This window comes from Pumilibacter intestinalis, from assembly GCF_943193005.1.
GTDB lineage: Bacteria > Bacillota > Clostridia > Christensenellales > Pumilibacteraceae > Pumilibacter > Pumilibacter intestinalis.
Map to the genome: position 1 here is coordinate 1 of NZ_CALPCH010000014.1, position 57,671 is coordinate 57,671.

The 57,671-nt window shown below is 49.2% G+C and carries 46 protein-coding genes and 1 tRNA gene (1 of these 47 running past the window's edge); 11 read left to right on the top strand and 36 right to left on the bottom strand.

Annotated features, from left to right (window positions below; genetic code table 11):
- Window positions 1–74: 74 nt before the first annotated feature.
- The 10 genes from NFR55_RS07480 to NFR55_RS07525 all read right to left on the bottom strand — a co-directional run bounded on the left by NFR55_RS07480 (window position 75) and on the right by NFR55_RS07525 (window position 9,062).
- Complete coding sequence (locus tag NFR55_RS07480) at window positions 75–602, bottom strand: hypothetical protein (protein ID WP_251547874.1); 528 nt, start codon at window positions 600–602, stop codon at window positions 75–77.
- Window positions 603–612: 10 nt separating this feature from the next.
- Complete coding sequence (locus tag NFR55_RS07485; RefSeq protein WP_251547876.1) at window positions 613–1,224, bottom strand: hypothetical protein; 612 nt, start codon at window positions 1,222–1,224, stop codon at window positions 613–615.
- A gap of 121 nt (window positions 1,225–1,345) precedes the next feature.
- Complete coding sequence (locus NFR55_RS07490) at window positions 1,346–2,212, bottom strand: DUF5685 family protein (protein WP_251547878.1); 867 nt, start codon at window positions 2,210–2,212, stop codon at window positions 1,346–1,348.
- Between the two features lies 1 nt (window position 2,213).
- The gene (gene trpS / locus NFR55_RS07495) at window positions 2,214–3,239 is read right to left on the bottom strand and encodes a tryptophan--tRNA ligase (protein ID WP_251547880.1); all 1,026 of its coding nucleotides are present in this window, start codon (window positions 3,237–3,239) and stop codon (window positions 2,214–2,216) included.
- Entirely contained in the window at window positions 3,236–4,720 is a 1,485-nt protein-coding gene (thrC, locus tag NFR55_RS07500; protein ID WP_251547882.1) for a threonine synthase, read from the bottom strand. Before thrC ends, trpS begins: the two co-directional genes overlap by 4 nt.
- Window positions 4,721–4,994: 274 nt before the next feature.
- Window positions 4,995–5,387 carry a hypothetical protein gene (locus NFR55_RS07505; protein ID WP_251547884.1) on the bottom strand — a complete coding sequence of 131 codons (393 nt, stop codon included), beginning with the start codon at window positions 5,385–5,387 and terminating at the stop codon, window positions 4,995–4,997.
- Between the two features lie 63 nt (window positions 5,388–5,450).
- Window positions 5,451–6,860: a beta/alpha barrel domain-containing protein gene (locus NFR55_RS07510; RefSeq protein WP_251547886.1), complete on the bottom strand. Its 1,410-nt coding sequence runs from the start codon at window positions 6,858–6,860 to the stop codon at window positions 5,451–5,453.
- Between the two features lie 26 nt (window positions 6,861–6,886).
- Entirely contained in the window at window positions 6,887–8,095 is a 1,209-nt protein-coding gene (locus NFR55_RS07515) for a pyridoxal phosphate-dependent aminotransferase (protein ID WP_251547888.1), read from the bottom strand.
- Window positions 8,096–8,201: 106 nt separating this feature from the next.
- Window positions 8,202–8,867, bottom strand: coding sequence for an SGNH/GDSL hydrolase family protein (locus NFR55_RS07520; RefSeq protein WP_251547890.1), 666 nt, complete (start codon window positions 8,865–8,867; stop codon window positions 8,202–8,204).
- 119 nt (window positions 8,868–8,986) lie between these two features.
- Window positions 8,987–9,062, bottom strand: a tRNA-Pro gene (locus tag NFR55_RS07525).
- A 168-nt stretch (window positions 9,063–9,230) separates the two neighbouring features.
- Between NFR55_RS07525 and NFR55_RS07530 the strand changes: the two genes are divergently transcribed.
- A complete protein-coding gene (locus NFR55_RS07530) occupies window positions 9,231–9,749 on the top strand; it encodes a ferritin (protein WP_251547892.1) in 519 nt (172 codons plus the stop codon).
- An 87-nt stretch (window positions 9,750–9,836) separates the two neighbouring features.
- Here NFR55_RS07530 and NFR55_RS07535 read toward each other — a convergent pair whose 3' ends face one another.
- The gene (locus tag NFR55_RS07535) at window positions 9,837–10,466 is read right to left on the bottom strand and encodes a hypothetical protein (RefSeq protein WP_251547894.1); all 630 of its coding nucleotides are present in this window, start codon (window positions 10,464–10,466) and stop codon (window positions 9,837–9,839) included.
- A gap of 19 nt (window positions 10,467–10,485) precedes the next feature.
- Window positions 10,486–12,495 (bottom strand): ATP-dependent zinc metalloprotease FtsH, encoded by a 2,010-nt coding sequence (ftsH, locus tag NFR55_RS07540; RefSeq protein WP_251547896.1) that lies wholly within the window; start codon window positions 12,493–12,495, stop codon window positions 10,486–10,488.
- A 189-nt stretch (window positions 12,496–12,684) separates the two neighbouring features.
- Between ftsH and NFR55_RS07545 the strand changes: the two genes are divergently transcribed.
- Window positions 12,685–13,488: a DnaJ domain-containing protein gene (locus NFR55_RS07545; RefSeq protein ID WP_251547899.1), complete on the top strand. Its 804-nt coding sequence runs from the start codon at window positions 12,685–12,687 to the stop codon at window positions 13,486–13,488.
- A gap of 59 nt (window positions 13,489–13,547) precedes the next feature.
- Here the strand turns inward: NFR55_RS07545 and abc-f are convergent, their stop codons facing one another.
- The gene (abc-f, locus tag NFR55_RS07550; RefSeq protein ID WP_251547901.1) at window positions 13,548–15,026 is read right to left on the bottom strand and encodes a ribosomal protection-like ABC-F family protein; all 1,479 of its coding nucleotides are present in this window, start codon (window positions 15,024–15,026) and stop codon (window positions 13,548–13,550) included.
- 120 nt (window positions 15,027–15,146) lie between these two features.
- Between abc-f and NFR55_RS07555 the strand changes: the two genes are divergently transcribed.
- Entirely contained in the window at window positions 15,147–15,404 is a 258-nt protein-coding gene (locus NFR55_RS07555; RefSeq protein ID WP_251547903.1) for a hypothetical protein, read from the top strand.
- 178 nt (window positions 15,405–15,582) lie between these two features.
- Here NFR55_RS07555 and NFR55_RS07560 read toward each other — a convergent pair whose 3' ends face one another.
- From NFR55_RS07560 to NFR55_RS07600, 9 genes are all read right to left on the bottom strand, one after another.
- The gene (locus NFR55_RS07560; RefSeq protein WP_251547905.1) at window positions 15,583–18,543 is read right to left on the bottom strand and encodes a X2-like carbohydrate binding domain-containing protein; all 2,961 of its coding nucleotides are present in this window, start codon (window positions 18,541–18,543) and stop codon (window positions 15,583–15,585) included.
- Window positions 18,540–20,555: an alpha-L-rhamnosidase-related protein gene (locus tag NFR55_RS07565; protein WP_251547907.1), complete on the bottom strand. Its 2,016-nt coding sequence runs from the start codon at window positions 20,553–20,555 to the stop codon at window positions 18,540–18,542. The genes NFR55_RS07560 and NFR55_RS07565 overlap by 4 nt, the downstream gene beginning before the upstream one ends.
- Window positions 20,556–20,574: 19 nt before the next feature.
- Window positions 20,575–22,425, bottom strand: coding sequence for a glucosidase family protein (locus NFR55_RS07570; protein WP_251547909.1), 1,851 nt, complete (start codon window positions 22,423–22,425; stop codon window positions 20,575–20,577).
- Window positions 22,409–24,082, bottom strand: a complete 1,674-nt coding sequence (locus tag NFR55_RS07575; RefSeq protein WP_251547911.1) for an Ig-like domain-containing protein — start codon at window positions 24,080–24,082, stop codon at window positions 22,409–22,411. Before NFR55_RS07575 ends, NFR55_RS07570 begins: the two co-directional genes overlap by 17 nt.
- A gap of 32 nt (window positions 24,083–24,114) precedes the next feature.
- Window positions 24,115–24,981: a carbohydrate ABC transporter permease gene (locus NFR55_RS07580; RefSeq protein WP_251547913.1), complete on the bottom strand. Its 867-nt coding sequence runs from the start codon at window positions 24,979–24,981 to the stop codon at window positions 24,115–24,117.
- Window positions 24,981–25,940, bottom strand: a complete 960-nt coding sequence (locus NFR55_RS07585) for a carbohydrate ABC transporter permease (protein ID WP_251547915.1) — start codon at window positions 25,938–25,940, stop codon at window positions 24,981–24,983. Before NFR55_RS07585 ends, NFR55_RS07580 begins: the two co-directional genes overlap by 1 nt.
- A 9-nt stretch (window positions 25,941–25,949) precedes the next feature.
- Window positions 25,950–27,305 carry an ABC transporter substrate-binding protein gene (locus tag NFR55_RS07590; protein ID WP_251547918.1) on the bottom strand — a complete coding sequence of 452 codons (1,356 nt, stop codon included), beginning with the start codon at window positions 27,303–27,305 and terminating at the stop codon, window positions 25,950–25,952.
- Complete coding sequence (locus NFR55_RS07595; RefSeq protein WP_251547920.1) at window positions 27,302–28,522, bottom strand: alpha,alpha-trehalase; 1,221 nt, start codon at window positions 28,520–28,522, stop codon at window positions 27,302–27,304. The genes NFR55_RS07590 and NFR55_RS07595 overlap by 4 nt, the downstream gene beginning before the upstream one ends.
- Window positions 28,523–28,773: 251 nt before the next feature.
- Window positions 28,774–29,586: a helix-turn-helix transcriptional regulator gene (locus tag NFR55_RS07600; protein WP_251547922.1), complete on the bottom strand. Its 813-nt coding sequence runs from the start codon at window positions 29,584–29,586 to the stop codon at window positions 28,774–28,776.
- Between the two features lie 1,209 nt (window positions 29,587–30,795).
- Here NFR55_RS07600 and NFR55_RS07605 point away from each other — a divergent pair.
- Window positions 30,796–31,074 carry a hypothetical protein gene (locus tag NFR55_RS07605; protein ID WP_251547924.1) on the top strand — a complete coding sequence of 93 codons (279 nt, stop codon included), beginning with the start codon at window positions 30,796–30,798 and terminating at the stop codon, window positions 31,072–31,074.
- Window positions 31,071–31,229 (top strand): cysteine-rich KTR domain-containing protein, encoded by a 159-nt coding sequence (locus NFR55_RS07610; RefSeq protein WP_251547926.1) that lies wholly within the window; start codon window positions 31,071–31,073, stop codon window positions 31,227–31,229. The genes NFR55_RS07605 and NFR55_RS07610 overlap by 4 nt, the downstream gene beginning before the upstream one ends.
- A gap of 248 nt (window positions 31,230–31,477) precedes the next feature.
- Here NFR55_RS07610 and NFR55_RS07615 read toward each other — a convergent pair whose 3' ends face one another.
- Window positions 31,478–32,107: a hypothetical protein gene (locus NFR55_RS07615; RefSeq protein WP_251547928.1), complete on the bottom strand. Its 630-nt coding sequence runs from the start codon at window positions 32,105–32,107 to the stop codon at window positions 31,478–31,480.
- 118 nt (window positions 32,108–32,225) lie between these two features.
- On the opposite strand from NFR55_RS07615, the gene NFR55_RS07620 reads away from it, so the two are divergent.
- The 6 genes from NFR55_RS07620 to NFR55_RS07645 all read left to right on the top strand — a co-directional run bounded on the left by NFR55_RS07620 (window position 32,226) and on the right by NFR55_RS07645 (window position 35,435).
- Entirely contained in the window at window positions 32,226–32,402 is a 177-nt protein-coding gene (locus NFR55_RS07620) for a hypothetical protein (protein WP_251547930.1), read from the top strand.
- A 2-nt stretch (window positions 32,403–32,404) separates the two neighbouring features.
- Window positions 32,405–32,611 carry a hypothetical protein gene (locus tag NFR55_RS07625; protein ID WP_251547932.1) on the top strand — a complete coding sequence of 69 codons (207 nt, stop codon included), beginning with the start codon at window positions 32,405–32,407 and terminating at the stop codon, window positions 32,609–32,611.
- Window positions 32,608–32,820 (top strand): hypothetical protein, encoded by a 213-nt coding sequence (locus tag NFR55_RS07630; protein ID WP_251547934.1) that lies wholly within the window; start codon window positions 32,608–32,610, stop codon window positions 32,818–32,820. Before NFR55_RS07625 ends, NFR55_RS07630 begins: the two co-directional genes overlap by 4 nt.
- 74 nt (window positions 32,821–32,894) lie before the next feature.
- Window positions 32,895–33,734: a Cas9 inhibitor AcrIIA9 family protein gene (locus NFR55_RS07635; protein WP_251547936.1), complete on the top strand. Its 840-nt coding sequence runs from the start codon at window positions 32,895–32,897 to the stop codon at window positions 33,732–33,734.
- 10 nt (window positions 33,735–33,744) lie between these two features.
- Window positions 33,745–35,076: a PcfJ domain-containing protein gene (locus NFR55_RS07640; RefSeq protein ID WP_251547938.1), complete on the top strand. Its 1,332-nt coding sequence runs from the start codon at window positions 33,745–33,747 to the stop codon at window positions 35,074–35,076.
- A gap of 35 nt (window positions 35,077–35,111) precedes the next feature.
- Window positions 35,112–35,435 carry a hypothetical protein gene (locus NFR55_RS07645; protein WP_251547940.1) on the top strand — a complete coding sequence of 108 codons (324 nt, stop codon included), beginning with the start codon at window positions 35,112–35,114 and terminating at the stop codon, window positions 35,433–35,435.
- Window positions 35,436–35,506: 71 nt separating this feature from the next.
- Here the strand turns inward: NFR55_RS07645 and NFR55_RS07650 are convergent, their stop codons facing one another.
- From NFR55_RS07650 to NFR55_RS07710, 13 genes are all read right to left on the bottom strand, one after another.
- Window positions 35,507–36,361: a BRO-N domain-containing protein gene (locus NFR55_RS07650; protein ID WP_251547942.1), complete on the bottom strand. Its 855-nt coding sequence runs from the start codon at window positions 36,359–36,361 to the stop codon at window positions 35,507–35,509.
- A 99-nt stretch (window positions 36,362–36,460) separates the two neighbouring features.
- Window positions 36,461–36,793, bottom strand: a complete 333-nt coding sequence (locus NFR55_RS07655) for an HTH domain-containing protein (protein WP_251547944.1) — start codon at window positions 36,791–36,793, stop codon at window positions 36,461–36,463.
- A gap of 108 nt (window positions 36,794–36,901) precedes the next feature.
- Complete coding sequence (locus tag NFR55_RS07660) at window positions 36,902–38,101, bottom strand: alpha,alpha-trehalase (protein WP_251547945.1); 1,200 nt, start codon at window positions 38,099–38,101, stop codon at window positions 36,902–36,904.
- A gap of 35 nt (window positions 38,102–38,136) precedes the next feature.
- Window positions 38,137–39,738 (bottom strand): beta-N-acetylhexosaminidase, encoded by a 1,602-nt coding sequence (locus NFR55_RS07665; RefSeq protein ID WP_251547948.1) that lies wholly within the window; start codon window positions 39,736–39,738, stop codon window positions 38,137–38,139.
- Window positions 39,739–39,757: 19 nt separating this feature from the next.
- On the bottom strand, window positions 39,758–41,698 hold the full coding sequence (locus NFR55_RS07670) for a beta-L-arabinofuranosidase domain-containing protein (RefSeq protein ID WP_251547950.1): 1,941 nt from the start codon (window positions 41,696–41,698) through the stop codon (window positions 39,758–39,760).
- Between the two features lie 4 nt (window positions 41,699–41,702).
- Complete coding sequence (locus tag NFR55_RS07675; RefSeq protein ID WP_251547952.1) at window positions 41,703–43,646, bottom strand: glycoside hydrolase family 36 protein; 1,944 nt, start codon at window positions 43,644–43,646, stop codon at window positions 41,703–41,705.
- Window positions 43,647–43,753: 107 nt separating this feature from the next.
- The gene (locus tag NFR55_RS07680) at window positions 43,754–46,138 is read right to left on the bottom strand and encodes a hypothetical protein (protein WP_251547954.1); all 2,385 of its coding nucleotides are present in this window, start codon (window positions 46,136–46,138) and stop codon (window positions 43,754–43,756) included.
- Window positions 46,125–48,518 (bottom strand): Ig-like domain-containing protein, encoded by a 2,394-nt coding sequence (locus NFR55_RS07685; RefSeq protein ID WP_251547956.1) that lies wholly within the window; start codon window positions 48,516–48,518, stop codon window positions 46,125–46,127. Before NFR55_RS07685 ends, NFR55_RS07680 begins: the two co-directional genes overlap by 14 nt.
- A 32-nt stretch (window positions 48,519–48,550) precedes the next feature.
- A complete protein-coding gene (locus tag NFR55_RS07690) occupies window positions 48,551–51,991 on the bottom strand; it encodes a phage tail protein (RefSeq protein WP_251547958.1) in 3,441 nt (1,146 codons plus the stop codon).
- A 13-nt stretch (window positions 51,992–52,004) separates the two neighbouring features.
- A complete protein-coding gene (locus NFR55_RS07695) occupies window positions 52,005–54,476 on the bottom strand; it encodes a glycoside hydrolase domain-containing protein (protein ID WP_251547960.1) in 2,472 nt (823 codons plus the stop codon).
- Between the two features lie 14 nt (window positions 54,477–54,490).
- Window positions 54,491–56,089 (bottom strand): ABC transporter substrate-binding protein, encoded by a 1,599-nt coding sequence (locus NFR55_RS07700; protein ID WP_251547962.1) that lies wholly within the window; start codon window positions 56,087–56,089, stop codon window positions 54,491–54,493.
- 41 nt (window positions 56,090–56,130) lie between these two features.
- Complete coding sequence (locus NFR55_RS07705) at window positions 56,131–57,015, bottom strand: carbohydrate ABC transporter permease (RefSeq protein WP_251547964.1); 885 nt, start codon at window positions 57,013–57,015, stop codon at window positions 56,131–56,133.
- Between the two features lie 15 nt (window positions 57,016–57,030).
- Window positions 57,031–57,671, bottom strand: partial view of a carbohydrate ABC transporter permease gene (locus tag NFR55_RS07710; protein WP_251547966.1) — the 3' portion only. 283 nt of this gene lie beyond the right edge of the window; 641 of the gene's 924 nt are visible here — the last part of the coding sequence; its start codon lies off the right edge, out of view; the stop codon is at window positions 57,031–57,033.

The following is a 57,671-nucleotide window of genomic DNA, read 5'->3' on the forward strand; positions in this document are numbered from 1 at the left end:
GGGGCGCCTCCAAAAGCGGGAACTCTCTGCGTTTTCGCGAGCCTTTTGACGCCAAAAGGCTCACCCCCCCTACTTTATTTTATAAGTTTGCACAATCTTATGCTCAATTGGTTAAACAAAAGGTCGAACACGAGAGCCATGAAAGTGAATAAAAGAGCGAGCACGGGATAGCCGCCTATGTTTGCCGCCATGCCCACTATATCTATGGTGACAATCCACTTTGCGGTGAACCATACGCAAACGAGAGATATGTTTGCAAACACAATCATTGCGGCAATGCGGATTAGCGCGGTTTGCCACTTGGTGTAGTAGAGTTTGCGAATAAAATAGCACAGCACCGAAAAAGGCGCGAATATCAGGGCGTTAAGCAAAAACGCCGAACTTAGCGGAGTTATGCCGAGTGCGAAAAACGCAACGAGCATGCTCACCGCAATATCGGCGAGTCCGTGCAAAAAGCCGCATTTAACGAACACTATATAATAGCACAGCGCGGCGAACATCAAAAGCGACACTTTCAGCCAGCCGAAATTGGTAAGGAAAACGCACACGGCGGAAATCGCCGCGCCCACCGCGGTATAAGTCAATTTGCGGGTGCCGTTCAAAATAACGCCTTTAGCCGCAGCAACGCGTCATGGAACAGCAGCAATCGGTGCAAATGTAAGCCATACAGCAATTGCTCAGAGCGTTGCCGCCGCACATCTGCCCCTCCTGCCCCGAAGGCGGCTGTTGGGCGGGGTCCATGCCTATAATGCGGGGGTCGGCTTGCGGATTGCCCATTACCATATCCATTTTTTCGAGCGCGGTTTTATACTTTTCGTTGCGCGGCTCCATGCTCACCGCTATGGCAAGCTGTTTGCGGCTGTCGGAAAGCCATTCGCGTTTATAGTATACTATAGACTGCAAATAGTGCCACTCGGCAGTGCGGTCGGTTATTTCGTCGAGCTTGTGTTGCGCGTCGTCGTAACTGCCGTTTTTTATGAGATTGTCTATCGCGCCGTAGTCGGCGTCGCCGAATTCTTCTTTGGCTTGCTTTTTCTCGAAATCGGCGGATATCATATCCCACGCCGACTCGAGCTCGCTCAACTTGCGCGCGCCCTCGTTGCCTTCCGCGCCCGACTTGAAACGCTGTTCGCCGTATTGGGCTTTCAGTTCTTCGTAACGCGCTTTGAGTTCTTCTTGCGTGCTCTCGGCGGTTAAGCCGAGTACGCCGTACGGGTCTTTCATTGTTTTACCTCTCGGATAGTAACTTTATTTTTGCTTATCAAGCCTACGTCCTCGCGAGGCTATCCTCCTCGCGTGATAAATCCATTCGGTTATTATACTATATATATGTGTGCGTTTTGTGTTATATCTTGGGGGGCGGGAGCTTTTTCTCGCTGGCAAGCAGTTCCTCGCATTTGCTCCTAAGCCCTTTGTAAATTATGTTTCGGAGCAGGTCGCTCGCCTCGGTAAACACCATTTTGTTGAAACATTCTATTGCGCGGTTCACCGTCCCCGCAAGCAAAAACGTAAGCTCGGCTCGGTGTTCTTCTATAAAACTCTTGCGCGACTTAAACTCGCCGTACTCGGCTATTAGCGGATTGTACCGCTTTTTCTTAAAGTCCTCGCCTAGGTCGTCTATGGCGTCCGCAACGTATACGAACTTGCCCACGTTGTATAAAAGTTTGCCTAAATTTTCGTCGGCTGAGTTTGTGAGCAACATGCCCGTTTTTTCGAGCATGGTTGCAAAGCAGTCGGCAACCCTGTCTATGCCCGCGGCGTTCGCCTTTTCGAGCTCGCGCAGTTTGGCGTATTGCTCGCGCACTATTGCGTCCGCTTCGGGGAGCATTGCCGCGGCTTTACGGTAATGCTTTTCGAGCATTCGCCGCGCCGCTTTCTTTTTCAGTCCGCCGCCGTCTATTACGTCGTCGTCCGCTTTGGCGTACGCGAGTATCATGTTTGCCGCCACTATCTTATCGAAAAGCTCGTTGCGGCACACCACCGTTTTTTTGCGCGGTCCGCATATGCACCCTTGATTAACGAAATCCACGTGCTGTTTGGTTACGTCGTGCAACAAAACGCTCAAAAACGTGATATCGTAACTCGTGGTAAAGCGCGGCATTTGACCGTACTGCTTGCCTATAGACTTGCATATGCCGCAATAAAAGGCGCGGTAAAGGCAAAAATCCGCCTGACCGAGCTCGGCTTTTACGGGCACTACGTAGCCGTACATTTTATTGCTCCAACGGCACGAAGCCCACTTTGCGGTAAACTTTGCTAAGCGTGCGGCGGGCAATTCTCGCCGCACGTTCCGCACCCGATTTCATAACGCTTTGCAGATAATTTTTGTCGGCAAGCAACTTTTTATACTCGGCTTGCACGGGCTTTAAGAATTCTATAACGGCTTCGCCCACCCGCTTTTTGAAATCGGCGTACCCTTTGCCCTCGAACTCCTTTTCGGCTTTGTCTATGCTCTCGCCCGAAAACACCGAATACACTGTAAGCAGATTGCTTATGCCCGGCTTGTTTGTTTTGTCGTATTTCACCGCCGAGTCGCTGTCGGTAACAGCCGCTTTGAACTTGCGCATTATTTCGTCCGCGCCGTCGGCGAGATAAACGCAATCGTTCGGATTTTCTTCCGACTTGCTCATTTTTGCCGTAGGGTTCTGAAGCCCGTATATTTTCGCGCCGTACTTAGGCATTACGGGCTCGGGGAGCACGAACGTGGGCGAGTAGCGGTTGTTGAACCTCTGCGCTATGTTGCGGGCGAGTTCCACGTGCTGTTTTTGGTCCTCGCCTACGGGAACCGTTTCCGCCTGATACAGCAGTATGTCCGCCGCCATGAGCACGGGATAATCGAAAAGCCCCACGTTTACGTTTTCGGGATTGCGCTTGCTCTTTTCCTTAAACTGAGTCATGCGGCTCGCCTCGCCGAATTGAGTGTAACAGTTAAGCACCCAAGCGAGTTCGGCGTGAGCCGAAACGTGCGACTGCAAAAACAGCACGCACTTTTCGGGATTTATGCCGAGCGCAAGATACATTGCGAGCATTTCGAGCGTGTTTTTGCGAAATACCGCAGGCTCCAAACTCACCGTTATGCTGTGCAAGTCCGCAACGCAGTACACGCAGTCGTATGCGTCCTGCATGGCAATCCAATTTTTGAGCGCGCCCGCGTAACTGCCTATAGTGGGCGAGCCGGTGGGTTTCACCGCGCTGAATATCTTTTTCTTTCGGATAGTATCCGTAGTTTCGCCGCTCATTTACGCGCCATCCTTTGGGCAAATTCTTTTATTGCGCCCGCTACTTCATCGCGGTTTACGCACCCGTTGAAGAGTTTTTCCTTTTTGGGCAAACTTATAAGCGTTTCGGGCACTTCGAGCGCGGTTGCGTTTTCGAGCGTGACAAGGTCTTTAACCTCGTTGCCCGTGGGCTTTTCGCCTATCGCCTCGAGCACGCTCGCCGCAAACTTGTGGGGCGAAGCGGTGGAAAGTATCACCGTAGGGCGTTCGCGTTCGCCGCCGCACAGCTTGTCCGCAACGGTAACGGCAACCGCGGTGTGCGGGTCCATGATATAGCCGTACTCGTCGAAATATTCGGATATGGTTTCGGCAACCTCGTCCTCCTCGGCGTAGCCCGCCGAGAATGTCTTTTGCATTTTTTCGGTTTCTTCTTCGGTGAGCGAATAAACGCCCTCGCTCCCCAGCTTACTCATGCGTTCCGCCGTAAGTTCGTCGTTTTCGCCGCTCAAGTCGAATATGAGCCGTTCGAGGTTGGAAGAAATGAGTATATCCATGCTCGGACTCGTGGTTTTGTGAAATTCGCGCCTGCGGTCGTATACGCCCGTGTTGATAAAGTCGCAAAGCACGTTGTTCACGTTGGAGGCGCAAATCAGTCTGCCTACGGGAAGCCCCATTTTGAGCGCGTAATAACCCGCCAAAATATCGCCGAAATTTCCGCTCGGAACGCAGAAATCCACTTTGTCGCCGTACTTTATTCTGCCTCCGTCGAGCAGGTCGGCGTAAGAGGTGAAATAGTACGTTATCTGCGGAGCGAGTCGCCCGAAATTTATGGAATTCGCGCTCGACAGCTCTATGCCCTCGTCCGCAAGTTCTTTTATGAGTCGCTCGTTTGCGAACGCCTTTTTAACCGCGGTTTGCGCGTCGTCGAAATTGCCGTTTATAGCCGACACGAACACGTTTTTGTGCTCGGTGGTTATCATTTGGAGCTTTTGCAGGTCCGACACTCCGCCGCTCGGGTAAAACACCGCAACGGCAGTGCCCTCCACCCCGCCGAACCCCTCGAGCGCGGCTTTGCCCGTGTCACCGCTCGTGGCTACGGGTATGAGCGTGATTTTATCGTTGCCGAGTATCTTTTTCGAGCCCGAAAGCAAATGCGGCAAAAGCGTGAGCGCGATATCTTTGAACGCGTGGGTAGGTCCGTGCCACAACTCGGTTATAAATGTGTTTTCGGCTATTTGCACCACAGGCGCGGGGTCGCCGCAAAAACGCGAATACGCCGCCCGCGTATATTCGGCAAGCTCGGTAAGCTCGGGCAAAAACATGCCCACTATTTCCGCCGCCGTATCCTCGTAAGCCGCGCCGCAAAACGATTCCGTTTTTTCTTTCGACACAACGGGAAATTCCGAGGGGACGTATAGCCCGCCCTCCTCGCTTATTCCGCGGCACACGGCTTGCGCTCCGCTCGCCACGTTATTCTTGTTTCTGGTACTGTAAAATTTCATAGAGCTATCCTTATATAGTTCGGGGACACTGTCATTGCGAGGAGGGCTTTGCCCGACGCGGCAATCCCTTGCATGAGAACCGAACAGTTGCCGTACTTGCTCCATGCAGGGGATTGCTTCGCTATGCTCGCAATGACGGGGTTGCCCGTATTAAACTTTATTGCTTCTCGCAGAGAAGTCGTGGAGAGTGGGGGTTCAAAGGGGGCGGGGCGCGTCGAAATCGCTCCGCCCCCCTTTGCGGTTTTCGCGAGCCTTTTGACGCCAAAAGGCTCAATTACAAATATCTTTTGAGTTTCGCGGGCACTTCCGCCATGCTCAAAGTTACCGTAAAGTTCACGTTGTAGCGAGTGGAAATCTCGTCTAAAAGAGGAATGAATTCCACGGGGTCTACGTCGCCTATGCGAGCAAGTCCGTCTATGAAGAAATCGCAAATATCCGAGTTGCCCGCAATCATGCCCTTTATAAACGATTTGAGGGCGCACGCCTTTTCTATTCCGTATTCGGCGGTTACCACAAAACGTATGCTGTTCGAAATGTCCAAACTGTATTTGTCTATCGGCGTGATAAACACCACGTTGCCTTTGACTTCGCCTACGCGGGCGTTTGCCTTTTCTATAATGCGTTGAGTTTTGCCCGTTCCCTTTGCTCCGTAAATCAGTTCAACCATGTTCTTATACTCCTTGTTATTTTATTTGCGCGGTTTCCCGCCCAAAATTTTTACTTTTTAAATCTACTTACTGCTTCCCATGCCGAGCAACTTGTGCCTGCGTTTATCCGCAAGGCGCACCATGCTGTCAAGTTCGTCGTCGCCCATTACGGTGTTGCGCCCCTTGGCATACTCCTCGTCTACCTGCGCTTTTACCGCCGCCACGAGCGGGTCGGATTTGTCTATTACGTCGTCGCCCGTAAGCTCGTAATAATCGTTGAGCCAGTAGGCTATGCCGCTGAGCCCCGAGGCGTTGGACACGCTCACGTAAGGTTTGCGCCCGAGCAGTTTCTCGGTGTCGAATATGTTGTATATTTCGGGATTTTTGAGCATTCCGTCGGCGTGTATGCCCGCGCGAGTGGCGTTGAACGCCCTGCCCGCAAACGGAGTCATGGGCGGTATTACGTAGCCTATTTCCTTTTCGAAATATTCGGCTATTTCGGTTATCGCGCTTAAGTCCATGCCGTCGGCACTGCCCTTGAGTTGGGCGTATTCCATGCACATAGCTTCGGTGGGACAGTTGCCCGTGCGTTCGCCTATGCCGAGCAACGAGCAGTTCACCCCGCAACAGCCGTATAGCCATGCGGTGGCGGCGTTCGCCACAACCTTGTAAAAGTCGTTGTGCCCGTGCCACTCGAGTTGCTCGGAGGGCACTTCGGCGTATTCCCTAAGCCCGTACACTATGCCTTGCACGCTCCTCGGAAGCGCGGTGCCGGGATATGTCACGCCGAGCCCGAGAGTGTCGCACGCCCTTATCTTTACGGGTATTTTGCTATCTCTCGCGAGCCGCATGAGTTCGCGGGCAAAGGGCACTACAAAGCCGTAAAAATCGGCGCGGGTTATATCTTCGAAATGACAGCGCGGCACAATGCCATCGGAAAGAGCGTCTTTCACTATGGAAAGATATTTTTCCATGGCTTGCGCGCGAGTTAAGTTCATCTTCTTGAAAATGTGATAATCACTGCAACTTACGAGTATGCCCGTTTCCTTTATTTGCATATCTTTCACGAGCTTAAAGTCGCGAGCGTCGGCGCGTATCCAACTCGTGATTTCGGGAAACTCGCAACCGCTCTCGCGGCACGCGATTACCGCTTTGCGGTCTTTTTCTGAATAAAGGAAAAATTCGGATTGCCGTATTATCCCCTTTTTGCCGCCGAGCTTAGAAAGCAATTTGTATATAGTAACTATCTGCTCGACCGAAAAGGGCGCGGTAGACTGCTGTCCGTCGCGAAACGTGGTGTCGGTAATAAAAATCCGTTCGGGCATGCGGCGCGGCACGATTATATCGTTGAATATGGTTTTGGGCACTTCGTCGAAATCGAAAATGCCGCGGTAAAGCTCGGGCTCGGGCACGTCGTGCAACCTGTAGTCGTGCGGTTTGGTTTCGAGCAATCCCGTGCTCTTATTGAGTTGTACTTCTTTTTTTGCCGCCAATGCTTATATCCTTATTATATACTATTTTAACGCTTAGCCGTTTCCGCGAATTCTTTGAAACGCTTCAGTCCCTCGGCGATATCCTCTTTGCTTATGGCGTAGCTTAGCCGCAAATATTCGGGTGCGCCGAACGACTCGCAGGGGATTGCCGCAACCATCTTCTCGCCAAGCAACGCCGTAGCCACGTTGTACGCGCTGTTAAGCTCCGCCCCGCCCTCGCTCGTTTTGCCGAGTAAATTCTTTATATGCACCATAACGTAAAACGCGCCTTCGGGATAGATGAAATCCACTCCCTTTATCTCGGCGAGTTTCTCCGCCATGAGTTTGCGCCGCTCGTCGAACGTTTTACGCATGCTCTCCAAAAAGCTCTCGCCCTCGCTGTGCAAATACGCTTCCTGCGCGGCGTACTGCGCTATGGAGTTGGGGTTGGAGGTGGTGTGGCTCTGTATGCTCGATATGGCTTTCGCAACCTCCGCGTTGGACGCGGTGTAGCCTATGCGCCAGCCCGTCATGGAATAGGTTTTTGACACGCCGTTTACAACCACGGTGCGGTCTTTTATATTCTCGGAATACTGCGCTATGGAATAGTATTCTCCGTCGGTATAGGTGAGCTTTTCGTAAATCTCGTCCGATATTATGTATACGTCGGTATTCTCGAGAACTTTCGCGAGCGACTCCAGTTCGGCGCGAGTATACACCGCGCCCGTGGGATTACAGGGATTGTTTATGAGCACCGCTTTGGTCTTATTCGTCAAAGCCGACTTGAGTTCGTCGGCGGTCATCTTAAATCCGTTTTCCGCTTTGGTATGAACGTATACCGGAACGCCGTCGCACAGCTTTACAAGCTCGGGATAGGTGAGCCAAAACGGCGCGGGAATTATAACCTCTTCGCCGGGGTTCACGAGAGCCGAAAAAGCGTTGTAGAGCGCGTGCTTTGCGCCGTTGGACACGACTATGCACTTGGAGTCGTATTCGAGCGTATTGTCTTTTTTGAATTTGAGCGCGATTGCCTGCTTGAGAGCGTCGGTGCCCGAGGCGGGCGTGTATTTGGTCATGCCCTCTTCGAGCGCGTGCTCGGCGGCTTTAACTATGTATTCGGGCGTGTTAAAGTCGGGTTCTCCCGCACCGAACGATATTACGGGCTTACCTTCCGCCTTCATCTTCTTGGCTTTGGCGGTTATCTCGAGTGTAAGCGACGGCGAAACTCTTTTCGCCCTTTGTGCAATGCCCGTCATGTTTGGTTTTTGCCTCCGTAAAAAAGTATAGTTTTTTATATTCTATCACAATACGCGGCGAAAATCAATCCTTTTGGCAACATTTGCACGCCCTCGCGCGAATTTATCAAGCCATGCCCTCGCCGCGCAAAAACTCCGCGACTTTTTCGCCCAAAAGCGCGTGTCCCGAATCGTTAGGATGCAAACCGTCGGCAAAGTTAGCCGCGCCCGCCGCCGTTTCGGGATTGAGTTCGTTGCAACCGCGCAGGTCGAGCACGCGAACGCCCGCGGCGTTCGCCGCCTTTAGTAGAGCCGCAACGTAATCGCAAAGCGGTGCGCCCGCTTCCTTTTTGCTTCCGTCGCCAAACGGATTTTGTTCGCTTAATCGCCTAAGCGGCAGTATAACGCAAATTTTTTCTTTGCCGTATCTGTCCGTTAAATAGCCGAGCAGTGCGGCGCACGCCCCGCAAAAGGTGTACGGCGTACGGTCGCCGAACTCGCCCATCGGCGCGTCGCCGTGCCCGTAATCGTTGGTGCCGCCGAACACAACCACGCAGTCCGGCTCTCCCTCTATTTCGCGGGCGCGAATATTGTAATCCAAATCGCAAGCCGCGTCCGCCGACGGACGGGTTTGCCTTGCTATGCGAGTGCCGCTCAAGCCCATGTTTACGGCGTCGCAGTTGCCGAGCAACTTTGCCGCCACGGCGTGGTAAATCTTTTCGGGTGCGCTCGCGCACGACCCTTGCGTTATGCTGTCGCCCAAAAACACTATCTTCTTCTTTTTGTTCTCCATCTTCGGTTGCCCCTCGCAATTTATTTTATACCGAATATTTTATCACATTAAACCGCACAAATCAATCTCTTTCAACCCGCAATACGCAAAAAGGACGCCGAACGCGTCCTCATTCGCTTTGGTCGAAGTGGCGAGACTCGAACTCGCGGCCTCATGGTCCCGAACCATGCGCGCTACCAACTGCGCTACACCTCGATAAACTGAGCCGACCCTAAAAGTCAACTTATATATTATATTATTTTGCGGAGCGGATGTCAAGAGAATTTCGGCGTGTAGCCCGTCATATTTTTTGTGGCGCAATTCGGTTGATTTTTCGTGCGCATAATACTATAATATAAGCAAATAAATCCACGGAGGACAAACATGTTAAACGAAAAGATAGCAAAGCTCATTAACGAGCAGGTAAACAAAGAACTGTATTCGGGATATTTGTATCTCGATTTCGCCAACTACTACGCCGCCGAAGGGCTCGACGGGTTCGAACACTGGTACGAAGTTCAGGCTCAGGAAGAGCGCGACCACGCAATGATGATGCGCAGATATCTCATAGACAACGGCGTGCGCGTTACCTTCGACGCCATAGCCAAACCCGACAAGAAATTCGCCGATACCACCGCGCCGCTCAAAGCGGGACTCGAGCACGAGCAATACGTTACCTCGCTTATAAACAACATCTACGCCGAAGCGTTCGCACTAAAAGATTTCAAGACAATGCAGTTCCTCGACTGGTTCATTAAAGAGCAGGGCGAGGAGGAAAAGAACGCCGACGATATGCTCAAGAAAATGGAGCTTTTCGGGCACGACGCAAAGGGACTTTACGCGCTCAATCAAGAGCTTGCGGCAAGAGTATACACGCCGTCCGCCACAGGTCCGGCGATGTAAATTAAAATATTTCGCAAAAATATTTTACAACGAAAAACGTCCTTTCGGGATAATTCCGAGAGGACGTTTTTTATATGGAATAAAATTTTATTTTTCGGTTATTTTTTTGGCAATGTTTCCGAGCGCAATGTATAAGTCGGACGTGTCCATGCGCACGCGCACGGGATTTACGCGGTAGTCCGCGTTTTCGGGCGCGGTGGAAATTTCGTAGGCGTATTCGAACAAATAAATCCTAACCCACTTAACCTCGCCGTTGGTGGTTGCCACGTTCATTATCATGCGGTCGTACTTTATCTTTTCGCCGTCCACCTCGTATTCGCGAACTTTATCGAAACCGAGTTCGAGCATATACGAGTTTTCGGTTGCGGCGCACGCCGAGCGAGCGTCGGCAATGGTGAGAGCCTGCTTTTGCTCGTTGCCGTCTTTGTCCTCGGTCATTACGAACTCAGGTCCGTAACTGCCCACAAACTCGAGCGTTGCGTGCATTATGGAAAAGCTCGTGCTTTCGAGAGCTTTATCGAGCTCGGCTTTGTGTTTGTCTTTCACCGTGCCGCCGGGCAGAGCGGACGATTCGTAAGGCGTTACGTTCACGGTATCGTAATCCATGAAATCTTTGAGCGGCTTTACGGTAACGCAACAAAGCACTATAACCGCAACGAGTATTGCGCCCAAAACCGACGCGGTGACTATAAGCGAAATTTTTGCCTTCTTATTCATAACCTGTTATCTTCCTTTTTCAGTTGTTATACTTTTTGGCAAGTCGGGCGTCGAGCGCGTCGCGCACCTCTTCATACGGTTTGCCTTCCATAATCATATCCACCTCTTCGGTGTATATGGTTTCGCGCTCTATGAGCAGGCGCACCATGCAGTCCATTACGGCGCGGTGCTCGGTGAGTTTTTTCACCGCGTCTTTGTGCGCCGTTTCCACCAGCGCGGCAACGGCTTCGTCTATCTTTGTGGCAATCGACTCGCTGTACGTGTGCGTGGATTGGTAATCGCGCCCTAAGAACACCTCTTGATTGGAACCGTAATACACGGGACCGAGCTCGGACATGCCCCACTCCATAACCATCTTGCGGGCAATATCGGTGGCGTGCTTTATGTCGCCCACCGCGCCGGTCGTGATATCCTCTATCACGAGTTCTTCCGCCGCTCTGCCGCCCATGCTCATGGAAAGATTGGCTTTGAGTTTGCCCACCGTCATGTGGTTGTCGTCCGACTCGGGGCGGGTCATTGTGTAGCCCGCCGCCTGACCGCGGGGAATTATGGAAACCTCGTGCACGGGGTCGCACATAGGCTCGAGCCGAGCCACTATCGCGTGACCCGCCTCGTGATAAGCCGTTATGCGCTTATCCACCTCGGTTACGAGTCTCGACTTTTTCTGAGGGCCCATAACCACTTTGTTTATGCCCTCGTAAAGGTCTTCCATGCTTATCTGCGTGCGGTTGTCGCGAGCGCACAGTATCGCGGCTTCGTTTAAGAGGTTGGCTATCTCCGCGCCCGAAAATCCGCTCGTTATGCGGGCGAGCACCTGAAAGTCGACGTCGGGAGAAATGGGCTTGTTGCGGGCGTGCACTTTGAAAATCGCCTCTCTGCCGCGCACGTCGGGAATGTTTACGTATATTTGGCGGTCGAACCTGCCGGGGCGCAACAGCGCGGGGTCGAGTATATCCGCGCGGTTGGTTGCCGCCATTACTATTACGCCGTCGTTGGTTTCGAAACCGTCCATCTGCACGAGCAACTGATTGAGCGTTTGCTCGCGTTCGTCGTGTCCGCCGCCCAGCCCCGCTCCGCGTTGGCGTCCCACCGCGTCTATCTCGTCTATGAATATAATGCATGGCATGTTCTTCTTCGCTTGGTCAAAGAGGTCGCGCACGCGGCTCGCGCCCACGCCCACGAACATCTCCACAAAGTCCGAACCCGAAATGGAGAAGAACGGCACGTTGGCTTCGCCCGCCACCGCTTTGGCAAACAAAGTTTTACCCGTGCCCGGAGGACCTACCAAAAGCACTCCTTTGGGGATACGCGCCCCAACGTCGGTAAACTTTTTGGGCGACTTTAAGAACTCCACTATTTCGGCAAGCTCCTGCTTTTCTTCGTCCGCGCCCGCCACGTCGGTAAAGCGCACTTTGAGGTTGGACTGAGCGTTCGCCTTGCTCTTTCCGAAATTCATGGCTTGCTTGTTCTGCCCGCCCATGCTTCTGAACAGGAAGAACGCCATTACGCCTATGAGAATTATTCCCACTATGGGATAAAGTATGTTCCAAATACTGCCCGCGTTGCGGTCGTTAAAGGTGAGCTTAAGCTCGGGATAGGTCTTGTTCGCGTTGTCGAGCGCCGCGCTCGCTTTTGCGAGTTCTTCGGCGGCTTGGTCTTTCGCGGCTTGGTCGTTGCTGTCTTTTAAGTCGTCAACCTTCTTTTTGGCTTCGTCAACCGCCGCTTGAGCCTCGCCCACAACCTCGTCGCGAGCGGCAAGATACGCGCTCACCTCGTCCCAAACAACCTGATAGGGTGCGTACGCGAATTCGTCGTAAGTTTTCTTTTTGTTGCCGTCTTTGTACTTTACGTTAACTTTATCGTTGTTTATGCTTATAGCCGTTACGTTGCCCTCGTGCAGCTCTTCGCGGATTTTAGTGAAAGCAACCTCCGCCGCGCTGTTAAGAGTGGTAGTGACTATAAGCGCGACTATCGCGAAAACAACCAAAACGGATATAACCGCGATAATGCCTTTCGTGCTCGATTTCAAATATTTTTACCTCCGAAAATTTCAGCCGTATAATGTTCTAAGCTATAGTATACCACAATAAGACCCGCGATATCAAGTAATTTCGTCTATTTTGCAGTGCGGCTGTGTATAATTTATTTACGTATTCCCTAACTTTTTTATGCTTTAGTCTTGCATAATCCGAATATAAATGATATAATAAAAGGCGATATGAGCACTTTTTACACTGTATTGGGTTTGCCCGAAACGGCTACCGACGACGAAATCAAACAAACTTACAGGGCATTGGCTAAAAAGTACCATCCCGACTTGCATCCGGGCGACGCGGAAACGGCGAAAAAATTCGCCGAAGTAAACGAAGCCATGGAAACTCTCGGCGACCCCGCCAAACGCAAGGCGTACGACGACAAGCGCGCCGCCGACAAAAAGAGAGCGGAACAGGGCTCGACCGACGCGGCGGCAATGGCTCGCGCGAGGGCGGCTGCGGCGGCTCGGGCACGCGCGGCGGCTCAAGCGGCGGCTTCCCGCCCCTATATGGGCACTGCGGCGGGAGCACAACAGGTAATCGCCGACGCTCGGCGTCAGGCATATAACGACGGTTTCGCCGCCGGCAGGCAAGCCGCCGAGAGCGCGCGCAACGCAACCGCCGAAACGTGGAAAAAGTCTGCCGACAATTGGAAGAGAGAAGCGGAAAAGTCGCACGAAGAGGTGGAGATACTCAAAGCCGCGCTCGAGAAGGCTCGCACGCGGGCAACCGACGCGGAGGCTTCGGCTCGCAGACTCGAACTCGCGCTCAAAGCTCAAACGAACGCCGCCGAAAACGCGAAACTAGGCGCGGATATGGAAATTACCGCAATGCGCGAGTCTTACGAGGAGCGACTCTCCATAGAGCGCGAAGCTCGCAAACTCTCCGAAGACGACAAGGTGCGCTTAAGCCGCGAGGTGCTCAGACTCAAAGAAGAACTCGCCGCTTTCAAGGCGGAAACCGCGGCGAACAATTCCGCTTCGGAGTAAATATTACCACACGGTTTTGAATGCGGGATAACGAAAATGTGTATATAATATGAATTAAATCACAAAGTTATCCTGCGAGTAGCCGCCGCGCATACAAACGCCTCGTCGTGCTCTACGAATATCATTGTGGGGCAAAACTCGAGTATGAGCTCTTCGATTTGCATGCGGGCGTAAATATCGAGATAATTGAGGGGCTCGTCCCAAATATAAAGGTGCGCCTTTTCGCAAAGACTTTTGGCTATCAAAAGTTTTTTCTTTTGCCCCGGCGAACACGCCGCAAGGTCCTCGCCGCAGTCGGCAATCGAAAATCCCATTTTATCGAGCACCGCTCTAAACAGCGACTCGTCTATGCCGTGAGTTCGGGCAAAGTCGGATATCTTTCCGAACACGCTCTCGTGGGTTTGCGGCACGTAGGAAATTTTCACGCCCGAGGAGAGCGCGAAAGTGCCGGTATGCGGAACGTCCTCGCCTATAACGAGCTTAAGCAAACTGCTCTTTCCGCAACCGTTTTTGCCGCACAGCGCAACGCGCTCGCCACGCATAAGCTCCAAATCCACAGGTCCGCACGCCTTTACGTTGCCGTAGGCTATTTCCACGCCGTAAAGCCCGAGCACTCGCTCGGCGCGATACTCGAGCGGACCGAGCTTCAGCTTTTGGACGGTTTCGGCGTTTTTGAGAAGTCCCGCCTTTTGCTCCATGCCCTTTTGCGCCCGAGCCTCGGCGGATTTGGCGCGTTTCATCATCTTTGCCGACTTGTGCCCCACGTATCCCCTGTCGGACTTGAGTCCCGAGTCGTTTTTGCCGTATTTGGTTCGCTCCGTTTTATCCGACCATGCCGCGGCGCGTTTCGCCGCCTCGCCCAGCCGCGCTATATCCTTTTTGAGCCTTTCGTTTTGCGCGTTCTCGTATGCCTGTTGCCGCTCGAAATTTTCGTACCACGACGAAAAATTACCGCTCTGCACCTCAATGTTCGAGCGGTTGACCGAAAGTATGTGGTCTACGCAACCGTCCAAAAACGCCCTGTCGTGCGAAACAAGCAAAAAGCTCTTTTTGCCGCGCAGATACTCCGCAACCGTTTTCCTCGCCGCGGAGTCGAGGTGATTTGTAGGTTCGTCTATGAGCAAAAACTCACCGTCGTTCAAAAACAGTCCCGCGAGCAACGCCTTCGTTTTCTCGCCGCTCGACAAGCTCGCGTATTCGCGATACGGTATTTCGGGCGAGAGGTCGAGATAGGAAAACTCGCGTAATATTTCCCACTCCTCCGCCATGGGGCACACCTGCCCCAAAACGTCTTGCACGAGTCCGCTTTCGTCCTTTAACGCAAACGGAAAATAGGTGAACTTAACGTTCGCCGATATTTTTCCCGAGTATTCGTATTTGCCGGTCAGCAAATTGAGAAAGGTTGTTTTCCCTCTGCCGTTGCGCCCCACAAATCCCGTTTTCCAATCGGTATCTATGGCAAAGCTCACGTTTTCGAATACGTTCTTGCTCGCCCCGTAATAACCGAAAGTAAGATTTTGCACGTTTATTAAAGACATGATTGAACGTATTATAACACAAAACAATCGCGTGCGCAATCATTTCGGCAAGAGAGTTTATATCCGAGATACAAAAGCGACCGTATAAAAACGCCGTCCGAAAATAAACTCTTTCGTATTGTGTTCAAAGTAGTAAAGTATAACGTCTTATTTGCGTTTGAAATAACGGTAAAACGTAGCCTTTATCTTGTAGAAGGCGATACGCTTGCCATAAGTTACAATATGTATCTCACAGCCAAAGCCGACATGGGACCTTTGAAAGCGGGTACGACTTACAAAATCAAAGTAACCGAATTTAACAAATTCGCAAACTTGGAAGGCTATGACGAGCCGATGGTAGTTCATCTTCTTCTCACGTCCACAACCCCCGGCGTTTAATATAATACTTTCCGTTATGTTTATGCACAAACGAACCTTCGTTCCAACGCCACTCTTTACTCTGCCGCATTTCCCAATCCTGAGACGATTCGAGCACAAGTTTGAGTTCGGAAACAATCTTAGTAAGACTTTCGTAAAAAAACCGTAACTGTCGCGTTACGGCTTTTTTCGATATCCGTTATTGTACCGCTATATTCACGGTAGCTGTTTGCGAGCCCGCATACAGTTCACCGAACATGTCGGTAACTCCCGTTTTGCCTCGGCAAACGGTAAGCGCCGTCGTACCGGAAGGAAGCGTTTTAAGGAAGGCTTCTTTGAGAGTGACCGCATAACCGCTCATGACGTAGTCGACGTCTTTTACCAATTTAACGCCGTTGTACTCAAGCCAAAACTCGTTGAACTTACCGCCCTCGTCGTTAGTGTGTTCTATAATATAAAGGTCGCCCGAGCCCGAATACTCAACGGTGCTGTCGTTTTTGAACATGCCCGTATTTGTATAGTCGGCATAGTTGTAAGGCGTATACGGCTGATTTGCACTGTCCAAATCGGTTTCTATTACTTCTATAGAACCTATGTGCAATTCCTGAGGAACAACAGGCCACAATATCAATTGGTCGTTTGTAACTGCGGTTTTGGGAAGATACGACGTCCAAGTGTATACATTGTTCGCGTCGCGCTCTATTGTGGTACGGTAATCTTTGGTATCGTTTTTGATTTTGTTACCCTCTATCCAGCTTGCGTCTACCCCCGAATTGTTCCACTTTATAAGCAAACTGCTTACCGCGGCGTCGTTCGCAGTACGGAATTTTATGCGCACTACGTATACCGTATCGGTCTTAAGCGTGTTATACGAAAGAAAGCCCGGTAACGCCTCGCTCTCAGGTATCAAAAGCGCTTTGCCCATAACGTCGTCGGATATCACCGTTTTATTGGCATAATTTTCGCCCCAACTGTGAATATACCCGTCGGCGCTGCTTGCTCCGTCTTTGGGCGGGATTATGCCGCCGAGCGACGTACCTATATTATACGCACCGAAATCCATAATTCCCACTACGTCGGCAAGGTGCGCCGATTCGCTGCCGTACACGCCCGCCGAAACGGTAAGTTGCATGGTTTTATCGTCGTATACAAAATTGAGTGTAAAACGGTGTAACCCTAACTTAAGAGTATTTAGATATTCTTTTTTGAGAGTGAGATTTCCGTCGGAAAGCGTATAGTTTTGAGAAGCCACCGGTACTCCGCCCGTAGTTATGCTCTCAAGCGTAAAGTTGCCCAAACTCAACGAATATGCAAGGTCTTCTTTTGCGGCGCTTTGCACTTTGAGCGCGGCGCCGTTAACCTTGGCGGGAGCTACGGAGTTTATGGTAATAACGGCACTGCACTCCGTTTCTTCGGTAGTACCGAAAACGTCTTTCACATAGTAGCCCTCAAATGCGAGAACATGTTCGCCGTCGGCAATTTTCGCAAGAAAATCGGCTTTAACGGCAAATCCTTTATTTGTCATAACGTAGCCATTGCCTTGCGCAAGCGCAACTTCGCCCAAAGTTACGTTGCCGGTAAACTTAACGCCCGTTGCCGAAAGGTCTATTTCAAGGTCTTCGCCACTGTGCTTCATATATTCCACCGAATCGAGCGTGGTTTTGAGCGATGCGGGAATATCGGTGGCAAGCACTTTCAAATCGTCTATCGCAAAGCTTGCCTTATCCGCGTTTATAGCCGTAAACATAAAGTTTTCGCCCGATGCGCCCGGCGTCATATATACAGAAACGCTGAGTATTTTGGTGTTTTTATCGTATTCGAAAACAGTTCTGTCGTCGGACTTTTTCGAAAGAATAAAGCTGTCGGACTCCGCGTTATAGTCTATCAACAGTCCGAACACTTCGGGAGAAGGCATAAATCTGAACGCAAGCGACGGGTTTGCGCCGGCTGCCACGGTAGTCATTTTCACCTTCATGTCGAAGCGATACAGCACGTTTTGCTTGAATGGCATGTTCATGCCGAACAACGTGTTCCACCCCACGCCCGAAACTTTGGACGACACCAAAAGCGAATTGCCGCTTATCGCCTGTTCGCCCGTCACTATCTTGCTCTCGGCGCCGTCGGGATTAGTAAAGAACAAATCGGTGTTCACGTTGCCGCCGCCGAAAGACGAGTCGGGTGCAATCGTGTCGAAATCGTTCATAGCGTACATACTGCCCGCCACCGCGAGTTTTGCACTGCCCGCTTTGCCGCAAGAGCCTACTTCGAAATCTATCTCGGTGCTTTCGCTGTCTTCCACTTCCAAACGGAACGCGTGTATGTCGGCATACTTTTCGTCAAGCCAAGCCGCTTTTATATTCAGCGTTTTGGTAAGAGCGTTGTATTCGTATCCGCCGTTGTCGAATAATGCGTACTCTCCCCCGTTTTTGATTTTGAGCGCGAACTCCGCGCCCCCGGGATTGAAGGCAAACGACACGTCTTTGCCGTTGACTTCCTGTATCTTGTAACGCTTGTTGTCGAACGTAGCGCGTATGACTTTGTTGTGGCAGTTTATAATAAGTTCGGCGACGCCCACGTTTGTGGTAAGCGTAAGCACGTTTTCGCCGTCTATGCACGTACTCTCTATACTGTCTTTGCTTATTATAAAATTACCGTCCGATACGGAAAAAGCATCCGCGGAAAGTCGCTCGTTGCCTATTTTCACGCTTACAATGCCGTCTCCGCCCAAATCTACGGGCACGACGAAGTCTTGCGGTTCGTCCCAAATATAATCTACGGTTTGCGCCGAGAATACCGGAGCCTTATAGCAACGCACGTCCACTTTAACGCTGCGCCCGTCTACCGTAATAGTAAACGTATGGGTGCCCGTGCCAAGCGAAGACAGATAGCCGCTTTTGAGCGTTATGCTGCCGTCCGCCACCGTATAATTGCTTGCGTCGAGCTCGGCGCCGCCCTCGGTTATCGAACTCACCACGGCGTCTATGGGATTGAGTCCCAAAATAAGATTGCCCGACGTACCGCTTACGAAAATCGTAGACGCGGGCGTAACGCCCGTGCCGGGCACCTGCTCCGCGGGTTTGCTTTCGCACCCACCCATAAGTCCCATGCTTGCCGCAAGCAGCAAACACAGTACTATTACCGAAAGTCCTCTCTTTTTCATCTTTTATTCTCCTTATCTTTTTTGCGTTCCCGACTCACCGTTGCCCCCGGTTCGAGCAAAATATGCTCGCCGTAAAGCGTAAGCTCGCCCGGTAACGACGATGTAACGTGTATGACGTCGTCTTTCACACCGAATTTGAGCGTTCCTTTTTTGAGAGGAAACTCGGCATTACAGTTGCCCAACAAATCCAAACGCGGCTCTATCGCTATTTTGCCGTAGCCGCATTCCATCGGTTTAACTCCCAACAAAAAACGACCTATTATCCACAGCGGGGTGGCTCCCCACGCATGACACAGACTTTTACCGTACTTGCGGTCGTACATACCGTAATGTTCCGCGCCGTTTTGCTCGGGGTCGAAATATTCCCAAAACGAAGTCGCTCCGAGTTTGAGCATGCCGCCGAAATATCGCATCATCTCGATATATACGCGCTCGGTTTCGCCCAACAGACAAAGCGCGGTGAACTCGTAAAAACGCATATACGGGGTGGTTATTGCGGGCACCGCATCGCTAAACAACACGCTTGTCAATATTTTGCGACTTTTTCGCTCGTCGGCTATGCCGCACAACACAGCCATTACGTTGTTTTGGCGCAATATAAGCAAATCGCTTTTGCCGTCTTTGAGCGAATGAGCATAGCCTCCCCTGTCTTCGCACCAAAACGCGTCTTGAATATCGGCGCAAAGCTTTTTCGCAAGCGAAGCGTATTTTTTCGCATCGCCGGTTTCGCCGATTACGCTCGCTATTTCCCTGCCCGCGCACAACGCACCGTAGAGAAGTATCTGCAAGAACGAATAGACGTCGCCGTCTTTGGTTATTGCGTCGTTCCAGTCTATAAACACCCAATCTTCGGGCGCGGCAATCAAAAATCCTCTGCTGTCGGTGCGCGAGAGCACGAAGTCCGCCCATGCCGTGAAACGCGGATATATTCTCTTCAAAAACTCCGTATCGCCCGTATAACGGTAATGCGTGCGGCACGATATGAGCCAGTACAGCGAATAATCTACTATGGTGTTCATGTGCCGCACTACGTTGTTTTTACCGCCCAATGCGACTATCGTGTTGCGAGCCGTCTCTTCGTCGAAAAACGAATAAGCGTTTAACAGATAACTTTGGCTTGCATCGCCCGACCAAACCCAGCGGTCGCGCTTTATGCCGTCCAAAAAGAATTCGCGCGTATTGAGCATAAAGGTGTGCATTGCCGTTTCCCATATGCGCTGTAGTTCTTTGTTTTCGCATTCGAACTTTGCCGCGCGCGGTTGCGGACGATATTCGTACAATTCGACAAGTTTGCCTATCTTTGCGCCTCGCTCGCACACCGCCGCCACAAATCTGAATGCATTGGTGCGCTCATTACGCGTCCGTCCGTCGCACAACGCTATATTGCCGATTTTCTCGCAACACTCGAAATCTTCCGCCTCTTCTCTCGATTCGCCGAAATACAGTTTGACTTCGCCTTTGCCGTTATGCTCCTCCGCTTCGATATAGCCGAAAGTTTCCTCGCCGAAATCGTAAAGCACGCAGTCGTCTTTTAGCTCGGTTTTCACGGCTTCGCGTCTTAAAAGCGGCAAAGCGTAATTGTCGGGCGACATATTCTCGTCGGTAAATCCGCCCGTGCCTACGTATACGAATTTGCCGTCCAACAGCGTACACTGCCATTCTTTATCGCTCTGTATCTCTCTGCCCTTTACGTATACGCACGGCAGTTTGCCGCCGCTTGCAAACACGTGAATACAAAGAGAGTGTTTACCTGCTTTTAGCGGCAGAACGCCGTCGAAACCGTGCACGAATTTACCCGCTCCGTCAAGCTCTATATTAAACTCGCCGCTCGCGCGTATAACTAATTCGTCGTCTTGCGAAAGAGTGAATTCTCTGCCGAATTTGACGCTCGGCTCTACGGCATGCGACTGCCACACGGGCGGCTGAATCACGTCGCGCATATATCGCCGAGCGCTTACTTCGTTGAGAGTTTTTATTTCCCTGTCTCCGGGATACCAAATCCATTCCGCCATAGCGAAAATCCTTTATCGCTTACTGCAAGCAAGCATACGCTATACTGCCGGCATCGGTCAAATCCAAACGAAATTCGCCGTCTTTTGCGGTAACGAGAGCGGAAGAAACGGCATTGTCGTAGCGGTCGAACAGTACGAGCTTTCTCGTTCCGACTCCCGCCGTGTCTTTTACCGAAAGGGCAATGTCCATTCCCTCTTCCGACGAGATACGGAACTTACCGTCGCGATACGCGCACATCGTATAAATTTTGCCGTCGAACACGATATCGTTTACACCCATATATCCGTAGCCCTCGGGAATATTGGGAGCAATATATATGCCGTCGGCACGCAAGTTGACTCCTATAAATCCGTAGAGATAAGCCACCGGCACGAGTCCGCTCTCGGGAAATTCTCCCACAAATCCGAGCACGTCGTATCCGCCCGAAGTGGGATTCATGGGATCGCGGTTTAACTCGTCTTTCGCATATTCGCGCGCAAGCGTTTCCATGCGAGCGTATGCGCTCGTCAAGTCGCCCGACGCTATACGTCCCATAATATCGTAATATTCGGTATACAAAATGGCTCCGCCGTTTTCCACGTGATAGCCGTATGCGCCGTTGCCCGAAAGAGCCTGACCGCCGTTGTTGTCGTGCCACCAGAATTTGTTTTCGGCGTCGGGGTCGGATATTGCGCCGTAATCGAGCGTATTGCTGCGAGGCGCCGCGATATATCGGTAAATATCTTCGCCCGTAGAGGTGTCGCCCGTCACTATGCGTTTGCCGTCAAGCCAATCGTATATGCTCTTGGCTTGCTCCGCGCTCGATAGCCCCGCGGCAACGGCTTCGGTATTTACAAACGTGATGCCGTAATCGCGCATGATGCCGTTCACGTCCACCGTACCCACGTATCTGCCCGTTTTTTCGTTCCAAAAAGTTTTGTTGTAATTGGTCTTTACGGTAGCCGCCAAATCTCGGTAATAAGTTGCCTGCTCGGCATTTTCACGCATGGTTTCAAGTTCGGTAAGACTTTTGAGCATGTTGTAAAAAAGTATATTTTCGTACGCATCCTTGTAACCGAACGGAATGTTATCCCAGTAGTTACACGAATAGCTGTCGTTGGTGCCGAGATTGAGTCCGTCCTGCGCGTTTTCGTCTATTATTATAAGACCGTCTTTGCCGTGCAGTTCGTTCATCACGTAGTCTATTGCTTTTTCGAGCTTCCAACCCACAGTCTTGCCTTTGGATACGTCTTCCGCCTGATGGTAGGTTCCCTCGTGAGCTTCGGTGTCGTTGGCTACGGTAGAAGGGTCTACCGCATTCAACAAATCCAACGAGTTTTCCCATGCACAGAAATTCCATACCGTGATTACGAATCGGAAATTGTTATCGTAATGGAAATTGTGGTGACTGTCTGTAAATCCGAGGTCGGGCCAGTGCGGCGTGTCGTAGCTCCATACGTAGCCGTCCGCCGATATGGGGCAATCTATAAGATAGTTGCGCCAACGGTTTTTCACCCAGTCGTTATCCGACCAGTTGCGTATAAGCGCCATCCACTCGTACCACGCGGGGCACCACCCTACTCCCAATCCCACATACGGCTGATTGCCCATGGTAAGGTCGCCGTAAGATTTATACATCGAATTGCAAAAATACGTAACGGCATCGTTTTTGTCCGAAAAAAAGTACATATCCAAAAACTCGTCGTCGTATACGTCTTTGCCCGCTTTGTTGCGCCACGTAAAATCGTCTGCTTTGATAATATTGTCTTTGGTTTCACCGGCGCCGTTTCCGCCGCCGGTACCGTTCGAGTCGCCTTCGCACGCCGCGAACGCGAACGTCAAACACAAAGCCAGCATTACGGTCAATATCTTTTTACCCAACGTTTTCATTGTTTTTCCTCCCTTTGGTTGAGATAATCGCGAGTGCCGACAATATCGCAACCGCTGCGATTATCGCCGACGGTGCGCCGACTGCCGACGAACACCCTTCTTGGGCAGCCTGCGCCGAAGCGTTCGTAATATTAAACTCCAAACGAATTTCCTGTGCCGCATCGCCGTCGGTTGCCGTAAACGTCACGAATATATGCTCGGCCGTGTTCGGCGTATAAGTCCAAATTCCGTCCTCTATCGTTCCTTTGGTGGCAAACAACGTAAGAGCGTCGCCGTCTGCGTCGGTAAACAACTCGTTGAGATTTATTCTCAAAGTGTCGCCCGCTTTGTACTGCGTCTCGTTCACCTTTTGCATAACTTCGTGCTCTACCTGCGGCGCGTTGTTGGCGTTTTGCACTTTAAGACTTTCTATAACGTAACCGTCATTACCCACGCCTCCCGAACTTTCGGGCGCAAACATCTGATAATATGCACTGCCGCCTACGTAGTACGGCGCCACAATATTGAAATAATCGTTTACGTTAAGTCCGTCCGAGCTTACTTTGCCCGAAAACAACTCCTTTCCGTTGAGCGTTATGAGCCACATTCCTTTTAGCTTTTTGACGCGAATTTCGTTGGTTTCGAACCATTTGAAAGCGTCCGTTCTTTCACTGAATTTTATGGGTTCTTCGTGATTTGCGTCCGTCTTATCGTCATACATCATAAAGCTTATGTCGGTCTTGCCGTCGGTATCGTTCTTATTATACTTCACCATAAGCGCTATGGTATAAGTACCGGCATACCAGTTATGATTATTGAGCGAGGTGAACGCCATAAAAAAGTGCATATTCTTTTCGCCGTGCGCTATTCTTACGTTGGCGGTAAGTCCGTTAAGCGGCATGGGAAGAGTGGAACTTACGGCATATTGCTTGCCGAAGTCGGAGGCATAGCCGCAAAGCTCCTCGCCGTATGTTTCCGTCCAACGGGGCGCGTCGAAAATTTCGTATCCGAAACCTTGGGGATTTTCACCCGACTGACGGGGCATTCCGTATTGCACGCCCGCGTATGTGAACTTTGTGTTCGCCGATGCACCGAACTGCAAATAACCTACTCTGCCTTGATAAGTCGCAAGAGCGGTATCGAGCGCGGCGGACGCGTCGCTGCCGAGCGCGGTAACGTGGTCGTTGCAGTTTATTACCCAACCCGAGTCACGCTTGGCAAGATACAAATAGTTCGTGTCGTATGATTTGCCGTCCGTCCAGTTGAACATGTTGCTTTCGAACTTTTCTTTCTGTTCGCCCGCAACGCTAAGCGTAATTTCCGATTCGAGCAAATCGTCGGATATTGCTTCCGCTTTGAGCCTTATGCCCTTATCCTGCGCACAAGTTTCCTCCGTGGGCGAAATAACAAGTACCACGCTGCCCTTCGTATCGCGGTTTATGCGGAAAGCAAGTCCGAATTTGTCCACCCAAACTTTTTTTCGAGACGCTACGGTATATTCGTCGCTCGAGGTAAACACGGTGCCGTAACTGTCCGTAGACTGCGTTACGTCACCTTTCGTCACGTTCCACTCCCACGAGTCCTCGGCAAAAGCCGCACTCGCATAGAGCGGCGCTACCGCAATGCACACGGCTATCGCCAATGCGCCGAGCAGTATCGGCAAAGTCCTTTTCTTCATCTTTTCTTCTCCTTATTATATTTTTTTACGGATTAACCTTTGATACCCGTCATTACCACGCCCTCTATAAGCCGGCGTTGAAAAACGAGGAAGAGCGCCGCTACCGGCAAAACCATTATTACGCCCGTAGCCATCTGCATATTGGGGTAAACGTCTTCGGTGCCGCGAATAAGGAATTTATAGTAAATTCCCAACGCCAACGTTTGCCACTGCCGCGACGCGCGCGTATCGCCTATAAACACGAGTGCGCTGTCGAAATCTCTCCAACACGATATAAACGTGTTTATGACTATATAAATTATAATGGGTTTAAGCAGCGGAAATATAATGCCGAAAAATATTCTCAATCTGCTTGCACCGTCTATACGCGCCGCCTCGTCTATCTCTTTGGATATGCCGCGTATAAACTGTCTCGCCAAAAATATATTGAGTGCGCCGCCGCCGAAAAAGTTGGGTATAATGAGAGGGGCGAGCGTTCCGGTAAGCCCGAACTTTTTGAACATAATGTAGACGGGCACCTGCGTCACCACGCCGGGAAGCATTATGGTGCCGAGCACTACGGCAAACCAAAAGTTCTTGGTCTTGAATTTACCGCGCGCAAATCCGAATGCCACGAAGCAAGCCGCAAGCGGAACTCCCACTATGTTGAACGCGATTACTATGAGCGTGTTGCGGAAGTAGCGCAAAAACGAACTGTCGAACACTCTTGCGTAATTGGAGAAATGCCATGCGCCTTCGGGCAAAAAACGAACGTACGGCGAGCCCGCAGATTCCAAATTTCCCATTACGCTTTTGAAAAACATAAACGCGAACGGAAATAGAAAAAACATCGAGAACAGCACGAGCACCGCATAAATCATGCCTTTTTTCACTACTTGCAGAGTCTTGACTTTTGTCATCAGTCGTTACCTCCGTCGCCGTAGTAAACCCATTTATTGGTGCCGAACGCAAGTCCGGTAAGCGCGGCAATGATGAGGAATAAAAACCAAGCAAGCGCGCACGCATAGCCCATTTCCCACGCGCCGAACGCCGTATTATATATCTTATACGCAAAGAAATACAATGCATTATCCGGTCCCGCGCCGCTTTGCCCCATTAAAGTCATCACGGGTCCGAACATTTGCAACGCTCCTATCACGCCCGTAATTATGTTATAAAAAAGTATGGGCGTGCACATGGGAATTATTATTTTTACAAGCCTTCGAAACGCCCCCGCGCCGTCTAACTTTGCCGATTCTATGAGCGACGCCGGAACGTTTTTGAGTGCCGAAAGCCACAGTATCATAGACGCGCCGAGCGTCCATAGATTGAGCGACATAAACGTGACGAGAGCCGTGTTTGCCGACGTAAAGAACGTACCGGCGGGCAGCCCGACGGACGTAAGCAGCTGATTCGCAAGTCCGAACCGAACGTCGTAAAAATCCGCCCAAAGCAAGCCGTTTATCGTAGTGGGAATTATAACCGGCAAATAGTAAATTACTCTGAATATGCCTATTCCTTTTACCTTACTGTTCAGTAGCAACGCTATCAGAAACGACAATATAAGGCATACGGGGACGCTCACAACCGCATAAATAAACGTTATGCCGAAAGACTGCCACACTTCGGAATCTATGGTAAACATACGTTTGTAGTTAAACAGCCCGAAATTATTGAATCCGTTTATCGTCCAAAACGGCAAATCGGTAGTTCCCGTATACGTTTTGAAAAAGCTGTAATAAAGCGATACCACCATAGGATACAGCGAAAATATAAGCACACCGAGCACTACGGGAAGAATAAACGCGAACCAACCCAATCTGTCGAAAAGGCTTTTGCGGCTTATCTTACGTTTTGCGAGCGATTCAAGCAAAGCCATAAATCACCTCTACACAAAGTATTCGGGATAATTCGATTTATACTCTTCTATCTGCCCCTTGAGAACCGTATGCGCCTGCGCAAAGCTCTTGTTGCCGTCGCATACCGAAGTCAAAAACTTCTTGTAAAATCCGCCGTACGCGTTGCGGGCAAGCGCCGGCAGTTTGCCGAACCAAGTAGCCGTAACGTCGCGTTCGGTATGTTTTATGAACTGTGCGGTGTCTACCGCATTACCTTTGCCGTTTGTCATTTTGCGCCACTGCGAACTCTCGTCTTCGGCAAGCGATTTTAGCACGGGAATAAGCTGACCTTTTTCGGAAATAATCTTTTGACCTGCTTCGCTCATGATGAAATTGAGAAACGCCCAAGTTACGTTTTTGTTATACGAATTCTTGGCTATGGCGTAACCGCAAGTACCGGTGGGCGTTTTGGGAGTATCGCCTATCGCCGGAAACGGAACCACGTTGTAATCTATGCCTTTTTGTTTGTATGTGGTGCTCGCAGCTCCCACCGCAAAACTCATTGCCGCCGCTCCGTTTTCGAAGTCGGTCGCCTTATACAAACGACTGTCGAGCGAATATTTTTCGGTAATCATATCCGCGGCGGTAAGCATTCCCTTTTGCCACTGTTTATACGTTTCGCTGTTTGCATCCGCAAGAGTGAAATCGTCTTTTAATATACTCTCCGCGCCGTAAGAAGACACTATTCCCCAATTGAGAATATCGTAAGACATAGCCGCCTGTACGGGCACGTAGTTTGACGGGAACTCCGGACTCGATTTAAGCGCCCTGCACGTAGCTACGAATTTGTCCCACGTCCAAGGGTCTTCGGGCGTATCGACGGGATAAGCCACGCCGCACTTATCGAAAAGCGCCTTATTGTAAAAACATGTTATGCGGCTGTAATCGCGCGGCATCATATACATTTTGTCGGTCACGCTGTCGCGTCCGAGTTCGAGCATGGACGAATAATACTTGCTCTCGTCGAATTTCTGCGCTTCCATGTAATCGTCGAGAGGCGTCAAAATGTCTTGCGAAGCATAATACGATACGTTTTCGCCTATTACGCTTACGAGGTCAACCGCCTCGCCCGAACGGATATACGATATAACGTCGGCGTTTTGCACAACGTCTACCGTCACGTTTGGATATTCTTTGCAGAATTCCTCGGCAAGCTCTTCCACTATCATTTTTTCCACGCCGTCGTTGTCCACCACGGCAACCAAATCGGCTTGCACGTTTTTGTCGATATCGATGTCTATCGGCTGTTCGGGCGCTTGCGGGAGACCCGTATTGCAAGCGGCAAAACTCACCGCAACGCACAGAGCCAAAACGGCAAACGCAAGCGTTCTAAAAAAACTTTTCATTTCTTTTCTCCTTTTTTATTTTGAATTTCGGTAAAACGCAAATACACCCCCGCAGTCCACCCGAGCATCGGCGGCGTTTTATATTCCGCCGCATGCCCCACCACGCAAGAAACCACGTTATACTTTTCCCATAAATTGCCGGTACACTCAAATACTTTTTCCACCGTTCGTATAAAAGCAACCCTCAGTTCTTCCGCCAAATCGTATTCACCCGCTTTTCTGAGCGAAACTTCGGCTATGCCGGCAAGCGGCGGCCACATCATAGGATAATCCCACTGAAAACGCTTGCTGTATTTGTTTTCGGTACAGGTAAGAAGCCCGTGTTTTGTCATAAGTTCGTTACAAAGCGTCTTTACTCCGCAGTTTTTATCCACGCCGAACGCCGCGGCGAAGAAACTGCCCGCATGCGTATTTTCTCCGCGCAATTCTCCCGTGTCGGCATAGCAGTCGCGATACGTCTTTCCGTCGTACATGTATTTTCGCATAAGCTCTTTTCTCTTTGCGGCGGCGGCTTCCATGCGTTCCGCGCCGGAGCCGAATTCGCGTTCGAACTGCGCAAGTTTAAGTTCTGCGTCGAAAAGTATTGCATTTAAGTCCACAGGGCAAATATCGTAAGAGCGGCAACTTTCTCCGTTATCGAAAAAGCGCGACGTAAAGTCCCAACCGCTTTCCGCCGACGCCAACAACTGAACGTCGCGTTCCTCCTTTTCGCTAAGGTTCAATCCCAAACGCTCCGCTATTTCTTTGTTAAAAGAAATTATCTCGTCTTCCGTTTTTGCGCTCGAACCGTAACGATTGAGTCCGCACGGGGCAATTCTGTCGCGCATCCAAAAATCGTATTCGGCACGCATGGCGGGCAACATTTTTCGCACAAACTCGGCATCGCCCGTTTGTTCGCGATACTCATATACGCCGCGTATAAACAAAGGCGGCTGACTGCGGTTGGTAAGCACGTCGGCGTTGGGCATATAACCGAATTTATTTATAAGCTCCGCCATGTTTTTAAGATTGTTACCCGCTTGCTCATACATGCCCATCGCATACAGTGCCCAATTTGCAAAATACGTATCCCAGTAAAAAAAGTTTCTGAACCCATCGCCGGTACTCGGAACGGTATACGGATAATTCAACAGACCTCCGCTGTCTTTCGGAAGGCGCACGGTCTTTCGCATATTTTCACGCAAGAACTTTATTATATTGTCGTTTGTTTTCGGCATCCGCTCTCCTTTTATGCCCCGCTCCGTGCGGCGGGCATCATTTTCCTTTTTACCGCGCCAATCTAAAAACAGCAAAACCGTTATTTACCAATAGTATAACATACTACCCCCCCCCGTACCTCTCACTAACTACTTTATATATTTCAAAAAGTAAACAAATTGCCGTTGCAACCATACGGATACACAGGTTGCAAAAGCAACTTGAACGCATAAAAAAGCCTCCCTTTAATAAGGAAGGCCGCAAAATTCGTTCAGCATTTCGGAGTGGTTCCGTACAGCTCTCTATACGCTCTATAAAAAGTAGACTGGCTTTCAAACCCGCACGCAAAAGCAAGTTTGAGCACGGTATCGCGCTGTTTGACCGTTTGACTGTCCCACATCTCTCTGAAACGCAACACCCTCACTCGATTAAGATATTTACGAAAACTTTCGTCCACCACTTTATTGAACATTTTACTGCAATATTGTTTGGCGTAGCCGAACTCGTCGGCTATTTTCTCTATGCTTATATCTTCGGCGTAGTTTTCGTCTATATAATTAAGCATATTCACAACAAGTTCGTTGCCTTTCTCAAGCCGCATGGGCACAAGCGAATAAGCGTCGTAAAGCAGCGCAAAAAACAAATTCGCACGGTTAAACCCGTCATAAACCGTTCCTTTTCCCGCCTCAAGCCACAAATGCCAGTCTGCAACATACTCGGCTATTTCTTTGTTTTTGCTATGTTTGCTCATCACGGTAGGAAAACACATGCGCTCGAATTCTTTGCGGAAAAATTGCAAATACCACTCGCTCATAACAAGGACGTAACCGTCGACGTCGTTGCTTGCAACATACGAATGCGGCAAAAAGCTGTCTACAAACAATATATCGCCCGCCTCGAGTGAACTGTGCTTTCCGTTTACGTTACAATTAACGTTGCCGTTTGTAATTATTATAAATTCGCTGGCACGGTGAAAGTTAGGCAAACACGTTATTTCGTGTATTCTTCCCGGCAACGACGGCTGCCCTTGCTTTTTGAGATATATATAATGTTTGTTGTCGGATCTCTTTTCATATATACTCATAAAACTCGCTCCTCTACAAAACAATAATATCTCATTTAATAACTTTTGTCAATACCGACTCCGAATTTTAACGCAATGTTTTTTAATTTTAATACAAAAACATTACCTTTTGCTACAGGGAGGCGCGTTATTCCTTTGCGAACCTTACTGAGAACATTGATATGACGTTCTCTGTTATAGCAAAACCGCTTTATCATTTTTGTCGCCAAAAGTTTGAAATCTCGTTTTACAATACCTTATATACACATTTAATTTTAACAAACTTCGCTAAATTGAAATTTAACTGCAGTCATATACAGCCGCCTTACGTGTTCCATGCAGGAGATTGCCACGCTCGTAAACTCGCTCGCAATGACCGGTTTGGTTTTACATGTCATTGCGAGCGAACGCAGTGAGCGCGGCAATCTTATACAGGCTACACGTCATTGCGAGCGAACGCAGTGAGCGCGGCAATCTCATACGGTCTACACGTCATTGCGAGCGAATGCAGTGAGCGCGGCAATCTCATATGGACTACACGTCATTGCGAGCGAATGCAGTGAGCGCGGCAATCTCATCCATTAGAAAAGCGACAGCCGCACGTTTTCAATTTCCTTGCCGCCCCCCAAAACTAAAAGCGGGTTTATATAATCGTCGGCGGCAAACACTTTGTAATCAAGGTTATCGATTGGCGGGATTGCCTTTCAGGCTGTTAAAAAACTAATGGTATTGTCGAAAAATCAATTTTGTTCACGCATAATATCAACTTTACTTTAAGGCTTATTTTTGCTATAATTAAATCAGTGAAAATCACGTTAAAAGAAAACAAAATAAAAAACGATATTGAGGTTATAATTGAGTATCCCGAAATGTCGGAAACCGTATAGAACACGCGGTAAAATCGGTTGATAATATCGTCCGTTGTTATGATGATGACGGTAATATTTGTTTTGTAATGTTTCGGGCTTTACATATAAAACCGACTGACGCGGGCTTTCGAGTTAAACGCATCCACAACAATATACTTTTGGGAACCTTACTTGGAATATCGGTTTACTTTTTAGCCTATGGAATTGAGTTGATTATTATTGCGGCTATGGGTAAATCGCCGTCTTTACATTTCTACGTTACAAGTTATTCCGTTGACGGTAATATAGGTAATCAAACGGGCATTTGGTCGCGCCTTTGCGTAGTTATATCGACGGAGAACGCAGTTTAGGCGGAATGTTTATGATGATGTTAACGTTGTTTTTTGCAACGGGAATTACAGGGGCAAAATTTTGTTTGTTAACTAAAATATCGGACTCGTTATGGTTGCCTATGACCGACCATTTTATAAATAACACGATAGTAAATATATTGCATATCAGTTCTACAAACGGAATTGACGAATTACAAACTGTAAGAGCGGCAATCGCGCAAACAATTTCGTTTATAATCGTTCTTATAGTTTTTATTAAAGGCAAGCATTATAAGAAACCTGCTTTTGAAAATAGCGAGGCAATATGACAAATTACGTTGTATGTCGCGACTGCGGGTATAAATTATTAAAAGCGGACAACGGCTCTACAATAGAAATCTATTGCCCGAAATGCAAGGGCAAAATGCTTATCGCCGTAAAGGACGGAAAAGTAATCGTGCAAAAATCGCCCGATAATAAATAATCATTAGTACTACTTTTATACGCCACTATGTAACACTGTCACACTTTCGGAGTAAAAAATAAAAAATTGATTTATTTCCCATGGGGGCGGGTTCTTAGGTGGGATAATAGAAAAAACACAAGGTTGATTGCCTTGTGCTTTTTCATTTTACTGCGCTCTGACGAACTTTCCGTTTTCCCGAACATTGTAGTTGTTTTCATACGTTAGCGGTTTGTGTTGCCACCTTGTGACAAATCCCGTAAGCCCGTTTATTCATTTCGATAATATTCAATATTAAATTCCCGACCTTGCTTATGAAGATAAATCGCACCATCTGTAGAAAAGAATAGAATAGATGATGTTATTTGTTTAATATCTGCTTCACAAAGGGTAATGAGCTTTTTAATTACTTTGCTATCATAATAAAAAACATGTAAGAACTCAAACTCTTGTTCTGTTCCCCAAAGTCCCTGTAAATGCTTAGAGAGTTTGTCTAATTCGACTTTATTAATTATTTGAAAATACTTATTTTTATCAAAACTATATATAATTTCCAATAATTCTGCTATGGATTGCCAATTATATAAAACATTAGATGAAATTTGGCTTGCCAATATACTTGCGTCTATTGCTTCTGCAAATTTAAGCCGTATTTGTTTATAGTATTGGGATTTCTTGACCAATCCATTAGAAAAAGTGTCATATCCAAAAAGTAGAAAAATTGTATTTTCATCAATTTGCTGCCAAGTCTCGATAGGGTTTTGGTGCAAATGAAAAAGTATTTTATTAATACAAGTATCTCTTATTCCAATTAAACTCTTATCGCGGAAACTAAAAATTGCCGCTATATTTGCAATTGAATACAGGCACTCAACTGCTGCGTTTTCAATTTTTAACATAAACCCCTCTATATCCATGTACTTAGTTATTTTTTTGTTCCACCCTTTAAAACCATAAGAGAGTCTATCAAAAAAGCGAACAAAGTATATAATTATTTGCAACGAGCGCAATCCCGAAATGTCGTGGGTTGGCAACATCGAGTTCGACGACGAAGGCTACCCCGTAGACGACCGGTACGAATTTGATTTCGAGGACAACAACTCTTGCGAAAGCGAAGTTTGGTGGCACATTACGGACAAGAATGATTGGTACACCCACTCGTTCATAGACTTGCGCGTCATGGAGGTATTATAAGCATGAACGGATTTAAGACACAGGCATACATTCAATCGTTGAACGTCGGGAAGATAAAACCCGAAGTAAAAAAAGAAATAACGGTACTCGAAAAAGTCGGAGATAACGACTATATCGTGGACTACAAGGGCGTGCGGTGTCACGCCCTTTTTAATTGGTTCATAGGCGCATACTTTTCCGACGACGTGTATAGGAAAATAACGGAATGAATCATTACGGCTACAAAGTGTGTTACAAAAAGCAAGATTCGAACAAGTGGAAAGTATATCTTGTGACAAACACGTATTCTCTTGCCGAGTGGCACGTGCGTTGGTACGAGCGCGACCCGCCCAAGCGCTTAAAGCGCGTTGTATGGGATACCTTTCCTATCCTAAAAATATCCGAATACAAGACTCGTTGGCGCGGCTGTCCGTTTTAGGCAACGTGACGTTGCATCCAAGTATGAGTTATACTTTTTCTACCGACATTACAAAAAAACAAGGAGTTTTATTTATGGCAATATTAAATTCAACGGCTAATAACAGCCGAGAACAAATCGTATTAGATAACCTTATCCCCACGGTGAGCGACACACTTGCCGACAAGATAAACAACGGTGTGTACATAGAAAAAAACGGTAATCGCCTTTTGAACAAAAAGGATCTTACCACCTTTATGACCTATGCCACCGAGCAAGCTCGCAAAATGCTGAACGAGCAAAAGTCCGGCTCACAAGCCGTTTGCGTACTCGGCGACGATATTATGAGTTGGGCGATCCACTATTTCGAGGAAGACTCCATCGAAGGCAAGCTTTATAACGAGGACGGGACGGAGTACAAGCCACCCAAGCCCGCGAAAGCAACTACTAAGAATAATACGCCATCTATTCCCCACTCGCCGCCTCCACCCAAACCCAAGCCGCAACTATCCATGTTCGACCTTTTGGACGAAAAAGCTACCGAACAACCGAAAGAACGTGCGGGCACGGATAGCGTTGCAAGCGCCGAAACACCCGCATCCATACCACCCGAAAACGATCCGAGCGTGGAAGAAATCGCCGATGCGTTACAGCAAGCCGTGGACGAGAAAAATGGCGTTACGCATAATGACAAACAAAACAAAATCGTCATGGACAACGGCAAGACGGTAGACGCCGACACGGACGAGGTGCTTGACGTAGAAGAACTTACCGAGTCGGAAATGCAACAGTTTGACGGAGATATACAAGAGCCGAAAAGTTTGGACGAGCCTTCTACCGAAGAACAGACTTCGACCATTTCTCCGTCCTCGTTTGATGAAGACACAGTTATCTTTCTCTTGAAACTACTTGACGGCAAAATGGATATTGCATGAGGTGAACAGTATGAAAATAGAAAAGATTAAACCCATACCGAACTATATGATGAAACGTATACACAAAGCCGAGAAAATAAACCCGTGGCGCAATTCCGGCTATACGCGCTTTTACTCGTATCTTACCAAGAATGACGGCGAACTCGTAAAAATTACCGTTGCGTGTAAGAACAAATGGAACAGTCCGCGCTGGCGGTGCAAGCAAGTCGTCGTTCACGGTATTCACTCGGACAAATGCTTTCTCAAAGATATCGTCTTGCACTTTATGGGCAACTACTCCGTAGGCTGGTTCGAGCAAGGTTTACAAAAGACACGCAAGTGGTATGAAAGCAAGAGTTGGGGCTGGCAAGATGATAAGTATTTCAATATCTACTGCCCCGTTCTCAATATTGAATACATATTAAAATTCCCCGAATACCGTTACAGCGCAATAGACAAATACCGCTATACGGATACGTTCAAATACTTGCGGCTTTATGAAAAATACAGCCAAGCGGAAATGCTCGTTAAGTTCGGTCTATCCGAGTACGCAACGAGCGTGCAGATATTGCGCAAGATCGGTAAAGACAATCACTTCCGTAAATGGCTTATACAAAAGCGAGATGAACTGCATTACGGGCATTATTACGTCGGAACGCTGCTTATTGCCTACAAAACGGGAAAACCGCTTAAACAGGTGCAAGAATTGGAAGCCGAGAAAAAGTCGTTCTACCGTCAAGACGGATACAAGAATATAAAGCGGCTGTTCAAGACCGACAAGCAAGTTACGGAGCTTATGGAATACGTTATGGAGAAGAAAATAAACCTTCCGTCTTATGCGGATTATTTGCATGCCTGCAATTATCTCGGCTTGGATATGAATTTGCCGAAAAACCGCTATCCGCACGATTTCAAACGTTGGCACGATATTCGTATCGACGAGTACCGTACGGCTAAGGCATTGAAAGACGCCGAAGAACGCAAAGAACTGTATGCGAAATTTGCCGAGATTGCCGAGAAGTATTTGGTGTTGCAACGCGACAAAGACGATACGTTCATTGTCGTGATAGCGCGCTCGCCGCAAGACCTTATCCGCGAGGGCGAAGCTCTCGACCATTGCGTGGGACGCATGAATTACGACCAGCGATTTATCCGCGAAGAAAGCCTCATTTTCTTTATACGGAACAAACAAAGTCCGGACGTGCCGTTCGTTACGGTGGAATACTCGTTGCGGCAACGAAAAGTTTTGCAATGCTACGGCGAACACGATCATAGACCGGACGACAGTGTATTGGAATACGTCAATAAAAAGTGGCTGCCGTATGCGAATAGAAAATTAAAGCAACTGCAAACAGCGGCATGAGCCAAAACAAATTTTATATAAGGAGATTTACAACTATGTCAAACTATTTCAGAATTACGGGTTACTGTGAAAGCGAAGATTTTTGCTTTATTCTCGACTGTTACGGAATGTTTGAAAAGCTATGGCAGTTCAGCTCGTTCCTCGTGCAAAAAGGATTGAAAATATTGGAAGTAAGCTCTACCGATAAATTCCTTGACGGTAACATTCCCCGCGCACCCGAGAACGTCGATAAACTGCTCTTACGCGCCAGCGCCAAGGGCAAGCCCGAATACGTTACGCAAGCAATAGACGGCGTGACATATACTGCCGTAAAGGTTGCGGATAAATTCTATGTGCCGGATAGGACGCAAGCAATTTAACCGTATCTAATTCGACACGGTAAAATTGAGAGCCGAGAGGTTATGAACCCTCTCGGCTCTTTCTATGTAGGTTAATCTTCGTCACTATCGTTATTTACTTTCGGCGCTTGAATTTTAAGTGCCGGTTTATCACTTGCGTTAAGCGAAGTAACTACCGATTTTCCTATTCGTTTTTCTACCGCCGCTCGTGCTTCTTTAGCCGTTTTTCCACCCTCTCTTGCGACAGCTCTATTTGTTTCAAAATCCGTAGGTTTTTCTATTTGCGATATTTGCGTTGTCGTTGCTTCGGCAAGCATATTCAAAATGAGTTCCATGTCGGTCATATTGTCACGCAGGCTTTCTTTTTTCAGTCCTTTATGCGATTTATATTCCCGCACCGTAAGACCGCTCCACGCCTTGGTGAGTTCATCCGTGAGTATGGCGTACTCCTTTTCATGCGTGATCCCGCGGTCTTGCCACTCGTCGGTCAGCTTCTTACGCACTTTGATACTCATCATGCGTTGCGTGATCCATTCTTCGGGATAGCCTTTCGCCCTATAATATTCCACTCCGCGCGTAAACGCTTTTTCGGGATCGGCAATTTCGTTCAAGCGGTCATTGCCCACTTCGGCAAGCCACATCTTGAACGGCTCGGCTTTCGGCGACGGAATGGACTGCACAAGACGCAATACTCCTTTCGTGTCGAGTACGTCTTGCACCCGCATTTTACCATCAGGAGCTTCCAATTTCAACCCCTTACAATTTGTAAGGAGTTCACTACCCTCTTTTTTCAATCGGTTTTTCAAAACATACCAATAGTTTTGCGGTTTAGCGCTATCCGTCAAAACAGCAACCACATCCACGACGGAAAAATACCATTCTTCCGCCTCGGCATCCCATACCGTGCGGACTTGCTTATTCTCGAATACCTTGATTTTATTTTCCATACCCTCGCCCTCTTGTGTTTTTCACTTTATTATACCACAGAATATGAAATAAATCAATCGCTTTCCCATGTCATGCAATAACCCACATTTCTTACATTTTCAATCTTTCTTTCCCCTCCTTGGATTGAACGTGTCGAGTATGCTTTGCATAACAGCCGCTTTGCTTTCCGTAAGCGTCGGCAACAGTTCTTCCAACAGCTCGACTTGTTGATCCGTCAAATATTTCATGTCCGGTTTATACCAATCTTCCACGCCTATTCCGCCGCCGTAACCTTGGGTAGTTATTATCGGATATTCCGTCATTAGCCGTACAACGTCCCGCTCGATAGTACGCAAACTCACTCCGAACTCGGTGGCGAGGTTTTCTCTTGTTTCATGACGGCGAACGCATAGTCTTTCGAGTAACATTTTGCGTCTTTCGTTCGCCGTCAATCGCCTTTTGCCTCCCTTTGTGTTTCTTTTTCGCCGCTATATAAAACAAACTCGACAAGTCTTGCCGAGTTCGAACAAATGTTTATGAATTACGGATAAGTTTTTCCGTCAATTAATCATATTGCACAGCGCCATATACACGCCTGCCGTCCAGCCGAGCATTTCGGGCGTGCCGTATTCGCTCGCCGCGTCTATATCGCCCGTAACGCCGTTGTACTTTTCATACAGTTTGCCGTACGCGGCAAAGTTCTTTTCTATGAGCGCAACATACTTTTGCGCTATGCGTTTGCTCCCTCTTTCATACCCGTAGCGGCGCAACCCTTCTACGGCAACGTACTGGCAGGGTGCCCAAATATTCGGGTATGCCCACTGATACTTTTTGTCCGTCTTTGCCGTGGTAAAAATACCCCAATCGCTTTCGAGCGTTCGCAACAGGTTTAACAGCCCGTCCTTTTGTTTCTCGCCCGCAAGCCCCGCAAAGTACGGCCGAAAACTCGCCGCGCTTACTATATCGGACAGTTTGCGCGTAACGTAGTTATAGTCTTTATACGCGCCCTCTGCGCCGTCCCATAATAGCGCGTTCATCTTCTCGGCACGCTTTTGCGCTTTCTCCGTCCACGCTTTGCCGTCACCCTCGCCGAGCAAAACCTCGTATTCGGCAAACAACTTTTCATACATATATAAGTTGCCGTTTAAGTCTACGGGGTTATAGTCGGCGCAATAGCCGTTAAAACGCGGATTAAAGTCCCAACCGCTTTCCGCCTCCGCAAAGTAGTGCCGCCCCGCCTCTTTCGGGTCGCGACTATCCTCTTTACCGATACGCTCCGCCACTATTCCGTTATAAAACGCCGCGCAACTCTCTCCGTCCTCTTCGCAATCGTAATGATTAAGCCCGTTTTTCGATACCCGCTCAGTCATCCAAAATCCGTACTCTTTTTTAAGCGTTACGAACGCTACTTTGAGAAAGGACAAATCGCCGCTCTTTCTAAACACGTCATCCACCATGAGCGCGGCATAAGGCGGCTGACTGCGCTTTAAGAAAAAGATGCGGCTTCCGTTGGGCATGTAGCCGAAGCGGTCTATAAGATACAAAATATTTCGTATATTGTTTGTTGCTTGCTCAATCTGACCAATCGCAAACAAAGCCTTGTTCGTAAAGTATGTATCCCAATAATAAAGCTCGTTAAAACAGTGCTCCGCGCAAGGCACTGTGTACGGATACGGCAAGCCGATTAACGTATCGTCGTCTTGCACGTTTTGCCGCAACGTGCGGCGCATATTTTCTTTTATATATTCTCGTACCGTCATTGTAATCTCCTTTCCTTGCGCCTAAAATTCATTGTTTACAGTTCGCTCGGCGAAACCAAGCGGCGATAATCGTTCATAAGAAAATTGTCGGGCAAATTCGGATTAAGCGGCAAAATATTTTCTTGCAACTCCTCTATCCTATCAATCACTCCCGAAAGATAGGCAAGCAACCTGTTGCGACAATGCGCAAGCCGCTGTTTTACCCCGCCCAATCGCGCACAGTGCACCTCGAACCCGAACGGTTTGTTTACGGTATGCCACTGCGCCGAAAACGCCGCAAAGAAATCGTCGAGCCGCCTTTCCGCTTCGACATAGTCGTCGGCAATTTCGGCAAGTTCGCGCCGCAAATCACTTTGATACGCTTTCCGCGTGCGCACTCCCAAATGCGTTTTTATTTCCATTAGGCGGCAAAGTTTTTCCGCAGTATCGAATAAGTACGAGTACTCGCCCGCAAGCTTTTTCGCCGCCGCCAATTTTTCGGCGTATTCCGCATAAGGCATATGCGTATGCAAAGTTACCGCACCGTCGAACATGCCCAAAAACGGGTCGGAATATAAAAGAATTTTGCTCGGGTTGGAAAACGTATCCGTTATATCGGGCACGGAGTCGGGCAGTTCGAGCAAGTCGAAATCATGCGCCGAAATACCGAATAATTTTTCAAATTCGTCGGCTATCTTTTCGTCGTTATATTCGCCGTCGGCATAGCGGCGAATAGCGTATAAATTATACAGTTGCGTTTGCGGCGGGCACTCCGCGCCGTTGTCGCCCCAAACGGTAACGAGCACGTTCTTTATACCGTGTTGCCGCACGCTTTGCATAGCCGGTTTCATGGACAAGCGAGTAAAACGCGCCTGCGGAGCAAAGCCCGTCCAAGTCCAAGCTCCGCCCGCAAACCAAACCTCGCGCCCGAATTCCTTATGCGACTGTATCATAGCTGAGTAGTCCTCTTTTTGCGTGTGGTAATAGTCCCAATACACGAGGGCAACGTCCTCGGGCACTTTTTCGCGCACTTCCTGCGGAATGTGAACACCGCGGGCGCAATACTCGCCCTTCGCCGCAAGACGGAAAAACATGTCGCTCCACATATGCGGGTTAAATCCGTACTTTTTCGCTATGGCTACAATGCGCGAAAGATGACGGTTGAGTATGTCAAAGCGGTCTGTAAAGCCGTGTTTATCGAAATATTTGCCCAAGCCCACCATGTGCGCTTCGTCCATACCGATATGCACGTTACGCGACGTGAAATTTTTTGCAAGCGATGCGAAAATGCGTTCTATGAACTCGTACGTTTTTTCGTCATCGATAAGCAAAATATCGTTTACGTCGGTTATTTCGGCAAAGCGCGGCAACTTTACCGGATTGGTAAAATGCGCGAGCGTTTGAATACACGGTATAAGTTCTATGCCGTGCCCCGCCGCGTACTCGTCTATTTCCTTGATTTCGCTTGCCGTATATCTTCCGCGCAAATAGCCGAAATACGGTTCACCCTCCACCTCGAAAGTATCTTCGGTATACAGTTCGAGTATGTTATATCCCATTTTTTGCAATGCGTTTATAAGCTGTTTTACTGCGCTTACTTTGAGCACCGCGCCGCGCGAACAGTCGAGCATTGCGCCGAAATATTTATATCCTGTCATACTCTTTTTTGCTCCTCGACTATTTCAACGCGGGAAACACGGTAACGCGCAATTTTGCCGCGCCCATGGGAACGAGCGCAATCGTTTCTTTTTCGCCGACGCCTTTTTCGGATATTGTTTCGGGCAGCGGCGGCGTGAACGTGAAATCGCCCGCCTTTTGTCTATATTCTTTTTCGTACAAACTGGTGCACTGCGTCACTTCGGTCTTGTGCAAAAGTTGCCAATCCGCCAATCGATGCGCAGGCACGGTAAGATGTAAAGGCGCACCCGTAAGCGTCCAAGGATTTTGCCCGTTCGGCGAGTTCCTATGTAGCCGTACGTCCTTTTCCGTACATTCGCTTTCGTCTATGCCGTAGTTCCACGCCTCGTCCGTCGTAAGATTGTAGTTACATAGCGTTCCGTCACCGTTCGGCACGGGCACTTTCTCCTCTTTGTACGCAAGTCCGAGCGCAAACACAAGCGAGCCGCGCGTAAAGTATATGCCGCCGTCCGAAGATTTTTTCGCCTGTATATGCGGTTTTAACGTCAACGTAATTTCGTCGCCGTCCGCAAATTCGCGCTCTATGCGATAAAACACACCCGACTGTTCTGTTTTTCTCTCTTTACCGTTCACCGCGACGGTCGCGCCGTCGCTCCATGCGGGAATACGCAAGCATAAAGTAAACTTTACCGATTTATCGGTATGCACCGAAAATGCCACCGTATCTTCAAACGGATAATCTGTTTTTTCATCGATTCGCACGTTTGCGTCGCTCTGTTCAAACGAATATACATTCGGCGAATACAGCGTTGCATATATATCGCTTTCTTTGCGCATCCAAAGGCGACATGCAAAATTGGGCATAAAGCGGTTGGCATTGCCTACGCAACAGTCCGTGAAATGTTTGGAATTATATCCCATCCACTCCTCGCCGCAAAAGAACACGTTGTGATTGCCTGTTTGCGTGGCAAGCGTTTGGTTAGTGCACGAAAAATACTGCACTGCGGAAAAATCTTCTTTCACCGCACCGATGCCCGCATTGAAAATACACTTTTCTATTTTATCCGCATACTTAACATCGCCCGTTGCCGTTAAAAGATAATACAACGCCCAGGTATAATCACTTATTGTGCAAGTTTCGTGGCTTTGGTAGCTGTCGTTATTTATCATGAATTCGTTGCTGCAATGTCCGCCGTCGGGCAACATAAACATTTTATCGAGCTTTTCAAACGCATTTACCGACACGCGCAAATACTTTTCTTCGCCCGTGTACATATACATAATCGCGCCGATTTTCGCCGTTTCGTCGTGCGTCACGCCGTGCACATACGGCTTTTTATCCGACAGCATAACTTTTTCGCTGTTATCGTCTCGGCAGTTTTTATTATAGTCGACATACGTCTTTTTCGCCAAATCAAGCAGCCTTTTATCGCCCGTTTTGCCGTACACCCACAGCATAATTTCTATATGCAAAAACTCGCGCTTAGTAGAATAATCGTAATCGCCTTTTATATAAAAATCATGTAACGCTTGCACGATTTTTTCGTCGTGCGTGTATTCGTACTTGGCGATGAGCGCGCGAAAAAACACGACTTGCGGCCAACGATGCCACCCACTCGTTTCACGCAAGAATTCCGAACCGATAAACCCGTCGGGCGCGATATGCGACAGCGCATAGTCAAAACTCTCGTCGGCATACGCGCACAAATCCTCTCTGCCTATAAGCGCGCCGCACACATACATGCCGTCGAGTCTATAAGCCGTTTGCTCGAACACTTCCCACGGCGGCGTTTCGTCACCACGCGTTTCGCCTTTCCAAAACGCTATGGAATATGGATATCCGGTGTGTTGCAGTTTTCCCGTCAAGCCATTCGCTTGCGTTTGCAAAAACTCTTTTACCCACCCTTGCGGCGTTATTTTACCTAAGTTTGCGAATTGCATTTTTTCGTACATTATGTTCGTTTCCCTGTTTATTTTCAATTGCTTATTTTTCCGTTTCAATCTCGAAAACTCTTGCGGCGTATTTTTCTTCAAATCGCACCGTGAGAGCGTTTGCGGTAAATGTAAAATCCGTTTTAAGCGTTTGCGGATAGCCCACTCTTACGCTGTGTATCTGTTCGGGAATCGGTATGCAAATCTTGCTTTCGCCGCCTAAATTCCACACCGCCAAATAAATTCTGTCGGCGGTTTTCAGTCCGCAAGCGGCGTACGGCGCACCGAACGACATTAACTCAAGCGGAAAGTACGGCAGTGCCGTTTTCTTTATCGGCGTAAGTTTGTTGTAATAGGCTGTTCCCTCTTGCACTAGCGAAAACTGCGCGCTCCATAATAGTTCTATATGGCTTGCAAGGTGCATACGCCCGAGCAGCGCGTTTACCGTGTTCATAACGATTTGCTCGGACGAAATGTTTTCTTGCACCCATTTTTCGTCATGCGTAAAAGGCGAACCTATCTCGCCGTCGCCTACTACGGGATAGTTCCATACCGCCGCTTGCTCGGGTAACACCGCCGATAAAATATTTGCGGATATGTACGGATATAATCGGTAGTTCGTTTGGTCGGACGTGGAAACGAGCGAAAAACGGCTCAGCGTTTCGTAGTCCATGCGCATGCCGCCCGAAGAGCACGTTTCGATAAGCACGTTATGAAAACGACTGCGAATTTCGTCTATCCATTTGAGATATGCGGCGCGGTCGGCGGTAAGGCTTTCGTCGCAAACGCCTATATCTTCGTTGTAGTCCATCTTTATGTACTGTGCGCCGTAGTCCTCTACCATGCGCCGTATCGTTTCGGTTAAGTAGTCCGTAACTTTTTTCGCGCGGAAATTCAAAAAGTATCTGCCCATTACGGCAACGCGCTTTCCGCCTCGGTGCAAAAAGCACCCTTCGTCGTAGTACGAAAGCATTTCTTCGCACTTTACGCCTATAATTTCGGGTTCTATCCACAAGCCCGCTTTCATATTAAGACTGCGTATATAGTCCGTAGTGGCGCGCACGCCGTGCGGGAAACGCGCTTTGCTCTCTTTCCACTGCCCCACGTACGGATAAACGATATTGCCCGGCTCCTCGTTGTGCCAGCCGCAGTCTATAACGTAGTACTCCGCGCCCGCCTTTGCCGCAGATTGCGCAATGCGCCGCGTGTTTTGTTCGTCGGGGCTGTCCCACGATAAATGCATATACTCGTTGAATATTACGGGCAACCGCTCGTCAGATTTATTTTGCCCCGCGATATGACGGCGATACTTCGTCATTTCGCCCACTACGGCGTTTATAGAATTTCCGCACGCGAGCGCAACGGTAGGCGTGCGCATACTCTCGTTCGGCAACAGTTCTTTGCTCTCGTTGCCGCAAAACGCACTGCCGCCGCCGAGGCACAGCGCGAGTTCGCCCTTTTGAGCCGAAAGCGTATATTGCCAGTGGCAGTTGCTCTCGATTTGAAACATAAGAAATTCGTTTTCGTATTCGAGTATGCCTTGCGGTAACTGCTCTTTACTCGACCAACTGCCGACGTTTTTATACGCAAGGCACTTTTCGCCGCCGTCTATATACGTATTAAATCCGTACTGCTCGAGCGAAAACCTGCGCGGCTGACACTCGCAATGGTGTCCTTGCGTAAACTTGGTAAAATACGTTTTGTCTGCATTTTTTCGTCCGCCGAACAAGCCGCCGAGCACGAAAGACGAAAGCAGTTCCACCGTGATATTTTCGGAAGAAAGATTTTTCACGCACGAAAAAATTTGCACGGCATTTGTATCGTCGAACGCACGAAATTGGGTAGCCACCTCGCATAATTCGTTTGCTTGCGTAACAGTGAGCGTATCCTTATTCATGCAATGCGAAACGTAGCGCAAACTTTCGCTTTCCGAACAGCGCACCGCTTTGCCGCCCACGTTGCTCGGGTGGTCGCGCCCGCCGAGTTGCAATTCCACAATAGGGGTACGCGTTTTATTCTCCGCCGCATTCCCGAATTTTTTGATATATATTCTCTCGTTTTCCAAGCAAAAACCAATAGTCTGCCAAGTAAATTCCATAGTGCTTATTTCTCGATGATACAAACGCTTTTAAGTTCCGCGGGGCGCAAAATATCGAATTTGCTAAGGTCGTCGCGCATGGTAAAAGCAAGATTTTTGTATACTGTAATTTTGATTGTTTGCTCGGTATTGTCTAAGCGGGAAAGCTCGCTTGCGGGAATAATCGCAACGCCGCCGATAAAGCCGTATTCTTTGTCGCCTACGGCGATACGCGCCCACTCACCCGTATATTCTATCCGTAGTTCGTTGGACTCGTTCATTTGCACGGTCGCCGCATACGTAACGCTACAATCGTCTTCGCCCGTCTTTTCAAACGGAATATTTTGAATTTTTGCGTTCCGATTTTTCGGCGCGTTTTCTTGCAAACTTTCCAAAAACACCGCTTGCCCCGCGCGTAACCGCACATTTACCACTCCGCCGTTTGCGGGCAATATTTCTTCCGTGCCGCAAAGCATATCCGAAATTTTGCACGATTTGCCCGAACACACTACGGCGATATTCGCCACCGTATTCCCTGCGTTGTGCAAAAAGTATGTTTCTTTGCCTTGTAACTTCATGGCGCGAATACGCTTTGCTCCCGCGCCGCTTATATTTACCGTACGAGGCAAAGAGCAGAAAAGCGCGGCGAGTTCTTTTTTGCCGCCGCTTTTCAGCCGCATTACTTTAGCTTTGGATATTGCTTTTAACTTGCATTGTATTTCCTCGGGCAAAAACTCGGCATAAGGCACTAAAATGTATTCGTATTTATACGCTTGGTCAAGCTTATCGCTCGGCAAAATATCGTAGTCGATTTGCTTTTCGGAAAGCACCGCCGCAACCGTATCGACGGGCATGTATTTTCTGCCGCTCCATTCCGCTTCGGCGTGATAGAGTATGCCGACTTTAATGTCCGCACTCTCGCTCGCAAACAGCTCGCACATCTTTTGCATATATCGCATTACGAGTTTGTATCCGCCGAACAGCGGCGTGTTTTTACCGAAATGCGGCGGACAGTCGGCGTTGTGAAACGTTTGCGAATAAGCGTGCGGAATAAACGAATTTATGCCGCGCACAAGCATGTGATTGACTAAGTACAGCATTTCGCTAATGCTTTCGCCCCAACCGTACGCGCCGAAAATTTCACACAGCGCACGATTTTGTTTTTCGGGATAAAGCCGAGCGCAACTCGACGCGAGCTTAGCAAGCGTGTTATCGAAAAATGCGGGTTCGGCGTAGCCGCCCGCAACGGGCGCAAAATGCGCCTTTGTGTAGTGCGGCTTTATTTGGTGTAGCACAACGTCTATTGCGGCATAGTCTGCGCCCGTTTGACTGCGAAAATAATTGCCGGCACTGCACCCCAGCCGAGCGTGCGCTCCCATATCTTCTATAATGTGGCCGCAGTACGTCAAGTTCCGCTCGTGACACCACTCCGAAAGCCTACCCGAAAAATTCTCGCCGTAGCTTTTGGTGATTGCGTTCATATAGGCAATGCGGATATTCGGCGTGTTCTCGCCGATATCGTACCAAAGAGCAAGCAGGTCTTGTGCGTGGGGGAAAACGGCTCTAATGCAGGGGATTGCTTCGCTACGCTCGCAATGACAGGATAAACCGTCGCAATGACCGAACAGCAAACCGTCGTGCCACGGGTATGCCATGCCCTCTACGCCGAGCGTGCTTTGGTAGGCGTTGCGGTTACATAGTTCGCCGCAGTTATAACCGTTGGCAAAACGGGGTTCGTCAGAGAAAAAGCCTACGAACGTTCCGGCGTATTTGCCGCTTTCCACATACCGCTCGTAATGCGGTTCGTACACCTCGCGTATGAGCACGTCTACCGACTCGGGATTTAGCATATCCAAGTAGTACGGATTATTCGCGCTTTCCGCGCCGCCGCGCGTCTTTTTTATAACGCAAATGCGCAACGGTTTTCCGTCGTAGGCAAAACGCACGAAATCGTCGCGCACGCAATTCGTCAAGTCCGCAACGATTTCCGCCTTTTTGCCGCGCATTTTTACGGCGAACACGCCGAGTATTTTGTCTTGAGTTATTCGGTCGCTTTCGGAATTTACAAGCAACGAAATTTCGCCCGCCTCTCCTTCCAAATCGACAAACTCGCACTTAACGCGCCACGGTCTAAGCTCGGGATATTTTTCTTTTATCGCTCCGTTCGCAAAGCCCGTGGGATAGTGCTTGTCGTCGAGCAACCACGCTTGCATGCCCCGCGCTTTTGCCTCGGCGAGAACGGTGTCCATAATATGCCACCATTTCTCGCCGCAAAAGTCGGCGCACGTTCTACTCTCAACGCAAAACCCTTGCGCTCCGCTCTCGGATATCGCTTGGATTTCTTGCGCTAAGTTTTCGGCGCTCTCGCCCGTTATCCATAAAAAGGGAAACAATCTGTTACCAAAATGCAACGTAGTCTATCTCCAACCATAAATTTTCTTGCGCGGCAAAGTTATCGTGATTTTTCAACTCGTTGATATACATACCCGCATAAAATGTTTGCTGTTCTCCGCAATACACCAAACGCTTGCCCAAATCGGCTTTCGTCCACTTAAAGTCGTCGAGCGAAAGCAATACGTCGGTATCTTGCAAGGTATCGCAACTGCCTACCACGCTAATCGAATACTGCACGTTCCTTGTAGAGATGCCATCGACATACAACTCCACATTATAGTCTATGGGCGTGAATTGATATGCGTCCGCATAACGCACGCGCAGCGTTTTTTTGCCGTATTCGTCGGTGTGCACTTCAGCGTCGCTCGGGTTATACACCATAAAAAACCGCTGCGCTTGCGCACTGTATACGTGCCCGCCGTTGTAGGTAAACGCGCCGTCGTTGAAGCTCGCAAAGTTTGCCGCAATGCTTTTTTCTATAAATTGCATGTAGCCTTTGCTCTCGTTGCCGTCACTGTCTGTAGCGGTCATAAACACTTCCCACACCTCTTTTGCGGCAACGGTAAAGGAACTAAGCGTACCCCCCCCCGCGGCGGTCTGCGCCTCGCCGTTTTTAAGCACTTTATCGTAAGTAAGAGTGAAACTGCCGCCGTCGTCGGTCACGTTAACGAATTTTGCTATGCCCGTATCTGCAAGCGTTATCGTTGTGCCCGCCGTAACCGCGTTATCGGTCTTGCCCGTAACTTTGGATATTGCGGGCGGAGTAATTCCCGCGTTGATATCATACAGCACAATCTCGGTTTCTTGCGTATTGCCGTACCAATCGGTAGCCGTAAGCGTGATATGAAACATATCTTTCGCCGCAAGCGCGATTTCGTCGCCGTCTTTGATTTCGGTAGGGTTTTTGTCTTTGCCCTTTAATACCTCCGTAACGGCAAGCGTTTTCACGTTGTTGCCGAAGAAATCGGTTGCCGAAACGCCGAGAGCGTCTGCGGAGAATATAACCTTTTCACCCGCTTCCATAGTTATTTCGGCGTTTTCAACCGAAACCGCAGGTTTTTCTTTGGGCGTAACGCGGAAATTATCTATGCGGAACGCAACGGTATCAGGCTTTAAGTCCTCTTTTGTAAACACAAACCTTTGAAACAAGCTTATTACGTTGTCGCCGCGGTCGGTTGCGTTCGCTTTTTCCACGTTAACGTGTTTTGTTGCCGAAAACGCACCCGTTTCACTGCTCAGCGTAACGCTCGGCATGCCGTCGGTATTGCCGTCTTGCCCGGTATAATACACCGTAGAACCGTTCTTACCTTCGGCGAATTCGCCCACTATCTCTACGTCGTACGAAAAATCGACTTTGCACGCAACATTTGGCGTACCGTCGATTGCGTCTATACGCCAACACAACAGCGGCAGTTCTTTTGCGTTCTCCCAATCTTTCAACGCGGCGGAATAGCTCGATACGCCCGCATTGTCGCTATATACCGTGCGCTCTATATTACCGTAGGGATTGAGCCACAAATCGGCTTTGCCGCCGTGCACGTCGCCGGTGCTCCAGCCCGTAAAGGTGAGCATGTGCGTATGTTCTTCCATATAGGTAAGATGCGCGGTATACGTTTTGCTCGAATCCGACTTATCGGTAGCCGTTACGTTTGCCACGCAGTAATCGTTGGCGTTCAAAACGAACTCCGGCTCGCTGCTCGGCGTATCCGTGCCGTTTACGCGCACCTCGTAAGTATAATCGTAATCGTCGGGATTTGCGCCCTCGGGCAAAACGAACTTTGCACGCTCGGGCGTGAGCGTAACTCTTTCTCCCGCCTTTACCACTCGCTCCACGCGCGGCTCGATAGTAAACTCCTGCGTGGCAGAGCCGCGGTTGCCCGCCTTATCCTGCGCATGCACCGTAAGCGTGTAGTCGCCCGCCGTGGGGACGGTAAATTTTCCGTCCGAAACGGGAATGGAAACTCCGTCTTGCGTAACGGTGAGTTCGTAGTCCTCTATTATACCGTCGGCGTTGTCGATTACGACCACGCGCGGCTCGCTTAGTTCGCTGTCTTCCTGCACACGCAAGTAGTTGCCTATAATGTGCACTACGGGCGCGGTTGTATCTAACGCCGTTACTTTCCAAACGCTGTCCGTGCCCAAACGCGTTACGGTGTATTCGCCCGTTTCGGGAAAGAACACAGTACCGCTTGTAAGCGAAATTTCCGTATCGCCTTTCTTTACCGAAAATTCACGCCAATTTGCGCCCGTTTCCAATTCCGAAAGCTCGAACGGAGCGTTCACCTCGGCGGTGACTTGTTTTGCAAGCGGCAATTTGTCGCCGCAGGCGGCAAGCGCGAACACCATAACGAACGCAAGCGCAATCGCCGCCGCCTTTTTGCCTATTTTACCTTTCATATTTTCTTCTCCCTTTCAATCGAAAAATGCCTTTATGCCGCTTTGATTACAATGTTGTCAATATAGATTTTTGCGTTCGCGTCGCTTAAGAACAATTCGCTTACGGTAATGCTATCCAATGTGGAATACAACCCGTCAATACCAAACGCTTCGGGCGAAAACCATGAACTGCTACTATATGTTACGGCAATGTTTTTGCCTGCGTCGGCGGCGGTAACATTAAATGCATTATCCATAGATATCAAATCGCCTTCTTCGGCAAACGTACCTTCTACGCGCACCGTAAACGAAACCGTCAAACCAACGCTCGTAGCATACGGGAAAAACAGTTGTAATCCCGATTTAACTCCGCTCAAACAAATCTCGGTATTGCCGTTACTCGAAACCATACCCGAAATATTTCCGTTAACGACTTTGAGAGCCACCGCGCCGTTGTATCTTATATACTCGTTGTTCACCGTTTCTATATTTCCGTTAAGCGTTTTCAATACGCCGCTGAGCGAACTTTCCGCAAACATTATATAACTTCTCGACGTTGCGTTGCCTTCGGTAGCCGTAACGAAAATTTCGTAATACTCGCCCGCACCCACGGTAATGCTTTGAGCGTTCGCGATTTCTTCCGAGCCGTTCTTCATTACGCGATAGCTAACCGAAACGTTCCCCCCCCCGTTGCCTTGCACGGAAAGATAATTTTCTATTCCGTTCTCGCCGAGCGCAACGGCAGTGCCGGAGGCTACGTAATTGTCTATGTTCGTTACCGTTATTTCGGGCGGCAGTTCGCCTACTATTACCGTTACCGTTTTCGTCGTTTGCATGCCGTAGCGGTCGGTAGCCGTAAAGGTAATTTTATACGTTCCGTCGGGCGCGTTATTAAGCGCGTAACCGTCGGTGTATTCCGCTTTTACGGTATCGTTAAATTTCACCTCGGTAACTTTAAGCTCCTTAAGTTCGTTGCCGAGATAGTCCTCGCCCGAAACGCCGAACTCCGCCGCCGTAAAGGTAATGTTCGCTCCGCTGTCTTTCTTCACGGTTTCGTTCTCCGCCGTAACGATAGGCGCATTAGGCGTAAATATTTCTATATTATCTATAACCACCCACACGTCTTTACCTTGAATGGCAGTGTACGCAGTTACCAAATTGGTAGACAATCCGTCGCCTCTATCGGTAAGCTGTACGTTAACTACAAACTTTTCCCCGATATCGTTCGCAGTGATTGTTACGCCACCTATTGCAAACAAGTTACCGCTCAAACCGTTAAGCTCGGTTTCCAACCGAACCGTAAATCGCGCGTAGCAATTTACACGGTGAAACATCAACTCGAAAGCGTTATTTGCAACGCTTTTCATTTTTAGGCTCGCATTGCTGAAAGAGTCGCGCTCTACTTTGAAAGTATTCGCGTCGAATTTGAAGCCGCGAATTAAATCGGAGCCGTTTACCTTCAAATCGATTTCACCCGCGCCGCCCAAAGGCACAGCCTCGGAATCGGCGAGCGTTTCGAGTCGGTCGGCGATATCCGCCGCCGCAAACACCAAGCAGGCGCGAGAAGTATTTTTCGCCTCGCTCTTATCTGTTGCGGTAACGTAAACCTCGTAGTATTCGCCGCCTAAAACGGTAAAGTTTTGAGTAGCTGCGGCAAGTTCTTCCGCGCCGCGCGCACCGTATTTTACCACGCGGTATTCCAAGTCAAAGCCCGAAAAATCGGTTACGGTAAGATAGTTCGCAATGCCGTCGCTACCGAGCGTAACGGTCGTGTTTTTCGCAACTTTGTTAAGCTCCGAATACGTTCCCAACTCGGGCGCAAAAGTATCGCTAAGGGTAACGGAAACACTCGCCTCTTCGCTGTCTAAACGCCACTCTTCGTTTGCCACGGCTTTCACGTACACGTTATACGTTCCGGGTTCCGTCAAGGTATACTCTATTTCGGTCTGCGCGTTGCTCCATTCTCCGTTATTTATCTTAATTTTGTAGCCGTCGGCATTCTCCACAACGTACCAACTTATAACGTTATCTTCAATCGTAACGGTGGGCGTAGCGAGTTTTTCTGTGATAAGTACCGTAATACCCGTTGCGTCGCTGTCACGGTACCGAACGCCGTCGCCGAGAGCTTTAACGCGCACGGTGTAGTTGCCCGCCGCAGAACGGTTGAGCGTGTAGCTCGTTTCGGTCTGCGGCTCGCTCCACTCTCCGTCGTTCACTTGCACGCTGTAGCCGATTGCGTTTTCCACCGCGTTCCACTTTACCGTTTTGCCCTCTGCCGAAACCGACGGCGCGGCAAGACGAGGAGTAGGCGTTGCGGGATTGCCGAATTCGTCTGTAAGCGTAAGATTATCGAGATAAATCGCGCTGCCCGCCGTTTTCAAGCCTATTACCTCGAACGCAACGCTCATAAGGTTGCCGAGCCCGTTGCCCACAAACGCGTCGTCTACGGCGCCGAGCAATATCCTATTGCCGCTCGCCGCCCAAGAACGGGGCTGTATCGCAACGGTGGATGCAAAATAATCGGTGGCTATGTGCGAAAACAAAGCTACGCGCACCGTTATTTCTTCGTCGGTGTCGTTATACATATCGAAATGCAGATACGTTTTGGTAAGGTCGTAGGTATCGGGTATTTTGAACATATCGTCACAAGTTCTGAACCCGGGGCAGTCCACGCCTTCGCCGCCCTTTTTGGCGTTGAAAGTAACCTTCATGGAGTTTTTGCCGGTGAGAACGTACCGCAAATCGGAGTTACGCTCGAATACGGGCGCGGTAGTCAAACTCGTAAAACCGCCGAACATTGCAAACTTGCTCGAGTCTTCGGGTACGGAAAAGTCGATTTTTTCGTTCGCCGCGCCGCCTTTCGACTCGTGCGGCAACACCTCGGCACGGAAATTGTCCAAATACAGCACCGTCGGCTCGTCGTCTATATCCCGCCCTTCAACGTAAAACGCGAAATCTTTGATTGCCGTCACGTCGGTAAAAGTTTTCACCACGTTGTTGTCTATCTCGAACGTAAGGTGATTTTCGCCGGGCTGCAACACGCGCCGCCCTATGGTGTAGGTGTCCGCGCTCATCAAAAGATGATTGTAGCCGAACACGAAATTCAGCGGTTTGTTGCTCGCGTTGAATATGTCAATTGAATATCCCACAACGTCGGAATAGTCCATTTTAGATAAAAACGCGTTGCCCGGCACGATGTAAAAGTCGTTGTCTTTGTAATACGTTTTGTCGTCGCTGAGTTTGCCGTAAACGGTCATTTTCGCGCTGTGCTTGCCGTCGGTAACGTGCTCGTCGGATATTTCCACTTTGGCGTGCATGTTGGAAAATATCATGGTGAGCAGTTCTTTGTCGCTCTCGAAACCGCTCAGCAAAACGCTCTGCGGCAAATTCGGTTTTTCTTGCGAGGTTTTATCGGTATCGTTGCAAGCCGCAAAACCGCACACCGCCAAAACGAGCGCAAGCATAAGCCCCGCGATACCCCATTTCTTTCTCATCTTTTCTCTCCTCCTATTTCGCCTTTACGCTTACCGAGCTAATATAAAGCGTGTTCTTCGTGCCCGGCGCGTTGGCGCAGTCTATGCCCACGGTTTCTATCTTTCTAAGTTCGGAAGAAAACCGCGAAATATACGTAAAGTTGGATACGGATATTTTGCGCCAACCGTTTGCGGGAAGCGTAACGGAGTCTACGGTGTACTGAACTCCCGAGTCGTTACGCGCAATCACGTTTATTTTGAGGTCGTCGTTCGAGTCGTTGTATACCCAAAACGACAAATCTTCCAGCCCGTCAAGTCCGTCTACGCCGAAACGAACGTAAGGACGGTAACCTTTGGTTTGGATTTCGTTATCGAACTGCTTGCCCGCAAGCACCGCTTTCACGGTTGCGCCGTGCGCCGCCTGCGTTCCGTCGCCGTATGCAACCGAACTGCCGTTCGCAGTGTTCACGGCAAACTTGCTCGCGTTTTCCTCGTTCGATAAATCTATCGCTTTACTATACGCCTTGCCAACTATAAGCTCCGCGCTCTTTCCGCTTGCCGCAATAGTTATTTTGCCGCCGTCGGGATAGTCGACATTTACCGCCGATACGGTTTTGCCGTCGCCCGTAGCGGTTGCGCTCGTTTCAGCGGTTTCGCCGTTTATTTTAAGCTCCGCCGAGTTCGCGGCGCAAACGGTATAACTCACGCCGTTTTCGTCGTACGAGAAATCTGCCAAAAGCACGCCCGAGGGCGACTGCGCCATTTCTATAAGGCGGGCAACCGTTCTGCGAGCGGCTTGCAATCCCTCGAAATTCAATTTGCTTATGCCGGTAGCATAAATTTGTTTGTTCATTTCGGCGATTGCCGTGCGGATATTTTCGCCGCTTACGCCGTAATTGTCGGCAAGTTTTTCATACTCTTGTTCGAGTACGGACAAATACGTAAAGTCGTCTATGCCGTCGCGGCGTGCGGTAAGGCGCAAACTCGGAAACGGCTTTTCCGAGCCGTAAGCCCTACCCGGATACAGCCAGTATCCGTCGCCCGCCGTTATGCCGTCGCGCGAAGGCGAGGTATAGTGGTCGGGCACTCTGCCGTATCCCACGGGCAACGCCGTTCCGAAATTGCAGTATGCGTTCACGTTCCAATACAAATCGCCCTCTATGCCGTAATCGAACCGCGACCAAAACAAATCGCGTGAAGTAATCATGTAGTCGTCTATAAGATTTGCGGCATACGGCCAGAAATTCGCCGAGCCGTACGAGGTAAAGTCATACCCCTCCTTTTGCAAATCGGCGTACATATCCAAGTTTTCGGTAGACGAAAAGTTGTTGAATATGGGGCAAAGTTTAATATCGTTTTTATACGGCTCGAACTTATCTTGCCAACCCGTGATTACGGGTATAACGTGGCGGATATCTTTTACGGAGTTCGCAATTTCGCCCGTAAGGTTCAACTCGCTTATAACCGCCTGTTCCGCCTCGTTCGTTTCCTTAATCACCTTTTCCGTTTGAGGAAATTTGGCGTCGTTCACCTCGTCGTAAACTTGGTCGAAATAGTAATACGCTTTATCGAAATAGTTGATTTCGTCCTCCGTGCTTGCTTTCGCTATCGCTTTGAGATAGTTCTTGAACACGTCGAAATCAATCGTCTTTACGCCGTTTGTTTTTTTATCCACATACGGGATACCGTATTGCGCCACTTTGCCGTAATACTTGCGCAGAGCGGTCACAAAGCCGTCGTAGTCGCCGATTTCCGCAGGGAAATAGTATGCGGTTGAGTTGTATTCGAGCAACAGGTCGTAATAATCTTCGTATTTTTCTATGGAATTATCCAGTTCGCCGTCTATCAGCCAATCCCGCCAAATCAAATACGTGGTAGTCGCCGCGGGAACTTCGGGCATAACAAAATCATACACCTCGAGTTTAACGGGCACGGCTATCGTTTTGCCGCCCGCTGTGATTTGCACCTCGCCGCCGTACACGCCCGCCGCCGCGTCCGCGGGCACTTTAAGGTCGAACCAAAGTCCTTGATTTTTGCCTTTGTACAGCACGTTTTCTTTGGCGTTTTTAATGTACTCGAGCGGTATCATGGCGTCGGGATACGCGCCTGCGGCAAAGCCGGTAAAGCCGCTCGAAATATTCATATATTTGAGGGCGTACGCCGTGATTGCCGTGGCGGGAATTGTATTGCCCGCCGCCGACGTGAGCGCACCCACGGTTACGTCGTAAGCCGTGTCCGCTTCCGCCCTAAGCACAAGTTGCGCGCCCTCGGTTTCGCCTTTCGCCGCCTCGAATGAAAGAGCGGCATCACCGAGCGAATTTATATCTTCGTCTTGCAATACTTTTACGGTATTGAGTGCGCCGCGCACCGTTACCGTGGTTTGCGCGTTGGGCATTTCGTCTCCGCCGCCCGTGCCGTCGCTCGGCTTTATGTCGGCGCATGCCGTAAACGTAAGCATGGTTGCCACCATAAGCACGGCAAGAAAAACTTTTGCTACTCTTTTCATATTTTTCTCCCTTTTTATCTGATAATTCCGGCTTGGCGCAACAAACTCGTCCATGCCGTGGAATTACTGTAATATGCGTAGTCCGCGTCGGCAATCTCTTTCGCGGTCTTGCGGTTGTTGCTGCGCGTTAAGAGCACTTCGAGCGGAGCGTCGTTGCTCATGCGGTAGGGCACGAGTCCCGCGCCGCCGAGCGGCAAGTCGTTGCGGCGGAAATAGTATTTCGCGCTCTTGGCAACGCCGTAGCAAGATTTTGCCCAAGCATTGTATCCGTTCCAAATCTCGGGGTCGGAAGAAACGTCGTATCCGTACGGGAGCGTAGAACCTTGCATAGATTTTGCGAACACTCTTTGCCCTTCTATGCTCGTCATGAATTTCAAAAATTCTTTTGCGTAATTAAGACCTTTGCCGTAAGATGCGGCAAACGCCGTATGGTAGTTGGAGTACGAGAACGTGATATTACGCGCTTCGCGTATCTTCTCCATCGCTTCGTCGGATATAGCGGGCTTTTGAGTGATAGTGCCGTCTACATAGTCGATTGCGGCGCAAAGTTGCGCTTCGGTAATTTGCAATTTTTCGCCGAGCGACGAGAGCACGGGCATTCTGAGCATGCGCACGTTGCTGCTCGGGAACGCTTCCGCCATTTCGTAGTTGTGCCAATCTCCGTTAGGAAAGAACGCCGCGTCGCCGAGCATGAAACGCGTTTGTGTTTCGTTCCAGCCTATGTTGTTGCTCGCAGAGTAAAAGTGACCTGTGAGAACTTCTTCGAGTGCTTCCACTGCTTTGAGTCTGCCCTCTTGCAGGAAAATTTCCGGTCCTATGGCAGAGTCGCCGCTTGCGTTGGTGTATTTGCCCGAATAAAAATCCGCAACCGCGTCAAGCCCTTCGTACTGCGCCCACCAAGGCTCGTACAAGGCGTTGTAGTAATGCGTTTCCGCCGCATGGATAAACGCCGATATGCCCTTTGCTTTGAGAGCCTCGGCAACGGTTACGAGTTCGTCGGTGGTGCGCACGGGATACGTTTTTTGCCAGTCCGCGCCGAACGCCTTAATCATTACGTCGTCGTTCACGAGCAGACTGCTCGTGCTGTTTATCCAAGGTATGGTGTAGTACGCCTTGTCGCCGTTTTCCTTTTCTTTCTCGAAGGCAACCAACAGCGACTCGTCCATCAATTCTTTCACAGCTCTGTCGCCGTCGGGCGCGTTGTTGTACACGTCGGAAAGTTCAGCCAAAAGCGCGGTGGCGGGCGAAGCCATGGAGCTTTTTATGAACGGCAGCACGTCCGTACCGGTAAAGAACAAATCGTATTTGCAATATTCGAGACCGTTCTCGAGCGTGGCGGTTATGGTCGCGTCCTCCGTTTCGGTGCGTATCGTAATCTCGAAATTCGGATTTGTTTCTCTTTGTTTCGCCGTGAACGCGTCGGCAAGCGCGTACAGCCAATTAACGCCGTAGCCTTTGTTGAGGGTAAGAATATCCAAAGTATTCTCGGTGTCGGCTTTGTTTGCTCCGTCGTACGGGTTGTCGGGGTCGGTTACGGAACAGCCCGCAAACGTCGCCGTGCTCAAGCACATGAGTGCTCCGAGCAACACGGAAATCAACTTTTTCATTTTCATAGCTTTTTTCTCCTTTAGGATTTTATTTTGGAAAAATTGTTTTAACCTTTTAAGCCGCCCGTAGTGATACTGCTCATTATCTGCTTTTGAAAGACAATAAAGAGTATAAACGTAGGCACTGCCGCCATAAGCACGCCGGCGAAATACACGGGCATATTCACGTTAAATCCGGCTATGGTTTTGTACAAATACAATCCCGAGGCTATCGTGGGATAGTCGGGCAAGTAGTATATAGCCGTTGTATAGTCGTTCCAAGCGTTTATGAGCATAACGAGCATAATTGAACCTATTGCGGGCATTGCAATAGGAAGCATTATGCGCACGTAAATGGTAAAGTCGTTCGCGCCGTCTATCTTTGCGGCTTCGGCATACTGCCAGCTCACGCCGTTGAAATACGAGCGCAATATAAGGAACATAGAACCCACGCCCGAGGCGGAGGCAATCAAGATGAGCGGCGAATTGTACATGCCCGTTTTCATGTAGAGCCGCATGGTAGAAGCCATAGAGCCGTAAAGCGGTATCATCATAGAGGCGATAATTACAAAGTTGATTACTTTTTTGCCCACGAAATCGTACTTGCTCATGATGTACGCCGTGGTGCAACACACCGCCATGGATATAAGCGACTGCCCGAGCATGAGCCAAATTGAGTTGAACAGCATGTTAAACACGTTATTGCCGCGCACGTTGAGCAGTTTGAACGCTTCCAAATAATTTCCGAAACGCCAGTTTTCGGGGAAAAAGTTGTTTTTGTTTATCGTATATTCTATATGGTCTTTGAGCGACGCCATAAACGCCCACGCGATTGCATACACCATGCTAAACGCAAACAGCGCGAATACTACAAACGCAACCACGTTGCCTACGGTGAGTTGCTGAATGAAATATCTTTTTATCGACCTTTTTGCTTTTATTGTCTTTTCCATGTTCGCGCCCTCCTCTCAGTAATCTATATCGTCGGGCAGTTTTTTCAACAGCCAACGCATCAAAAAGAAAATGGGCAACGAACAAACCGTAAGAATAAGTCCGAAAGCGGCGGCGTATCCGAACTGTTGCCGCACTATTACTTTTTCGTACATCCAAAATGCTATCGTGCTCGTTTCGTGCATGCCGTTGGTAAAGAGCAGTATAGGTCCGCTCGCTCCGAACACGTTTATGCACGATAAGAGCATTATAGTGCCGAACGTGGGCGCAATGAGCGGCAACACGATTTGAAACATTTCGCGCATGGGTTTTATACCGTCTATTTTGCCGTATTCTATAACCGACTCGGGAATGCGGTTCATCGCTCCCGAAAACAAAATGATGTTCATGCCCAGTCCCGTCCATATCACGAACAAAACTATGCTCCACGTGGCATACGGCGCGGAATAGATAAGCGACGGTGCGTCGTCCCCCATTAGCTTGCGCCAAATCACGTCGATAGGTCCGCCCGCCGTGAGCATGTTGCTATACACCGCTACGAGCACTACGCCGGAAACTATCATTGGAATAACGAACACGAAGCGGAAAAATTTCCACAGCATGATTTTCTTGTAAATGAAATACGAAAGCAAAAAACTGAACAGGTTGGTTGCAAGCA

Bases quoted from the DNA above. Each gene is read 5' to 3' on its own strand.
- NFR55_RS07485 (WP_251547876.1), bottom strand. From the start codon at position 1,224: ATGAAAGACCCGTACGGCGTACTCGGCTTAACCGCCGAGAGCACGCAA.
- NFR55_RS07490 (WP_251547878.1), bottom strand. From the start codon at position 2,212: ATGTACGGCTACGTAGTGCCCGTAAAAGCCGAGCTCGGTCAGGCGGAT.
- trpS (WP_251547880.1), bottom strand. From the start codon at position 3,239: ATGAGCGGCGAAACTACGGATACTATCCGAAAGAAAAAGATATTCAGC.
- thrC (WP_251547882.1), bottom strand. From the start codon at position 4,720: ATGAAATTTTACAGTACCAGAAACAAGAATAACGTGGCGAGCGGAGCG.
- NFR55_RS07505 (WP_251547884.1), bottom strand. From the start codon at position 5,387: ATGGTTGAACTGATTTACGGAGCAAAGGGAACGGGCAAAACTCAACGC.
- NFR55_RS07515 (WP_251547888.1), bottom strand. From the start codon at position 8,095: ATGACGGGCATTGCACAAAGGGCGAAAAGAGTTTCGCCGTCGCTTACA.
- NFR55_RS07520 (WP_251547890.1), bottom strand. From the start codon at position 8,867: ATGGAGAACAAAAAGAAGAAGATAGTGTTTTTGGGCGACAGCATAACG.
- NFR55_RS07530 (WP_251547892.1), top strand. From the start codon at position 9,231: ATGTTAAACGAAAAGATAGCAAAGCTCATTAACGAGCAGGTAAACAAA.
- NFR55_RS07535 (WP_251547894.1), bottom strand. From the start codon at position 10,466: ATGAATAAGAAGGCAAAAATTTCGCTTATAGTCACCGCGTCGGTTTTG.
- NFR55_RS07545 (WP_251547899.1), top strand. From the start codon at position 12,685: ATGAGCACTTTTTACACTGTATTGGGTTTGCCCGAAACGGCTACCGAC.
- abc-f (WP_251547901.1), bottom strand. From the start codon at position 15,026: ATGTCTTTAATAAACGTGCAAAATCTTACTTTCGGTTATTACGGGGCG.
- NFR55_RS07560 (WP_251547905.1), bottom strand. From the start codon at position 18,543: ATGAAAAAGAGAGGACTTTCGGTAATAGTACTGTGTTTGCTGCTTGCG.
- NFR55_RS07565 (WP_251547907.1), bottom strand. From the start codon at position 20,555: ATGGCGGAATGGATTTGGTATCCCGGAGACAGGGAAATAAAAACTCTC.
- NFR55_RS07570 (WP_251547909.1), bottom strand. From the start codon at position 22,425: ATGAAAACGTTGGGTAAAAAGATATTGACCGTAATGCTGGCTTTGTGT.
- NFR55_RS07575 (WP_251547911.1), bottom strand. From the start codon at position 24,082: ATGAAGAAAAGGACTTTGCCGATACTGCTCGGCGCATTGGCGATAGCC.
- NFR55_RS07580 (WP_251547913.1), bottom strand. From the start codon at position 24,981: ATGACAAAAGTCAAGACTCTGCAAGTAGTGAAAAAAGGCATGATTTAT.
- NFR55_RS07585 (WP_251547915.1), bottom strand. From the start codon at position 25,940: ATGGCTTTGCTTGAATCGCTCGCAAAACGTAAGATAAGCCGCAAAAGC.
- NFR55_RS07590 (WP_251547918.1), bottom strand. From the start codon at position 27,305: ATGAAAAGTTTTTTTAGAACGCTTGCGTTTGCCGTTTTGGCTCTGTGC.
- NFR55_RS07595 (WP_251547920.1), bottom strand. From the start codon at position 28,522: ATGCCGAAAACAAACGACAATATAATAAAGTTCTTGCGTGAAAATATG.
- NFR55_RS07600 (WP_251547922.1), bottom strand. From the start codon at position 29,586: ATGAGTATATATGAAAAGAGATCCGACAACAAACATTATATATATCTC.
- NFR55_RS07605 (WP_251547924.1), top strand. From the start codon at position 30,796: ATGATGATGTTAACGTTGTTTTTTGCAACGGGAATTACAGGGGCAAAA.
- NFR55_RS07610 (WP_251547926.1), top strand. From the start codon at position 31,071: ATGACAAATTACGTTGTATGTCGCGACTGCGGGTATAAATTATTAAAA.
- NFR55_RS07615 (WP_251547928.1), bottom strand. From the start codon at position 32,107: ATGTTAAAAATTGAAAACGCAGCAGTTGAGTGCCTGTATTCAATTGCA.
- NFR55_RS07620 (WP_251547930.1), top strand. From the start codon at position 32,226: ATGTCGTGGGTTGGCAACATCGAGTTCGACGACGAAGGCTACCCCGTA.
- NFR55_RS07625 (WP_251547932.1), top strand. From the start codon at position 32,405: ATGAACGGATTTAAGACACAGGCATACATTCAATCGTTGAACGTCGGG.
- NFR55_RS07630 (WP_251547934.1), top strand. From the start codon at position 32,608: ATGAATCATTACGGCTACAAAGTGTGTTACAAAAAGCAAGATTCGAAC.
- NFR55_RS07635 (WP_251547936.1), top strand. From the start codon at position 32,895: ATGGCAATATTAAATTCAACGGCTAATAACAGCCGAGAACAAATCGTA.
- NFR55_RS07640 (WP_251547938.1), top strand. From the start codon at position 33,745: ATGAAAATAGAAAAGATTAAACCCATACCGAACTATATGATGAAACGT.
- NFR55_RS07645 (WP_251547940.1), top strand. From the start codon at position 35,112: ATGTCAAACTATTTCAGAATTACGGGTTACTGTGAAAGCGAAGATTTT.
- NFR55_RS07650 (WP_251547942.1), bottom strand. From the start codon at position 36,361: ATGGAAAATAAAATCAAGGTATTCGAGAATAAGCAAGTCCGCACGGTA.
- NFR55_RS07660 (WP_251547945.1), bottom strand. From the start codon at position 38,101: ATGACGGTACGAGAATATATAAAAGAAAATATGCGCCGCACGTTGCGG.
- NFR55_RS07665 (WP_251547948.1), bottom strand. From the start codon at position 39,738: ATGACAGGATATAAATATTTCGGCGCAATGCTCGACTGTTCGCGCGGC.
- NFR55_RS07685 (WP_251547956.1), bottom strand. From the start codon at position 48,518: ATGAAAGGTAAAATAGGCAAAAAGGCGGCGGCGATTGCGCTTGCGTTC.
- NFR55_RS07690 (WP_251547958.1), bottom strand. From the start codon at position 51,991: ATGAGAAAGAAATGGGGTATCGCGGGGCTTATGCTTGCGCTCGTTTTG.
- NFR55_RS07695 (WP_251547960.1), bottom strand. From the start codon at position 54,476: ATGAAAAGAGTAGCAAAAGTTTTTCTTGCCGTGCTTATGGTGGCAACC.
- NFR55_RS07700 (WP_251547962.1), bottom strand. From the start codon at position 56,089: ATGAAAATGAAAAAGTTGATTTCCGTGTTGCTCGGAGCACTCATGTGC.
- NFR55_RS07705 (WP_251547964.1), bottom strand. From the start codon at position 57,015: ATGGAAAAGACAATAAAAGCAAAAAGGTCGATAAAAAGATATTTCATT.